At 48.6% G+C, this 57,671-nt stretch carries 53 protein-coding genes; 29 read left to right on the forward strand and 24 right to left on the reverse strand.

All coding sequences use genetic code 11. The features are described 5' to 3' along the window. The first annotated feature begins 241 nt into the window (after positions 1-241). The 3 genes from JKP77_RS09965 (at position 242) to JKP77_RS09975 (ending at position 4,549) form a co-directional block, all read left to right on the forward strand. On the forward strand, positions 242-2,764 hold the full coding sequence (locus tag JKP77_RS09965; RefSeq protein ID WP_218311042.1) for an acylase: 2,523 nt from the start codon (positions 242-244) through the stop codon (positions 2,762-2,764). Positions 2,765-2,854: 90 nt separating this feature from the next. Continuing rightward, entirely contained in the window at positions 2,855-3,883 is a 1,029-nt protein-coding gene (gene sohB, locus JKP77_RS09970) for a protease SohB (RefSeq protein ID WP_218311043.1), read from the forward strand. 12 nt (positions 3,884-3,895) lie between these two features. Then, complete coding sequence (locus JKP77_RS09975) at positions 3,896-4,549, forward strand: TetR/AcrR family transcriptional regulator (protein ID WP_218311044.1); 654 nt, start codon at positions 3,896-3,898, stop codon at positions 4,547-4,549. A gap of 175 nt (positions 4,550-4,724) precedes the next feature. On the opposite strand, the gene JKP77_RS09980 is transcribed toward JKP77_RS09975, so the two are convergent. Beyond that, complete coding sequence (locus tag JKP77_RS09980; RefSeq protein ID WP_218311045.1) at positions 4,725-5,054, reverse strand: hypothetical protein; 330 nt, start codon at positions 5,052-5,054, stop codon at positions 4,725-4,727. Between the two features lie 94 nt (positions 5,055-5,148). Between JKP77_RS09980 and JKP77_RS09985 the strand changes: the two genes are divergently transcribed. Both JKP77_RS09985 and JKP77_RS09990 read left to right on the forward strand, forming a co-directional pair. Further along, a complete protein-coding gene (locus JKP77_RS09985; RefSeq protein ID WP_338024857.1) occupies positions 5,149-5,910 on the forward strand; it encodes a Nif3-like dinuclear metal center hexameric protein in 762 nt (253 codons plus the stop codon). 2 nt (positions 5,911-5,912) lie between these two features. Then, positions 5,913-6,656, forward strand: coding sequence for a methyltransferase domain-containing protein (locus JKP77_RS09990; protein WP_218311046.1), 744 nt, complete (start codon positions 5,913-5,915; stop codon positions 6,654-6,656). 15 nt (positions 6,657-6,671) lie between these two features. Here JKP77_RS09990 and JKP77_RS09995 read toward each other — a convergent pair whose 3' ends face one another. Beyond that, entirely contained in the window at positions 6,672-7,673 is a 1,002-nt protein-coding gene (locus JKP77_RS09995; protein WP_218311047.1) for a 2-hydroxyacid dehydrogenase, read from the reverse strand. Between the two features lie 19 nt (positions 7,674-7,692). After that, the gene (locus tag JKP77_RS10000; protein WP_218311048.1) at positions 7,693-8,178 is read right to left on the reverse strand and encodes a glutathione peroxidase; all 486 of its coding nucleotides are present in this window, start codon (positions 8,176-8,178) and stop codon (positions 7,693-7,695) included. A 112-nt stretch (positions 8,179-8,290) separates the two neighbouring features. On the opposite strand from JKP77_RS10000, the gene JKP77_RS10005 reads away from it, so the two are divergent. Continuing rightward, positions 8,291-9,175 carry an NAD(P)-dependent oxidoreductase gene (locus JKP77_RS10005; RefSeq protein ID WP_338024861.1) on the forward strand — a complete coding sequence of 295 codons (885 nt, stop codon included), beginning with the start codon at positions 8,291-8,293 and terminating at the stop codon, positions 9,173-9,175. A 242-nt stretch (positions 9,176-9,417) separates the two neighbouring features. On the opposite strand, the gene JKP77_RS10010 is transcribed toward JKP77_RS10005, so the two are convergent. Beyond that, positions 9,418-11,133 (reverse strand): response regulator, encoded by a 1,716-nt coding sequence (locus JKP77_RS10010; RefSeq protein WP_218311050.1) that lies wholly within the window; start codon positions 11,131-11,133, stop codon positions 9,418-9,420. 247 nt (positions 11,134-11,380) lie between these two features. Here JKP77_RS10010 and JKP77_RS10015 point away from each other — a divergent pair, with 247 nt between their 5' ends. The 6 genes from JKP77_RS10015 (at position 11,381) to JKP77_RS10040 (ending at position 17,558) form a co-directional block, all read left to right on the forward strand. Further along, positions 11,381-12,871, forward strand: a complete 1,491-nt coding sequence (locus tag JKP77_RS10015) for a CoA-acylating methylmalonate-semialdehyde dehydrogenase (RefSeq protein ID WP_218311051.1) — start codon at positions 11,381-11,383, stop codon at positions 12,869-12,871. Between the two features lie 12 nt (positions 12,872-12,883). Continuing rightward, on the forward strand, positions 12,884-14,038 hold the full coding sequence (locus tag JKP77_RS10020; protein ID WP_218311052.1) for an acyl-CoA dehydrogenase family protein: 1,155 nt from the start codon (positions 12,884-12,886) through the stop codon (positions 14,036-14,038). Between the two features lie 14 nt (positions 14,039-14,052). Then, on the forward strand, positions 14,053-15,183 hold the full coding sequence (locus tag JKP77_RS10025) for an enoyl-CoA hydratase/isomerase family protein (RefSeq protein ID WP_218311053.1): 1,131 nt from the start codon (positions 14,053-14,055) through the stop codon (positions 15,181-15,183). 2 nt (positions 15,184-15,185) lie between these two features. After that, entirely contained in the window at positions 15,186-16,073 is an 888-nt protein-coding gene (gene mmsB / locus JKP77_RS10030) for a 3-hydroxyisobutyrate dehydrogenase (RefSeq protein ID WP_218311054.1), read from the forward strand. 101 nt (positions 16,074-16,174) lie between these two features. Next, entirely contained in the window at positions 16,175-17,017 is an 843-nt protein-coding gene (locus JKP77_RS10035; protein ID WP_218311055.1) for a putative RNA methyltransferase, read from the forward strand. Then, entirely contained in the window at positions 17,007-17,558 is a 552-nt protein-coding gene (locus tag JKP77_RS10040; RefSeq protein ID WP_218311056.1) for a D-glycero-alpha-D-manno-heptose-1,7-bisphosphate 7-phosphatase, read from the forward strand. The genes JKP77_RS10035 and JKP77_RS10040 overlap by 11 nt, the downstream gene beginning before the upstream one ends. 35 nt (positions 17,559-17,593) lie before the next feature. Here the strand turns inward: JKP77_RS10040 and JKP77_RS10045 are convergent, their stop codons facing one another. Both JKP77_RS10045 and JKP77_RS10050 read right to left on the reverse strand, forming a co-directional pair. Further along, the gene (locus tag JKP77_RS10045) at positions 17,594-19,117 is read right to left on the reverse strand and encodes a DUF3413 domain-containing protein (protein WP_218311057.1); all 1,524 of its coding nucleotides are present in this window, start codon (positions 19,115-19,117) and stop codon (positions 17,594-17,596) included. A 10-nt stretch (positions 19,118-19,127) separates the two neighbouring features. Further along, complete coding sequence (locus JKP77_RS10050) at positions 19,128-19,343, reverse strand: YejL family protein (protein WP_218311058.1); 216 nt, start codon at positions 19,341-19,343, stop codon at positions 19,128-19,130. 148 nt (positions 19,344-19,491) lie between these two features. On the opposite strand from JKP77_RS10050, the gene yejK reads away from it, so the two are divergent. From yejK to JKP77_RS10065, 3 genes are all read left to right on the forward strand, one after another. Beyond that, on the forward strand, positions 19,492-20,568 hold the full coding sequence (gene yejK, locus JKP77_RS10055) for a nucleoid-associated protein YejK (protein WP_218311059.1): 1,077 nt from the start codon (positions 19,492-19,494) through the stop codon (positions 20,566-20,568). A 62-nt stretch (positions 20,569-20,630) separates the two neighbouring features. Continuing rightward, on the forward strand, positions 20,631-21,506 hold the full coding sequence (locus tag JKP77_RS10060) for a 6-carboxytetrahydropterin synthase (protein ID WP_218311060.1): 876 nt from the start codon (positions 20,631-20,633) through the stop codon (positions 21,504-21,506). Further along, positions 21,507-22,343 carry a M23 family metallopeptidase gene (locus tag JKP77_RS10065; RefSeq protein ID WP_218311061.1) on the forward strand — a complete coding sequence of 279 codons (837 nt, stop codon included), beginning with the start codon at positions 21,507-21,509 and terminating at the stop codon, positions 22,341-22,343. A gap of 5 nt (positions 22,344-22,348) precedes the next feature. On the opposite strand, the gene JKP77_RS10070 is transcribed toward JKP77_RS10065, so the two are convergent. Next, positions 22,349-24,145: a M61 family metallopeptidase gene (locus JKP77_RS10070; protein ID WP_218311062.1), complete on the reverse strand. Its 1,797-nt coding sequence runs from the start codon at positions 24,143-24,145 to the stop codon at positions 22,349-22,351. Between the two features lie 162 nt (positions 24,146-24,307). Here JKP77_RS10070 and JKP77_RS10075 point away from each other — a divergent pair, with 162 nt between their 5' ends. The 4 genes from JKP77_RS10075 (at position 24,308) to JKP77_RS10090 (ending at position 27,606) form a co-directional block, all read left to right on the forward strand. After that, positions 24,308-24,988 (forward strand): flagellar brake domain-containing protein, encoded by a 681-nt coding sequence (locus tag JKP77_RS10075; protein ID WP_218311063.1) that lies wholly within the window; start codon positions 24,308-24,310, stop codon positions 24,986-24,988. A gap of 50 nt (positions 24,989-25,038) precedes the next feature. Further along, positions 25,039-25,500 carry an Mpo1 family 2-hydroxy fatty acid dioxygenase gene (locus tag JKP77_RS10080; protein ID WP_218311064.1) on the forward strand — a complete coding sequence of 154 codons (462 nt, stop codon included), beginning with the start codon at positions 25,039-25,041 and terminating at the stop codon, positions 25,498-25,500. A 203-nt stretch (positions 25,501-25,703) separates the two neighbouring features. Then, the gene (locus JKP77_RS10085; RefSeq protein WP_218311065.1) at positions 25,704-26,777 is read left to right on the forward strand and encodes a sensor histidine kinase; all 1,074 of its coding nucleotides are present in this window, start codon (positions 25,704-25,706) and stop codon (positions 26,775-26,777) included. A gap of 1 nt (position 26,778) precedes the next feature. After that, the gene (locus tag JKP77_RS10090) at positions 26,779-27,606 is read left to right on the forward strand and encodes a LytR/AlgR family response regulator transcription factor (RefSeq protein ID WP_218311066.1); all 828 of its coding nucleotides are present in this window, start codon (positions 26,779-26,781) and stop codon (positions 27,604-27,606) included. Positions 27,607-27,846: 240 nt separating this feature from the next. On the opposite strand, the gene JKP77_RS10095 is transcribed toward JKP77_RS10090, so the two are convergent. Then, complete coding sequence (locus tag JKP77_RS10095) at positions 27,847-28,842, reverse strand: ATP-dependent 6-phosphofructokinase (protein WP_218311067.1); 996 nt, start codon at positions 28,840-28,842, stop codon at positions 27,847-27,849. Positions 28,843-29,078: 236 nt separating this feature from the next. Between JKP77_RS10095 and JKP77_RS10100 the strand changes: the two genes are divergently transcribed. Continuing rightward, positions 29,079-29,924: a DUF6279 family lipoprotein gene (locus JKP77_RS10100; protein ID WP_218311068.1), complete on the forward strand. Its 846-nt coding sequence runs from the start codon at positions 29,079-29,081 to the stop codon at positions 29,922-29,924. 2 nt (positions 29,925-29,926) lie between these two features. After that, complete coding sequence (locus JKP77_RS10105) at positions 29,927-30,856, forward strand: DMT family transporter (RefSeq protein ID WP_218311069.1); 930 nt, start codon at positions 29,927-29,929, stop codon at positions 30,854-30,856. A gap of 316 nt (positions 30,857-31,172) precedes the next feature. Here the strand turns inward: JKP77_RS10105 and JKP77_RS10110 are convergent, their stop codons facing one another. Next, positions 31,173-31,460: a hypothetical protein gene (locus tag JKP77_RS10110; protein WP_218311070.1), complete on the reverse strand. Its 288-nt coding sequence runs from the start codon at positions 31,458-31,460 to the stop codon at positions 31,173-31,175. A gap of 5 nt (positions 31,461-31,465) precedes the next feature. Next, positions 31,466-33,073, reverse strand: coding sequence for a response regulator (locus tag JKP77_RS10115; RefSeq protein ID WP_338024858.1), 1,608 nt, complete (start codon positions 33,071-33,073; stop codon positions 31,466-31,468). 178 nt (positions 33,074-33,251) lie between these two features. On the opposite strand from JKP77_RS10115, the gene JKP77_RS10120 reads away from it, so the two are divergent. The 3 genes from JKP77_RS10120 (at position 33,252) to JKP77_RS10130 (ending at position 35,129) form a co-directional block, all read left to right on the forward strand. Next, on the forward strand, positions 33,252-33,743 hold the full coding sequence (locus JKP77_RS10120) for a VC2046/SO_2500 family protein (RefSeq protein ID WP_218311072.1): 492 nt from the start codon (positions 33,252-33,254) through the stop codon (positions 33,741-33,743). Positions 33,744-33,829: 86 nt separating this feature from the next. Beyond that, positions 33,830-34,825, forward strand: coding sequence for an oxygen-dependent tRNA uridine(34) hydroxylase TrhO (trhO, locus tag JKP77_RS10125; protein WP_218311073.1), 996 nt, complete (start codon positions 33,830-33,832; stop codon positions 34,823-34,825). Positions 34,826-34,886: 61 nt separating this feature from the next. Then, on the forward strand, positions 34,887-35,129 hold the full coding sequence (locus tag JKP77_RS10130) for an EF-hand domain-containing protein (RefSeq protein ID WP_218311074.1): 243 nt from the start codon (positions 34,887-34,889) through the stop codon (positions 35,127-35,129). 36 nt (positions 35,130-35,165) lie between these two features. Here the strand turns inward: JKP77_RS10130 and JKP77_RS10135 are convergent, their stop codons facing one another. From JKP77_RS10135 to JKP77_RS10145, 3 genes are all read right to left on the reverse strand, one after another. Next, entirely contained in the window at positions 35,166-36,491 is a 1,326-nt protein-coding gene (locus tag JKP77_RS10135) for a DEAD/DEAH box helicase (RefSeq protein ID WP_218311075.1), read from the reverse strand. Between the two features lie 172 nt (positions 36,492-36,663). Beyond that, entirely contained in the window at positions 36,664-37,320 is a 657-nt protein-coding gene (locus JKP77_RS10140; protein WP_218311076.1) for a CoA transferase subunit B, read from the reverse strand. 1 nt (position 37,321) lies between these two features. Further along, positions 37,322-38,029, reverse strand: coding sequence for a CoA transferase subunit A (locus JKP77_RS10145; protein WP_218311077.1), 708 nt, complete (start codon positions 38,027-38,029; stop codon positions 37,322-37,324). Between the two features lie 103 nt (positions 38,030-38,132). On the opposite strand from JKP77_RS10145, the gene JKP77_RS10150 reads away from it, so the two are divergent. Beyond that, positions 38,133-39,026 carry a LysR family transcriptional regulator gene (locus JKP77_RS10150; RefSeq protein ID WP_218311078.1) on the forward strand — a complete coding sequence of 298 codons (894 nt, stop codon included), beginning with the start codon at positions 38,133-38,135 and terminating at the stop codon, positions 39,024-39,026. Positions 39,027-39,048: 22 nt separating this feature from the next. Here JKP77_RS10150 and JKP77_RS10155 read toward each other — a convergent pair whose 3' ends face one another. Both JKP77_RS10155 and JKP77_RS10160 read right to left on the reverse strand, forming a co-directional pair. Next, positions 39,049-39,804, reverse strand: coding sequence for a hypothetical protein (locus JKP77_RS10155; RefSeq protein WP_218311079.1), 756 nt, complete (start codon positions 39,802-39,804; stop codon positions 39,049-39,051). Positions 39,805-39,874: 70 nt separating this feature from the next. Further along, positions 39,875-40,576 (reverse strand): sensor histidine kinase, encoded by a 702-nt coding sequence (locus tag JKP77_RS10160; protein ID WP_218311080.1) that lies wholly within the window; start codon positions 40,574-40,576, stop codon positions 39,875-39,877. A gap of 395 nt (positions 40,577-40,971) precedes the next feature. Between JKP77_RS10160 and cysB the strand changes: the two genes are divergently transcribed. Then, complete coding sequence (gene cysB / locus JKP77_RS10165; RefSeq protein WP_218311081.1) at positions 40,972-41,946, forward strand: HTH-type transcriptional regulator CysB; 975 nt, start codon at positions 40,972-40,974, stop codon at positions 41,944-41,946. An 81-nt stretch (positions 41,947-42,027) separates the two neighbouring features. Here the strand turns inward: cysB and JKP77_RS10170 are convergent, their stop codons facing one another. The 3 genes from JKP77_RS10170 to pabB all read right to left on the reverse strand — a co-directional run bounded on the left by JKP77_RS10170 (position 42,028) and on the right by pabB (position 45,723). Further along, positions 42,028-43,398: an L-serine ammonia-lyase gene (locus JKP77_RS10170; RefSeq protein WP_218311082.1), complete on the reverse strand. Its 1,371-nt coding sequence runs from the start codon at positions 43,396-43,398 to the stop codon at positions 42,028-42,030. Positions 43,399-43,769: 371 nt separating this feature from the next. Beyond that, on the reverse strand, positions 43,770-44,342 hold the full coding sequence (locus JKP77_RS10175; RefSeq protein ID WP_218311083.1) for a CoA pyrophosphatase: 573 nt from the start codon (positions 44,340-44,342) through the stop codon (positions 43,770-43,772). Next, complete coding sequence (gene pabB / locus JKP77_RS10180) at positions 44,335-45,723, reverse strand: aminodeoxychorismate synthase component I (RefSeq protein WP_218311084.1); 1,389 nt, start codon at positions 45,721-45,723, stop codon at positions 44,335-44,337. The genes JKP77_RS10175 and pabB overlap by 8 nt, the downstream gene beginning before the upstream one ends. A gap of 437 nt (positions 45,724-46,160) precedes the next feature. Between pabB and JKP77_RS10185 the strand changes: the two genes are divergently transcribed. Together JKP77_RS10185 and rmuC are read left to right on the forward strand one after the other, a co-directional pair. Continuing rightward, the gene (locus JKP77_RS10185; RefSeq protein WP_218311085.1) at positions 46,161-47,690 is read left to right on the forward strand and encodes a fumarate hydratase; all 1,530 of its coding nucleotides are present in this window, start codon (positions 46,161-46,163) and stop codon (positions 47,688-47,690) included. Positions 47,691-47,851: 161 nt separating this feature from the next. Then, positions 47,852-49,321, forward strand: a complete 1,470-nt coding sequence (gene rmuC, locus JKP77_RS10190) for a DNA recombination protein RmuC (protein WP_218311086.1) — start codon at positions 47,852-47,854, stop codon at positions 49,319-49,321. Here the strand turns inward: rmuC and JKP77_RS22675 are convergent. Further along, on the reverse strand, positions 49,291-50,487 hold the full coding sequence (locus tag JKP77_RS22675) for a GGDEF domain-containing protein (RefSeq protein WP_218311087.1): 1,197 nt from the start codon (positions 50,485-50,487) through the stop codon (positions 49,291-49,293). The two genes, rmuC and JKP77_RS22675, sit on opposite strands and share 31 nt — an antisense overlap. Positions 50,488-50,732: 245 nt before the next feature. Between JKP77_RS22675 and JKP77_RS10200 the strand changes: the two genes are divergently transcribed. Further along, positions 50,733-51,455, forward strand: a complete 723-nt coding sequence (locus JKP77_RS10200) for an SOS response-associated peptidase family protein (RefSeq protein WP_218311088.1) — start codon at positions 50,733-50,735, stop codon at positions 51,453-51,455. A gap of 82 nt (positions 51,456-51,537) precedes the next feature. Here the strand turns inward: JKP77_RS10200 and JKP77_RS10205 are convergent, their stop codons facing one another. From JKP77_RS10205 to JKP77_RS10225, 5 genes are all read right to left on the reverse strand, one after another. Then, positions 51,538-52,761 (reverse strand): ABC transporter permease, encoded by a 1,224-nt coding sequence (locus tag JKP77_RS10205; RefSeq protein WP_218311089.1) that lies wholly within the window; start codon positions 52,759-52,761, stop codon positions 51,538-51,540. Between the two features lie 11 nt (positions 52,762-52,772). Further along, the gene (locus tag JKP77_RS10210; RefSeq protein ID WP_218311090.1) at positions 52,773-54,086 is read right to left on the reverse strand and encodes an ABC transporter permease; all 1,314 of its coding nucleotides are present in this window, start codon (positions 54,084-54,086) and stop codon (positions 52,773-52,775) included. 11 nt (positions 54,087-54,097) lie between these two features. Continuing rightward, positions 54,098-54,799, reverse strand: a complete 702-nt coding sequence (locus JKP77_RS10215) for an ABC transporter ATP-binding protein (protein ID WP_218311091.1) — start codon at positions 54,797-54,799, stop codon at positions 54,098-54,100. A 12-nt stretch (positions 54,800-54,811) separates the two neighbouring features. Next, positions 54,812-56,107 carry an efflux RND transporter periplasmic adaptor subunit gene (locus JKP77_RS10220; protein WP_218311092.1) on the reverse strand — a complete coding sequence of 432 codons (1,296 nt, stop codon included), beginning with the start codon at positions 56,105-56,107 and terminating at the stop codon, positions 54,812-54,814. Between the two features lie 76 nt (positions 56,108-56,183). After that, a complete protein-coding gene (locus JKP77_RS10225) occupies positions 56,184-57,359 on the reverse strand; it encodes a hydroxymethylglutaryl-CoA reductase (RefSeq protein ID WP_218311093.1) in 1,176 nt (391 codons plus the stop codon). Positions 57,360-57,671 lie beyond the last annotated feature (312 nt).

Raw genomic sequence — 57,671 nt, forward strand, 5'->3', positions numbered from 1 at the left:
CCCCCGGGTTGTGAGGAAGAGACCGACTAAATATCCCACAAAGAAAAATGCCAGTCAGCTTAACTGACTGGCATTAGGACCCATGTCCGGCTTTTTTATGTCCGCAATTTACCGATATAGCAGGATAAATTATCGTTAATTAATTGTTAAAAGGTCTGACCTGTGTTACACCTTGTTGTAGACGTCACACGTCTTAACGTGTTGACTACCATCATAAAATAGCAACAAGGAAGGATGTCGCGTGGACAATAATTTTCGACTTCGTACCCTCACCAAAACCGCTCTTGCAGTCGGTGTCGCTTTTGCACTTTCAGCCTGCGGCGATAATGACAATGATTTTAGTGGTGTGTCACCAACGACACCTCCGCCTCCACCTCCGGTGACAGAGCCACCAGCGCCAATTCCGGCATTCGATGCTGACGGTGAACTGACCGCAGATATTACCTGGACCACTTATGGTGTGCCTCATGTTACAGGCGACAACCTGGAAAGTATGGCCTATGGGGTAGGTTATGCGTTTGCGAAGGATAACTTGTGTATTCTTGCCGACCAGATCGTGAAATATAACTCTGAGCGTTCAAAATATTTTGGGCCGGACATGAACCCGGGCAGTGGGGATTCTGAAAACCTGATTAACGACTTTGGCTTCCTTACGGTTGGCATTCGTGAACTGGCAGAAGAAAATTTACCGAGGATGTCAGCCAATAGCCGCGCTATGTTCCAGGGGTATACCGCTGGCTACAATAAATATCTGGCAGATACGCCGGTTTCTGAACAGGATCCGCAGTGTGCAGGACAACCCTGGGTAACAGAAATCGACAGTGTCGATTTGCTGACATATTCATTGGGTGTTGCACTGCTGCCAGGCGCAGCAAATTTCCTTGGCCCCATGTTCCTTGCCGCGCCCCCGGGAGAGTCTTATTTGCCGGTACCGGCCGCAAGCACACCGGCGGCAACCTCATTAAAGATCGAACCGAAAGTAGAACTGCCTGAAAAGAACCCGCAGGAAATGGGGTCAAATGGCTGGGGACTTGGCAGCGATAAAACAACAAATGGCATGGGAATGGTATTGGCCAATCCACATTTCCCGCATACCGGTAATCTGCGTTTCTGGCAGTTCCAGGCGACCGTACCTGAGTATATGAATGTCACCGGGGCCTCTCTGATGGGCTTGCCCGGTGCGGTTAATATCGGTTTCAACGATGATGTAGCGTGGACCCATACTTTTTCTACAGCAGAACATTTTGTTGTATATCAGTTAACGGTTGACGACGATGACGCTTCAGCAATGACGCATATGGTAGACGGGTCAAAACGGACTATTTACGAAAAACCTCTACAAATTGAAGTTGCAGTAGGGCCGGGGCAGACAATTATGCTTAATAAAACGGCGTACTACACCAACTATGGTCCGATGATTGAAGTACCGGGTAACTTTGACTGGACTGACACCAACGCCTTCGCAATCAAAGATGCCAACCTGCCAAATCTGGATATTGTTGATCACTGGCTGGCGATGAATATGGCTACCAGCATGGACGAGTTCAAGCAGGCCTTTAAAGATTACGACGGGGTTATTTTTAATAACACCATGGCGGCCTCAAAAGAAGGAGAAGTCTTTTATATCGATGACTCCACGGTCCCTTACTTAACAGACACTGCGATTAATGAGCTGACGACGAATCCGTTATTGATTCAAACCAAACAGGTCGCGGGCTTCACGGTACTACCAGGCTTTTTATCAGCATTTGATTTTGAGCGTCCGGTACCTTATGAAGAAGCGCCTAAATATGAAGGCACGGATAGCGTTCAGAACTCAAATGACAGTTTCTGGCTGACCAATCTGGATAGTCCTATTACCGGCGTTTCGCCGCTGTATGGCAGAACAGAGAATCAACAGTCTTTACGTTCGCGCATGGGGCAGGTCTTTATCGAAGACAGCGCAGGCAGTGACGGTACCTTTACGCCTGAGGAAGTTGAAGGGCTATTAATGAGTAACCGCAGCTATCTGGCTGAAAATATTTTGCCTTCATTGATTCAGACCTGTGAACGACAAGGCGATACGCCTGTCAGTGTTGATGGCGCAAGTGTAGACATCAGCGCAGCCTGTGATGCGCTGGCTGACTGGGATGGCACCATGAACAAAGAGAGCACTGGTGCCCATGTGTTCAGAGAATTTGCGTTCCAGTTTAACCGGGATCCGCAATGGGAAGTGCCTTTTGATGTGGCCTCTCCGGTCACCACGCCTTCGGGTCTGCTTCAGAACGTCACGACGTTGCAGCAATTTGCCCGCGCGGTGCAGGTGATCGATACGGCAGGTGTCGCGCCGGACGCAGCGCTGGGAGACGTTCAGTTTGTTGAACGAAGCCTGCCTGATGGTTCTCCAAGCGGAGAGCGGTTACCCTGGGGGGGTGCGAACAATATTGAGGGCGGTTTCAACGTGTTTAATATTGTACCCGGCAATAACGGTACCTTGTTGCCACGCCATACCTATCAGCCGCTTCCGGGTACCATTATGAGTGCTGAAGCGCAGGGCTATCATATCAATTACGGTAGTAGCTGGATGGTAGTGGTTAACTTTACTGAAGACGGCCCGGTAGGACGTGGTTTGTTAAGCTACTCGCAATCCAGAGTGTATGGCAGTGAGCATAACCTTGATCAAACACGGCTTTATTCAGAACAACCGCAGCTACGTGACATGTACTTTACTGCGGAAGAGATTGAAGCAAATGCGATTGAGACCATGACACTATCGTCACAGTAGGTGAAGCCTGATAAACTTGCCTAAACTAAATTGTCAGTGATAATAAAGGACCTTAAGTAAGGTCCTTTATTTTTGTGTTAGGAGAGTCACTTGGAGTTTTTGTACGAATACGGATTGTTTCTGGCGAAAGCCGTCACGCTTGTGGTTGCGTTTATTCTGGTGGTGTCCACGATTGTCGGCGTTGCTAATAAACAAAAGCAGGGGCGAGGGCATCTTGAAATCCAGTCTCTGACCGATCAGTTAAAAGACATTACCAACTACGCCCGTCAGGTGTTGCTGGATAAAGGAACACTGAAAAAGTTAGCCAAGCAGCAAAAGAAAGAAGAAAAAGCGAAACTCAAAGCTAAAGAAAGCGAGCGGGAAGACGGTCCGAGGCTTTTTGTTATCGACTTTAAGGGTTCTATGGACGCGCACGAGGTCGACCGGTTACGTGAAGAGATCACTGCTATTCTCTGTGTCGCTGAAGAGAAAGACGAAGTACTAATTCGTCTTGAAAGTGGCGGCGGCGTTGTGCACGGATACGGCCTGGCTGCATCACAGCTGCAACGTATCAAGGACAAAGGTCTCACGCTTACTGTAGCGGTAGATAAAGTCGCTGCCAGCGGCGGTTACATGATGGCCTGTGTTGCCGATAAATTGTTGGCGTCTCGCTTTGCCTATATTGGTTCTATCGGCGTACTGGCGCAGTTGCCTAACTTCCACAAGCTGCTAAAGAAGAACGATATTGACTTTGAGCAGCATACTGCCGGCGAATATAAACGGACGTTGACCGTGTTTGGTGAGAACAACGACGAGGGCCGCAAGAAGTTTCAGGAAGAAATTGAAGAGATCCATACGCTGTTTAAGGACTTTGTGCACAGTCAGCGTAAAGACATGGATATCGAAAAGGTTGCGACCGGTGAATACTGGGCGGGTATTAAAGCGAAGGAACTGGGGTTGGTTGATGAGATCATGACATCTGATGATTACATCTTGTCTCACTATCCTGAACGTGAAATATATGCCGTGAAATACAGCATCAAAAAGAACGTGGCTGAAAAACTGGGTCTGTCATTTGCAGAAGCGGCAGAACGCAGTGTGATGCGGCTCTGGAATCAGTCAAGAACCTGGTTTCATTAATCGCGCTATTACATGTCTCAGAAAACTAAAAAGGCGATATTACAAGCCGCGGAAGTCCTGTTTGCAGAACAGGGCTACGCGCAGACTTCTATGCGGTCGATTACTGCCCGTGCAGGGGTAAATCTCGCCTCGGTTAATTATCATTTCGGAAGTAAAAAGAACCTGATCCAGGCCGTGCTCAAACAATATTTTGACGTACTAATGCCTCAGATCGACAGTACACTGGATCATATGGAACCAGCATATGGTGAAACCGGCGTGCAGACCGTGCTCAGTGCGTTAATTGACCCTATGTTGACGTTAAGAAAAGTACAGGAAAACGGTACAGAGCTTTTCGTTCAGCTACTTGGGCGCGGCTATAATGAGTCGCAGGGGCACTTACGTCGTTTCATCATGCAGGACTATGGTGTCACCGTCAGAAAGTTAACCAAAACCATAAAGCAATGTCTGCCAGAGGTGAGTGACGAGCAACTTTTCTGGCGCTTGCACTTTGCAATTGGCAGTTTTGTTTTTTCAATGGCGTCAAGCAAAGCGTTAAGAGAAATTGCTGAATCTGATTTTAAACAAAAGGTCGATATCTCGGACGTAATAGTTCAGCTGGTTCCTTTTGTTGCCAGTGGCGTATCCAGCAGTGAACACGAAACCCCGACAACGACTCATCAATAAGCAACGTTACTTTAACCGTTAGTATGCTTAATTATCTCTCAATTCAATATTGTTTCAGCTTCAGATCTTAGTGATACTTTTGTGTCCGATGTTTCAGGCCAAAAAGTAAGGCTAGGTAGAAAAACAGGCACAAAAAAAGCGACCCTGTGTCGCTTTTCCAAAGTGCCATCATAATTTAGCGTGGCAATATGGCACCGCTGTTTTCATCTTTAATTTGATCAGACCAGAACGCTTTAACAGAAAAGCCTTTGGTTGACGCTTTCTTTGCTGTGCTCTTTTTAGGAGCCATTTTCTTAGGTGCCGCTTTTTTCTCTTTTTTAGCAGAAGAGGCGCCAGCGTCACCGAAACTGTCACCCATTTCTTTTAACTGCGCCAGGCGCATGTTCTTACCGCCATCAACGCTATACCAGCCACCCTTCGCTTCGATATCAGGCGACTTGCCATTGGCTTTTTCATAGGCAGCAGTGAAGTCGGCAATAACCTTATCTTTATCTAGTTTGCTCATTATTCAATTGGACTCTTTGACTTAGGTTAGTGTTACAATATCGACACTTTTATAACGTTTTTTGTACAAAAAGTCTAATTTAGGCGGAGGATGCGTGGCGATTACGAATGTTGCACTTCAGGATTTGCTGAATAATTTACTGAATACCGGCCAGATTTCGGATTATTGTCCCAATGGTTTGCAGGTTGAGGGTAAGCGGGATATTCAAAAAGTCGTGACGGGTGTGACGGCTTCGCAAGCACTGATAGAACAAGCCATAGCACATCAGGCTGATGCGATTCTCGTTCATCACGGTTACTTCTGGAAAGGCGAGGATGCCACCATCACAGGGATGAAGTATCGTCGTATTAAGGCGCTGTTGGAACACGATATCAACGTATTCGCTTATCATCTTCCTTTGGATGTGCATCCTGTTTTAGGCAATAACGCGCAACTTGCTGCGTTACTCGGCATTACCAATGTCAAGCCGCTTATTGGCGTGAAACCTGAAGGAGTGGTGATGACCGGAGAGTTCGACAGTGACGTTACTGTTGAAAGTTTGAAGCAACGCCTGTCCGATACACTCGACCGTAAGCCACTGGTCGCAGGCCCGGAGAATAAAATGATAGGTTCCGTTGCCTGGTGTACCGGTGGTGGGCAAGGCTTTATTGAACAGGCCGCAGCGAGAGGTGTTGATGCGTTTATTACCGGAGAAGTCTCGGAGCAAACGGTACATACTGCAAGAGAGTGTGATGTTGCTTTTTTTGCCGCGGGACATCACGCGACCGAGCGCTACGGCGTGAAGGCGCTGGGGGAATATCTGGAAAAAGAGTGTCAGTTGCAGGTTACGTTTATCGATGTACCTAATCCGGCCTGAATATGAAAAACGATCATTCATTTGACGGTCTGGCCGGGAAGTTCAGCAAAAACATTTACGGGACCACAAAAGGCAGACTTCGTCATGCACTGCTGTTAAACGCCATGAATGACTGGCTGCCTGCAACTGACAGCCCAATTATCGAGCTGGGCAGTGGCACGGGCGAGATGGCGCTAAGCTTAAGTGAGCGTGGCTATGCGATGACACTTACTGACCCCTCCACTGATGTACTGAGCCAGGCTGCCAGTCTGCTTTCGGCGTATCCTGCTACGCAATTTATACAAAAACCATTGCAACAGCTGTCATCCATTGGCGATTACTCCTTCATCGTGTGCCATGCTGTATTGGAGTGGCTGGTCGCACCGATGGAGGCATTGTCTTACATTTATGAAAAAATGCAGAGTGGCAGTACGCTGTCTCTGAGCTTTTTCAATCGGGATGCGGCCTTGTTTAATAATGCGGTGTATGGCAATTTTGATTACATTGCGCGCGATATGAAGGTCAAAAAGCAGGTTCGGTTAAATCCGAAACAGCCGTTATCACCGCCGATGGTGATTGAACACTGCAAGCAGACAGGTTTTACGATATGCGCAATGACGGGGATCCGCTGTTTTCACGACTATATTCGCGATCGTGAAATGCAGAACTCGCACTTTGAAGACATTCTGGCGCTTGAAAAACAATACGGTAGTCAGGAGCCGTTTTGTCGGTTAGGTCGGTACTTCCACCTGATCCTGAAAAAATAACCGAATGCACTATCGTTAACCGGACAGAAAGCGGGAAGGATCTGGCTTGCCCTTGTTAAAATCGCGCAGGTTTTCAAGTGTGGTAGTCGCGATTTGTGATAGCGCTTCCTGTGTAAAGAAACCCTGATGGCCGGTAATAATCACATTGTGAAACGTTGCCAGTCTCTCAAAAACGTCATCATCAATGATTTGCTCAGAGTGATCTTTAAAGAACAGCTCTGACTCCATTTCATATACATCCAGGCCGAGATAGCCGATTTTTCGGCTCTTCAATCCCTGAATCACCGCTGAGGTGTCAATCAGCCCGCCACGAGATGTATTTATCAGCATAACGCCGTCGCGCATCTGCGCAATAGTATCGTGATTAATCAAATGGTAGGTGTCTTCGCTGAGTGGACAATGCAGGCTGATAATGTGACTGGTTTCCAACAGGGTGTCCAGAGGAACGTAGCCAATGCCTGCCTGTATCAGCTCGTCGTCAGGGTAGGGGTCGTAACACATAACCTTACAACCAAAACCGGACAAGATTCTGGCAGTAGCAGCACCAATTCTTCCTGTGCCGATTATACCAGCGGTCTTGTTGTGAAGGGTAAAGCCCATTAGTCCGGAAAGCTCAAAATTACCTTCTTTCACCCGGTTATAGGCTTTGTGTATTTTACGGTTTAAGGTAAGCATTAGCGCGATGGCGTGCTCTGCGACAGCCTCGGGCCCATACGCGGGCACTCTTGAAACAGCAATGCCATGGTCTTTAGCTGCCTGGAGATCAATATTGTTGAAACCGGCGCAGCGCAATGCAATGTGCCTGACACCGCATTGGTGCAGGGCGTCGATGATGGGCCGGGATATATCATCATTCACAAATACGCAGACGGCATCGTAATCCGAACACAAGTGCGCCGTTTGCGCGTCAAGCGCCATCGGCAGGAAGCGAAAGCTGACATCATAGTGTTCAGACATGGGTGCGAAAATGCTTTCGTCATAACTTTTTGCGCTGAATACACCAACACGTATTGTCATCTCGCTTCCTCAGGGTGAATTATTTCAGGCAGGACTCAATATCACTGGCAATGGCTTCAGGCTTTGTTGTCGGTCCATAGCGTTTTACTACGTGACCTTGTGTATCTACCAGAAACTTAGTGAAGTTCCATTTAATCTTTTTCGTGCCAAGAATGCCGGGCGCCTCACTTTTCAGTGTTACATATAAAGGGTGGGCGCTGTCACCATTAACGTCCGTTTTTTTAAATAACGGAAAGGTGACGCCAAACGAGCCACTGCAAAAGCCTGCGATCTGCTCATCATCCCCCGGCTCCTGATGGCCAAACTGATCGCATGGGAAAGCCAGCACAGCAAAACCCCGGTCTTTGTATTGTTTATATAACGTTTCCAGTCCCTCGTACTGGTAGGTAAAGCCACATTTGCTGGCTGTGTTAACGATAAGTAATACTTTACCCTTATAGGCGTCAAGTGACTCTGTTTCACCGTTATTGCGAACGGCTGTGTGTGAGTAAATCGTTGTGCTCATAATCCCTCTTGTTATTTTGTAAATGTCGGGCGCAGAGTCTCCAACAACCCTGCCGGACAGTAGGTAGCAAACGGATAATTTGCTACACTTCGCGCACACTTACAGTATAAACATAAATCAGCGAAGAGAATCAGTTATGAGCGATAAAAGGGTTAGCTTTTTAGGCTTAGGTGTTATGGGTTACCCCATGGCAGGACATCTCGCAACCCACGGATACGCGGTCACTGTGTATAACCGTACAGCGGCTAAGGCGCAGAAATGGCAGCAGACTTTCAAAAATCAGGTTGCCGATACGCCAGCCCAAGCCGCCAGAGACGCTGATATCGTGATGATGTGTGTTGGCGACGACAATGATGTTCGCCAGGTTGCTGAACAGGCTCTGACAGTAATGAAACCCGGAAGTGTACTGATTGATCACACTACCGCGTCGGCGTCAATCGCCCGTGAGCTTGCACAAATCTGTCAGGAAAAACAGGTCGATTTTCTTGATGCTCCTGTGTCTGGTGGACAGGCAGGCGCAGAGAATGGGCAACTTACCGTGATGGTTGGTGGGGATGCTGCTGTTTTTGAGAAAGTGAAACCTGTGATTGATGTCTACGCCCGCCATAGCCAGTGTCTGGGGGAAAGTGGAAGCGGTCAACTCGCTAAAATGATGAATCAGATCTGCATTGCCGGGATTGTACAGGGGCTGGCTGAAGCGCTTCATTTCGGTGAACGCGCCGGTCTTGATTGTCAGCAGGTGATTGACGTGATCAGTAAAGGTGCTGCGCAGTCGTGGCAGATGGAAAACCGCGCGGGTACCATGATAGCGGGGAAATATGATTTTGGTTTTGCGGTTGACTGGATGCGTAAAGATTTGTCTATTGCCCTGGATGAAGCCAGGCGAAACGGCTCTACACTGGCGTTAACGGCGCTGGTTGATCAATACTATGCCGACGTCCAAAAGTCGGGTGGCGGTCGCTGGGATACGTCAAGTTTGCTGACGCGTTTGCGCTAGGGCATGCTGACTTTCAGTGCTCATTCTTAAAGCGACTTTTTCGTGATTCAGGCAAAATAGCGTCCACTTGTACAAATCGACTACACAAGTGGACGGATAGGGTAACAATGGCTGAAAAGCGCTGTTATGCAGGTGTGTCTTTGGCGCTTTTAACGCTGCGTCCCTCGTAACTCATTTCGTAATAGTGAGTCACATAGCTTGCGCTTTGCTCAAAATGCAGTAACGCGAAATATATACACGACTTAGGAAGATGGCGATGATGAGCCTGAAACTGTCACCGGTTCTACGGTTTCAGCACTGGCGTCTTCAGCACTGATTTCTTCAGCAGGGGTAAGTATCGGATCGGGAGGGAGGAGCGTGTCGGTAGCGTCATCAGCCTGTTTCCTGAGTTGCGTCAGGCGCGAGCGGTTTGTCGGGTTCATCTGGGTACTTTCCAGTTCCGCTAACAGTTTTCGAATAGTGTAGCGTTTGTACTGCACGGTCTGACTTTCAACCATACACTGCAACAGGTTTAGCGTGAATGCGCCAATAGCAGGCAATAACCGGTGTGCATCATAAAAAAACGGCATGGCTTCCGCAAACCGACGTTTCAGAAACCATTGGGTACCTTTGTCATTGAGCTCGAATGCTTTGTCGCCAGCAAGCCCGAGCTTTTGTTCTGATGCAAGAATTTCCCCCGCATTTACCGTTTGCTCGCTCAGGTCTTCAATCGTGGCATTGCGCTGGGTTGCCATTTCCATTAACAGTCGGGCTTTCTCTTTCCTGCCAAGAGCGCCGTTCACTTTCGCTGCAACCAGCAGAGTCGGTGTTTCAGCGCGAGTGACGGCATTCATGCTGTCGTTATCAAGCATCAGCGCGGCTTTTTTATTATCCCCGTCGAGTACTGCTGCAAAGGCTAACAGGTAATCCCGCTTTTGCGTCAGTTGTATATCATGCTGGCTTCTTCCTGCAATACCCACCAGTTTGCGGGCCTGCGAGAGACTTTCCTGGCGGTTGGTTTCCGGGCTTTCTTCAGCCAGTTGCAGATAAAATTCTGCCAGCGTAAACGTGAAGTCGTTGAAAGCCTCTTTTGCACTGCGGTTCATAGCCCGTTTTTTTTGTAACAGCTCAATACCTTCGAGTACCCGGTTTTGCTTATGGTACGTGAGTGTTTTAAGACGGGTTGCCGGTACGCTTAAATCACTGGGTTTTATATTGTCGAGGTAATGCTCCGCCTGGGAATAGGCCTCCTGTTCGTAACACAGGCAGGCTAACCATTCGAACGCCTGGTCCTTTGCAAGGTTCACGTTCAATAAGGCTGACAATTGCTCACTGCAGGCGCCGTAATTGCCGGCGGCGTACTGACATTTTATCCGGCCCCATTGCGCCCACAAGACCTGATCGGACTGAGTCAGCACGGCCTCGTAAAGCTGCTGGGCCCGTAAAAACTGCCTGTCTTCGTAAAGTAGACGCGCCTGCAATTTAGTGACATCGGACTGAAGCCGCCTGGGAACATTCTCCTGTGCAAGCCGGGCGAGCTGGCTTAACGCATGTTTTGTATCGCCTTTATCCAGGCTGGCCAGAACATTCGATACGAATCCACGATAAGTCATGTAATGTTCCAGCTGGCGGGTAAGCGTGCCAATGCTGTAAGGTTTAATGATAAGCAAATCAGGGTGGACATCGATGATCTGACCAATGGTCTGAGGTAATCGGTCTGACGTGATGAAGATAATACCGGTGCTCGGCTTTATGAAACGACTCTGTCGCAACTCCTGTACCCATGCAACGCCATTCTTACCGGTACCAAGATGAAAATCCAACAAGATCACTTCAAAGTGCTGCGTGCGCAAAGCGGCCTTTAACTCTGCACCGCTACCAAAACTACTGACTTCAAATAGCCCTGTAGGAAGGATATGGCTTCGCAGGCTGGCGCGTGCCGTAGCGTTATCTTCAACAATGGCGAGTCGATATTGCAAGGTATCAGGCCCGTGTGTAGAGAAAAATGGTTGTATTTATTAAGCTTATCAGTGACGCCGAAAATGTACATGTTATCTGTCTGCTTCGGGGTATTCGTCGGAATACCTTTAGTTTCTTTATCTTGCCTGTTACAAGTGTCACAAAAAATTTACATGTAACTTGTATTACCAGATAGGTTTACGTTTACGTCAAGGGTAGTTATTGGTTACTGTTGCAGAACTTACAGGAAAAACATCAGAGGCAGCCATGCACAAGGTACCCTTACTTATCAACGGTGAATTCGTTGAGTCTTCTACTTCTTCTTACATCGACGTGACTAATCCGGCAAATAACGAGGTGATTGCCAAGGCGCCCTGTGCCACAGAGCAGGAAATGGAACAGGCTATTGCGTCTGCAGAAGCGGCGTTCGAAACCTGGAAAAACGTGCCGGTAACTGAGCGCGCACGCGTCATGATGCGTTATCAGGCGTTGTTGAAAGAACATCAGGAAGACATCGCCAAAATTCTGGCATCTGAAACCGGTAAAACCTTTGATGACGCGAAAGGAGACGTCTGGCGGGGAATCGAGGTGGTTGAACAAGCCATGAATGTTCCTTCAATGATGATGGGCGAGACAGTGGAAAATGTGGCCCGTGGTATCGATACCTACAGCTACATTCAACCATTAGGGGTATGTGCTGGGATCACGCCATTCAACTTTCCTGCAATGATTCCGTTATGGATGTTCCCAATGGCAATTGCTTGCGGCAACACCTTCGTCTTAAAGCCTTCTGAGCAGGATCCGCAGACGCCTATGAAGCTCGCTGAGCTGTTTATGGAAGCTGGCGCACCGGCAGGGGTATTGAATATTGTTCACGGCGGAAAAGATCAGGTTGAGCCTCTGTTAACCGATCCACGGATCAAAGCGGTCTCTTTTGTTGGCTCAGTACCCGTTGGTCAGCACATTTATCGTACGGCGACTGCCAATATGAAGCGTGCTCAGTGTTTTGCCGGTGCAAAAAACCACAGCGTCATTATGCCCGATGCCAACAAAGAGCACGTGCTGAACAATCTGGTGGGGTCTTCGGTCGGTGCTGCCGGTCAGCGCTGCATGGCGATTTCGGTCGCTGTATTTGTTGGTGAAGCGCAAAAGTGGATCCCGGAACTGGCTGAGCGTATCAGTAAAGTGAAACCCGGACTTTGGGACGACAAAGACGCAGGCTATGGCCCGGTTATCAGCCCGCAGGCAAAACAGCGTGTGCTGGGCCTTATCCAAAAAGGCAAAGATGAAGGCGCAGAATGCTTGCTGGATGGCAGTGACTTTACTGTACCCGGTTATGAGAACGGGAACTGGATTGGACCAACGGTATTTTCCGGTGTCACCCCCGATATGACCATCTATAAAGAAGAGATTTTCGGTCCGGTATTAAGCTGCATGGGTTTGGATTCTCTGGAAGATGCGCTGGAAGTGGTGAACAACAATCCGTACGGAAATGGCACGTCTATCTTTACTAACAGCGGCTCTGCTGCCAGAAAGTATCAGCGAAATGTGGAAGTGGGGCAGGTCGGTATCAATGTTCCGATTCCTGTGCCGTTGCCGTTTTTCTCGTTTACTGGCTGGAAAAACTCGTTCTATGGTGACTTACATGCATACGGGAAGCAGGCGATCCGCTTCTACTCGGAAACCAAAACCATTACCTCCCGCTGGCTGGAGGATGACATTCCGGGCGGCCCTAACCTGACTATCTCAATTGACTAGGGAGGCAGGAATATGAATTTTGACATGACAGAAGATCAGCAGGCTTTTGCTGAAACGGCACGTCAGTTTGCAGACCAGGAGCTGGCACCCTATGCGGCGCAGTGGGATCGCGATCACACGTTCCCTGTAGAAGCGCTAAGAAAAGCGGGTGAACTTGGATTTTGCGGTTTATACACACCGGAAGATGAAGGTGGTCTGGGTCTTAGTCGCCTTGACGCTTCTATTATCTTCGAGCAGCTCGCGATGGGGTGTACTACCACAACAGCGATGCTGACGATTCACAATATGGCTACCTGGATGATAGCCACCTGGGGCCAGCAGGACGTTAAATCACGTTGGTGCCCGGAGCTGGTGACCGGTGAGAAACTGGCTTCTTATTGCTTAACAGAGCCTGGTGCAGGCTCAGATGCAGCATCACTTAAAACGTCTGCCAAGGAGCAGGATGGTGGATATGTCTTAAATGGCTCGAAGGTGTTTATCTCAGGTGCCGGAAGCACCCATGTACTTGTGGTAATGGCGCGTACCGGTGGACCCGGCCCGAAAGGCGTGTCTGCGTTTGCAGTCCCGGCCGATGCAGAGGGGATCATCTACGGCAAACCAGAAGAGAAAATGGGCTGGAATGCTCAGCCAACCCGTATGATTACATTTGAAAATGTGAAGCTGGAAAAGTCCTGGCGTCTGGGTGAAGAGGGTGAAGGCTTTAAAATGGCCATGAAGGGACTGGACGGTGGTCGTATTAACATCGCGACCTGTTCTATCGGCACCGCGCAACAGGCGCTGAATACTGCACGCAACTACATGCTGGAGCGCGAGCAGTTTGGTTCGCCTATTGCCAGTTTTCAGGCATTGCAGTTCAAATTGGCGGATATGGCGACCGAGCTGGTTGCAGCCAGGCAGCTGGTGCGATTGGCTGCGAGCAAGCTGGATAATGACCACGCAGACAAAACCACTTATTGCGCTATGGCGAAACGGTTCGCCACAGATGTGGGCTTTAACGTTTGTAACGAGGCGCTGCAACTTCACGGCGGCTACGGGTACATTAAAGAATATCCACTCGAGCGTCACGTGCGTGATGTTCGTGTACATCAGATACTCGAAGGCACGAATGAGATCATGCGCGTGATCATTGGTCGTCGTCTGATAATGGATGAGAGAGAAGTTCTCTGATAGGGAGTAAAACAATGAGTGAAGATGCTGGAGCGTTACCGGTACTTGTAAGTGAAGCTGATGCGGGTAACGGCAAAAAAGTCGGAATTCTGACGTTAAATAAACCCAAAGCACTTAATGCTCTTGATTTGGCGATGGCTGAGCTAATGCTGGATGCGTTACAAACATTTTCAGCGCGCTCCGATATCGCGTGCGTGTTGATTGATGCCGAAGGGGAAAAAGCGTTTTGTGCCGGTGGCGACGTGGTGTCGATGCATCAGGCGATGGCAAACAATACCAATGCGATCCCTGCTTTTCTGGAAACCTTCTTTACCGTTGAGTACACCCTCGACTACACCATTCGCACGTTCAACAAGCCCGTTGTCATCTGGGGAACGGGCATTGTCATGGGCGGCGGCATGGGGCTGATGAGTGGCGCAAGTCACCGCATCGTTACTGAAACGTCGCGTCTGGCAATGCCGGAGATCACGATTGGTCTGTATCCCGATGTAGGCGGCAGTTACTTTCTGCCGCGACTGCCGGGAAAGTCCGGGTTATTTCTCGGACTGACTGGCGCTAGCATGAATGCAGGCGATGCCAGATACCTGGGGCTGGCAGATCATTTCGTTAGCAGTGATAAACGTCAGCAACTGTTAGAGGCGTTATGTGAACATGCGTGGCAGGATGACAGTGTTGACGAACAGGTAGCAGAAGTCATCAACTCGCTCTCAGACAGTGATGCGATGCCTGCATCCGTGGTGAAAACACATCAGTCGCTAATTGATGAGGTGTGCAGTCACGACTCACTGCCTGCGATTGTCGAGGCGATTAATGCGTTAGACAGCGCTGATGATAAATGGCTGGCACGGGCGCAAAAAACACTGAGCGCGGGCTCACCGATTACCGCACACCTGGTGTATCAGCAGTGCCAGCGAGGCGCGCAGATGAGTCTGGCTGATTGCTTCAGGATGGAACTAATCATGTCCTGTCGCTGCGGCGAAGCGGGCGAGTTTCAGGAAGGCGTTCGGGCGTTATTAATTGATAAAGACAATGCGCCAGACTGGAAATATGCGTCTGTTGCTGAAGTACCAGATGGTGTCATCGACACGTTCTTTACTTCCCCCTGGGACGATGCGTCTCATCCGTTAATTACACTGGGAGAATAATAATGACAAATATTGCGTTTATCGGGCTGGGTAACATGGGTGGGCCTATGGCGGCTAACCTGTTGAAAAGCGGTATGCAGGTTACCGTTTTTGACTTGGTCGAAGCCAGCGTGAACGCGCTGGTAGAGCAGGGCGCGAAGGCCGCGACGTCAGCGGTTGATGCCGTCGCTGACGCTGAAGTGGTTGTGACTATGTTGCCGGCCGCCGCGCACGTGAAGTCGTTGTATCTTGGCGATAACGGTATCATTGAGGCGAGTCGCGACGATGTACTGTTTATTGATTCCAGTACCATCGATGCTGACTCAGCAAGAGTGGTTGGCAAAGCCGTAGAACAAGCCGGTCGGTTGTTTGTCGACGCGCCGGTTTCCGGTGGTGTAGCGGGTGCCAAAGCCGGTACGCTGACATTTATCATGGGCGGCTCCGTCGATGGTGTTGCCAAGGCTACGCCGGTACTGCAATGTATGGGCAAAAATCTGTTTCATGCTGGCGATACGGGAGCTGGCCAGATTGCCAAAATCTGCAACAATATGTTGCTGGCGGTGTTGATGAGTGGTACCTCTGAAGCGTTGCAGCTGGCTATCGATAATGGTTTGGATCCCAAAGTGATGTCTGACATCATGCTGCAGAGCTCAGGTTGTAACTGGACACTGCAAAAATACAATCCATGTCCCGGCGTGATGGAAGATGTCCCGTCTTCCAATGACTATCAGGGTGGCTTTATGGTGAAGCTGATGAATAAAGATTTGAATCTGGCGATGAATGCGGCAGCGAATTCGGAATCATCTACACCCATGGCAGCCGCAGCACAGGGACTGTATAAACTGCATCAGCGTAACGGTAACGGAGATAAAGATTTTTCCAGCATCTTTACCTTGTTTGCAAAAGACTAGCACCCGTACAAGCGCAGTTGAGCCGGACTTCCCAGTCCGGCTTCGCTTATTGAGGCTTGTCTGCTAGCATTGCGGCATTCTGAACCAACAGGCATGACATCATGTGGCGATGTCCACTCTGCAAACATCCCTTAACCATCCACGATAAAACCTGGCAATGCGACAATGGCCATGCATTTGATAAAGCGAAAGCGGGCTATGTAAATTTGCTGCCGGTCCAGTTTAAAAAATCGCTTCAGCCCGGTGATGACAAAATCATGTTGCGGGCGCGTCGTGGGTTCCACCAACGTCAGAGCTATCAACCGCTCATGACCGCATTGACCGATTTAGTCAGCCAGGCTCATCCAGAAACGCAAATCAGATTATACGACGCCGGCTGTGGCGAAGGTGCCTACTTGCGTAATATCGCTGAGAGTCTGGCACTACAGGGAAAAAGCACCACTGCGGCTGGCAGCGATATCGCCAAACTGGCTGTAGAGATGGCAGCAAAGCAGGCAAAGACACATCAGTATGTGGTTGCCAGCAGCCATCAGTTGCCACTGGAAGATGAATCAGTGGATACCATCATGCAGATATTCGCACCTGGCGACGCCGGCGAATATGCCAGGGTATTGTCTTCACGAGGCACATTGCTAACCGTTTCGCCTGGTCCGGAACATCTGTATGAGCTTAAACAGCATATTTACGATTCGCCCGAACGCCATGTTCTGCCTGATGCGGCGTTATCGCATTTTTCTCTTCAGGAGAGCCGCCAAATCACGTTTACGCTTAATTTTGAAAACCCGGAGCACGTGTCTGAACTGATTGCCATGACGCCCTTTTCCTGGAAGCTGGATGAAGGACGCAAAGCTACGCTAGGGAAGACACTCGAGTATGTGACTGCAGATTTCATATGCCAGGTCTGGCGCAAACAGGCACCAGAAGAGGACCACTGTGAAAAATAAAGCGTTATTTCTCGATCGGGATGGGATCATTAATGAAGACAAAGCGTATGTCTATCGTAAAGAGGATATCGACTTTGTTGAGGGTATTTTTGACGTTATCCGGACGTTTGTCTCTAAAGGCTTTATGCCGGTTATCGTCACCAATCAGTCCGGGATTGGCCGGGGGTTGTACAGTGAAGCCGATTTTGCTGCACTGAGCCGATGGATGCAGTCGCAATTTGACAGCGCAGGGCTACCAGCGATCCCGGTTTATTATTGTCCGCACCACCCCACAGAAGGTATTGGTCAGTATCGTCAGCAGTGTGATTGCCGCAAGCCTGAGCCTGGCATGTTGCTTACTGCCATTGCTGAACATCACATTGATGCCTCACGGTCTTTCATGATTGGTGACAGCTGGCGGGATATTCAGGCAGCGGATGCGGCTGGTGTCGGACACAAGATTTTTGTCAGCCCCGGCGACAATGAGAATTCACAGCCCATTGACAATGTGACTCATGTGAACACGGTAAGCCACATCCTTTCAACTGACGTAATTGCTTAACGTAAATGATAAAAGGGCCGTTACGGCCCTTATCGTTAGTTCTGCTGTGAGAAGCGCGTCAGGTGCTTTATCGCCTGACTTAACAAATCAACATTCAAGGTATCGTTACTGCGCTTATTGTCGGTGGTATTGGTGATCTCATAACTGCCATTACTCAACACCTCCGTGCGCTGAAGATTATGTACCACCACAATGCGCTCGCCAGACGTGCTGACCAGCCAGTTACGCTTTGCATCCAGCAGGTTCTGCCCGGTAGAGTAGAAATTGGCAGGAGCCTGACACCCAAGCGCATTTAAGATTGTGGGAGCCAGATCTTCAGTGCTTGCGATCGTCGTGTTCACATCCAGTGTGGTGTACAAGGTACCCTTTGCATTCGCGCTGTCAGCGCTATAGCCGGTGGCAATGATTACATCACCGCGTTCGAACAACGACGGTTCAAGATAGCTCTGCATTTTGGCTGCAGGTAAAAATGCGATATGTAAGCCATCATGCTCATTGCTCAACGGCTGACGGTAATTATCAAGAAACTGTGTCGGCAGGGTGTCGTCGATGTGTATTGATACCGGCATGCCTAAACCCACCGGTAACGCCAGCAGCACTGGCTTTTTACCCTCGAGGCTTTCCTGGTAGATCTCTGGGACACCAAACAGTGACGTCATAATTAACGCGTCCAGTGAAGATGCTGTAGTGAAATAATTTTCCACTTTTTGCATGGCGAAGGTATCCAGTCCTGCCAGCGGTTGTGAGTCTGTCTGCACAATTACAGTCAGGTTGCGGCTGCTATCGATGGAGCAATACACCGGCTCGGTGGGATAGGTGATATTGTGAATGTCAGGATCGAACTGTAACTGTTTGCGCTCTTCATAGGCCTGCAGGTCCAGCAAACCATAACGGGACATGGTGGTTTTCGCTGTTGCAGGGTAAGACAGCGGAAACATATTGTCCTGTTTGATAATTGGCTGGTACAGCTGAGCATCTGCCCACACATGCACCGCATGACTGCTGACAAAGCACACGACAAAGAAACTGGTGACCGGTATGCCGATTTTGTAGTGAACCAGACGTTCAATACGTTGCCAGATGGCATTGGCGAGAATGAGCTGGAACCCCAGCCACACGACGAATAACATTAACAGAAAGCCCCATTCCTGCCAGCCAAAATGGCTGGCCTGGGTTTGTGCTTCTGTGCGCAGCAAGTCTGCAGAGTTACCGCTGATATGAAAGCCAGTTCGGTTATAAAGCAGTGCGTCGAAGGCGAGCAACGCCAGCCCGATAGCAGCTATCGCAGAGGCTGACGCTTTGATAACGTTAGCATTACTGACCAGATAGCACAGTGGAAGGACAAAAATTACAAAACCAAAAAAGGTCATAAAACCAATATGACCGAACCAGTTTGCAAACAGGTAGACCGAGCCGATAAACGTACCGGGCAGGGGTGATGAAAAGACAAAAACCGAGGCAATAATGATAGCGATAGCGATATTCGCCAGAGCAAACCAGTGTCCCCAGTTCACCAGCTTCGTCACGCGTTGACGGCGCGGAGATTCGGCTAAAATCATAGGTTATCGCTTACCCTTTAACGCTTTTCTTCAGAACGTCGGCAAATTGATTTACCATCGCTTCCCGGTTTTCCGGTGCTACCTGTGTATTAAATATATGGGTGACGACATTGCCCAGCACCATCAGAGACAAGTCTCTGTTTGCCTGATTTTCTTCCAGTGTCATGATCACTTTATTCATTAGCGCTTCGAAATCTGCATCGGTGTAACGGCTTTTCTGGGGCATTAGCACGCCTCTTTTAGAGTTTTCTTTAATAAAAAGAATGGATTTAAAAATAAAATGATTATAATCGTTGTTTGAGTGATAACAATCATTCATTCTAAAATCCCGCAATTCCCCAGCTAATTCTTAACGACAGGACACCACATTACCTATGAGTGCACTGATTCATCATTTTGTTGTTCATCGTCTGGTTCTTAACCAGGATGATAAAATTGAAGCGATCCCCCGCAATAGCTGTTTAACGGTGACGCCTGAAATTGAACAGCTGGCGCATCAGATAAATCACAGCTTTAACGGCAAGCCCGGAAAAGGGGTAGGCCATTTTGTCGACAGTGCGCCGGCAGACAGTGATAACGCCGAACCTGCCGATGTCAGTGAGTTTGCTCAGGGACTATCAGCATACTGGAAACAGCGCAACGAAGGCGATGGCGACCTGGAATCGACGTTCCATGCCTTTTCCCTGTCCGCAGCTTCCCGACTGGTAAAAGCCCTGGCTGATACCGGCACCGTAGAAACCGGGTTTCTCATCTTTTGTCAGTATGAGTATCTGGCCACACAATATCTGATGGTGGCGCTGTTAAATACCCGTGCGCACGTAGAAGTGAATCAGGAACTGGAATTGTCTTCTCGCGAGCATCTGGATTTAGCTCGTATGCAGTTAGCCGTACGTATTGATTTAACGCAATGGTCGGTGCAGCCAGAGCAGCAACGCTATATCAGCTTTATTAAAGGGCGTATGGGTCGCAAGGTCTCTGACTTTTTCATGCAGTTTATCGGGTGTGAAGAGCTGGTTGATGTGAAACAGCAAAACAAACACCTGATTTCATCTGTAGATGCCTATCTGGCGAGTGAGTCTCTTGATCCGCAAGAGCAGCATCAACACAGGGAAGAAGTAAAAAGTTATTTCAAGGAGAAGATTGATAGCGGTGAAAGTCTGTCGGTAAAAGAGCTATCCGGTCGTTTACCAGCAGATGAAAGCTCTCAGTCAGATTTCGCAAAATTTACGGAGTCGCTGGAAACGCCACTGGAAAAAGAGATCCAGCCGGATCCGGCGGCGCTGAAGCAACTGGCCAAATTTACCGGTCAGGGTGGCGGAATATCGGTGAGCTTCGAGCGTAAGTTAATGGGGGAGCGGGTGTTTTATGACCCGGCAACCGATACGCTGACGATCCGCGGAATACCGCCAAATTTAAAAGATCAGTTAAAACGACAGTCAGGTATGGACTAATTACCTGTAACTCCGTTTTTTCCGCCGTATAATAGCGGCAACAAATTCACGATTAGGGTGTTATGCAATTATTTGTTAATGACCTTACTGTTATGGATTTCTCTTACCTCTGTCCTAAGCGCGGCATGGTGGGAGAAAGCTGGATTGTCGATGTGGTACTCGACGGTGACCTGAATGAAGAAAGTATGGTTCAGGACTTCGGTAAGGTGAAAAAGAACTTAAAACGATTGATTGACGACTATGTCGATCACAAGCTGCTCGTGCCTGCTGAGCATGCCAACGCTATGATCCGACACGATGATGATGGCGATCAGGTTGAGGTGCAGTTTTGTTGTGAAGACGCACGTCAAATCATGCTGTACTGTCCATCTGATGCGTATGCTTTTATTTATTCTGATGAAGTGAATATGGCAAGCGTGGGTGAATATCTACGGGAAGTTATTGCCACACATCTGCCTGACAATGTTGATGATATTGCACTGCATTTACGCACGGAAGTCATCACCACGCCGTACTACCACTATACGCACGGCCTGAAAAAGCACGATGGAAACTGCCAACGGATTGCGCACGGCCACCGTTCACGAATTGATATATTTGTTGATGGAGAGGCTTCTCAGGCGAGTCAGGCATACTGGGCAGAGCGCTGGGCAGATATCTACATTGCGACGCAGGAAGATGCCATTGCTTATTCCGATCGTAAGATCACGGGCACGGTGGACAATCCGGAAGATTATCTGTGTTTTGCTTATGAAGCGAACCAGGGATATTTTGAAATTATGCTACCTGCAGCTAACTGTGAAGTGATTGATACAGACTCGACAGTCGAATGCCTGGCGCAATTTCTGCTAACGGAGCAGCAACAGCGCTACCCAGGTAAAGCTAATAAAGTAGTGGCTTATGAAGGTGTGGGTAAAGGCGCAATGGTGACCGGATAAATGAAATTGTCTGTACTGAGCGCCCCGATAGCCACAATGGCGCTGCTTTTTGGTTTATTGTTGTTACCTTCGGTGGATGCTGCAGATCCATCGCTGGTGATCAATGGCAAACTCACTCAGGGGAGCCTGATCCGGGGGCAAGTGCCAAAAGGCAGTGAGGTTCGCCTAAATGGCCAGAAACTCACAGTTAACCGGCAGGGGAAGTTTGTGATGGGCTTTGAGCGCGAGGCCGAAACGAGTCACACCCTGACCATCGTGACCCCGGATGGGGAAACACATACCCGCACGCTGAATATCAGTAAGCGCGATTATGATATTCAGCGCATCGATGGCCTGGATCAGAATATGGTATCGCCACCTAAAGCGGTACTTGAGCGTATTCGTAATGACAGTGCCAGAGTAGCCAGAGCGCGCAGTGGCACGCGGAATTACGATGCTGTGTTTACGCGTTTCTCATGGCCTGCAGAAGGGCCAATTACCGGTGTTTACGGTAGTCAGCGTATTTTGAATGGTGAGCCTAAACGCCCACATTACGGGGTAGATGTAGGTGGGCCTGTTGGCACTCCGATTGTTGCACCGACAAGCGGCATTGTGACGCTGGCAGAGGATTTGTATTATTCTGGCAATACGGTGATCCTTGATCACGGTATGGGCGTCTTTTCTACCTTTCTGCATCTGGATACGATGACGGTAACCGTGGGTGATAAGCTGGAAAAAGGGGAGCAATTGGGAACCCTTGGCGCGACAGGCAGAGCTACCGGCCCGCATCTGGACTGGCGACTCAATTTAGGTCCGATGCGTCTTGATCCCCAATTACTGGTTACTGACGGTGAATAAAACCGTCAGTAATCGACTTGCAGCCAGTTCAACAGTTTTTGTTTGTCATTAATTTCCAGGTAGCAGACTTCTTCTGCGGCAGGCCTGACTGGCATAGTCATCGTCAGGGTGCGACCTTCACGTATGACCAATAACTCAAGCGTATCCTCATTGCTGTTATCCAGCAGACGCTGAAGCAATGGCGGGGTTACGACATAACCATTTACCGCAATCAGCTTGTCGTTAACCTGCAAACCAGCCTCACAAGCGGGCGTTTTTTCACGCACTACCTGTATAAGCACACCGGTCTCAAGTGCTTTGGTTACCGCGCCAAAAGCGCGGTGCAGGCGCTTGGGTGAACGCGCAATGCCACCTTTATCGTCAGGCGCCGTTTTTACGCGGGTCTTGAGCGATACGCCGATATCGTTAAGCCAGGTCTGTAATGGCACATCTTCTACACCATACACGGTTTTATTCAAAAATAGCTGAATATCAATGTTGAAGTGCTTTTCAGTAATGCTGGCGATGACATCATTGGGCGTACCTTTGATATCACGCCCATAGTCGTTCCATAATATCTGCATCACGTCGTCAAGATTGTACTGACCTTGTGACTCCTTTCGAAGCAGCAAATCCAGGCCCATGGCGATGATGCCGCCTTTTGTGTAATAACTGACGATATGATTAGGTGCACTCGCGTCCTGTTTATAAAAACGGGTCCATGCATCAAAGCTGCTTTGCGCCGCAGATTGCTTGTAGCGGCCAGCATTAACCTGTAATCGGCTTAGGTTTTGCGCCACAATGTCCAGATACTTCTCTGGTTCAATCAGGCCGGTTCTGGCAAGTGTAAGGTCATCATAGAAACTGGTAAATCCCTCATAGATCCACAACTGCTCTGTGTAAGTTTCTGTTTGCAGATCCGGTTTTACCATGACATCGGGTTTAATGCGCTTGACGTGCCAGGTGTGGAACAGTTCATGACTGCATAAGCTAAGAAACGTAATATAGCCGTCGGTTTTTTCTTCAGGTTCCTGTTGTAAAGGCAGATCAAAGCGCGGGTAGAGCAGGGCGGTAGAGCTGCGGTGTTCAAGACCGCCAAAGCCCGAATCGCTTAACAGCGTCATAAACACATAGCGTGACACGGGCTGTGGATCGCCAAACAGCGTCATGTGATGCTGGCACACAGGCACAAGGTCGCTTGCGATGCGGTCAATATCAATTGGCGTGTTGCCTGAGAAAAGCAATACAAACTGAACACCGTTGACATCAAATGACTTCAGCTGACAGCGTCCGATGAAAATTGGATGATCGATAAGCTCATCATAATTTTCGCAGAAAAAACGCATGCCATCTTCATTTTGCTGGCGGGCGGGCATACTGGTCTCAATCTGCCAGTCAGCGTAACCGGGAAGCTGGTTAATTTGCAGTGAACAGGGAAGTGATTCTGCATTTTTTACCTGTAAAAAGACACTGGTGCCATTACAAAACGCATACTCATCATTAATGTATGCTGAGCGTACCGACAAGTCATATGCATAAATGTCGTAGGTGATTGTGACAGGCGCGCCCCCCGTCTGCAGCAGCCAGGTTTGTTTGTCTGTTTTCGCCACATCCAAAAGCTTACCTTGATGGTCTTCTGCGCGCAGGCGGACAATATTCCGGGCAAAATCGCGGATCATGTAACTGCCCGGGATCCAGGCTGGTAATGTCAGAGTCAGCGAGTCTGTAGTGTGAGCAGGAAGCGCAAGCGACACGCGGAAAAGATGCTCCTGAACGGAATGAACATCCAGCGTATACTGCAGAACTGAATTATCTTGAAACATGGTGGATCCGATATTAGTAATGATGCTGATATGATGCCGCACACGGAAGTCTTTGTCAGCCCGGGATAAATTGGTTACATTGAGATGAGTTAAAAATAACCTGTCATGCTTCGTCGTATAGTATGCCGCAAAGACAGTGCTAAACAATAATTGCCAATAAACATGCCAAACAAAAATAAAGTAACGCTGAGCAGGGATGACATTCAGTCACTGAAAGATTTGGTGCCGGGCACGACAATTGATCTGCAAATTACCACACCGACATCGCCCAAACGCGTCAAAACTTACTATGTAGGAATGGATATTCCAAATTGCATGATATTTCAGATGCCGACTACGGCTAAATGGACGTTTGTGAGGGATTTACTGCTGCCCGATAATTCTATTGTGGTGCGTTATATACTGGAAGGTGACACGGGTCAGGTAATAGCTTTCAGAGTGAAGGTGCTGAAGTTACTGTCCCATCCAACCGGGCTACTGTTAACCACCTTCCCGTCAACGATTCAAACTCTGGGTTTACGTGCGGTAAAACGTGCTCAGCCGGGTATTGCGGTCGCTGTCGATGCCGAAGGCATTGAGTCTCTGAGTGATGTCACCGGAATCATCGTAGATGTATCAACGAATGGCTGTCGCATTGCGATGCCAGTAAAGCCGGATTGGCCGGTATTAGCCAGTAATCAGCAGGTGAGCATTGGCTACAAGCTTGATGGCGAAAAGGTATTGATTAAAGGCCAGATAAAAAACAACAGTCTTGAACAGGAATATGTCTACTATGGTATACAGTTTGACAAAGACCAGAAGTCAGTGGAAAAACTGCTGCAGCGGCATATTCTTATAGGATAGCGCGAAACGCTACCAACAATAATAACAACACCACCTCAGAGGGGGAGACTATGCGGGATATTGAACGATTACTCATGCGGTATGACGAGAGTCATCAAAACAAAACTAACGTGCTGATACACGCTATCGCAGTGCCGAGCATCTATTTTGTTACGCTGGGACTGCTCTGGGCGATCCCGGTTCCTGACTGGATTGCGCAGTTTGATGTCACCTGGGCGCATATTATCGCGGTACCGGTGCTTTACTATTATTTTCTGTTGTCAGGCCCTATTGGCGCAGCGATGACATTGCTTACTATAGCCTGTTTCGGCGGTGTCTATTTGCTCGAGGCTGCCGGCATTTCTGTCTGGCAGTTTTGTCTGGCGCTTTTTGTAATCATGTGGATTTTGCAATTTGTGGGACACAAAATTGAAGGGAAAAAACCGTCATTTCTGGAAGATCTTCGCTTTTTGCTGGTAGGCCCGGCATGGTGGTGGGTGCACTGGCTTAAACGTATGAAAATCGGCTATTAATGTGTTATTTAGCATGTGAGTCTTTAGGGTTTAAAAGCAATGGCGTCTTTTAACAACGCTGAAAGACAGAGGCTTTTGTTTAGACAAATGCGATGGAAAGGCAGCCTGTGTGCGACCAGCCGACAGAGAGTTACGACTAAGTCCGGTCAGCCTGTTGCTCACATGCGTATAATGTTTTTATCATTCAAATAACCGGTAGTCGTGTGAGTCGTTGGCAACGCCTGTTTGAAAGCAACGAACGCCTTTTCTGGACGCTGCACAGCGCAGGCTGGACGGGCTTCGCGATAATTTATTATGTAGGGTCGTTTCTGCATGATGTCAGACCCATCTGGGTGTTTATCATTCTGCTTAACGCGTATGCCGGCTGGTTGCTGACCATTCCTCTTCGGTATCTTTATCGTTGGGCAAGAAAACAATCTCCTCTCAAAATGATTCTGACCGTGATATCGGCCTGCTACGGTGTGGCCCTATTGTGGGCGGTGGTAAAAAATATCAATTACTGGGAAATCTATAAACACGGCTATCGCCCGGATGATTGGTATATGTATTTCACCAACACCATCAACTCGCTGATCATGGTTGGGTGTTGGAGCGGCGTCTATTTCGGCATTAAGAACTTTCAAATGCTGCAAAAAGAAAAACAGAATGCGTTGAAAGCAAGCACTATGGCGCATCAGGCGCACATTAAAATGCTCAGATACCAGCTGAATCCCCATTTTCTGTTCAATACGTTAAATGCGATTTCAACTCTTATTCTGCTTAAAGAAAACGACACCGCCGAAGCCATGGTGTCCCGCTTAAGCGATTTTCTCCGTTACTCGCTGGATAATGATCCGATCAAAAAGGTGCCGCTGGGACAGGAAATTAAGGCCCTGAGACTCTATCTGGAGATTGAACGTGTTCGGTTTGACGACCGTCTCGAAGTGACCTGGGACATTGATGACAGTTGTGAGAGTGCGCTGGTTCCCAGTATGATACTGCAACCGATAATTGAAAACGCGATTAAACACGCCATATCAAAGATGGAGCAGGGCGGCAAAATCGACATTTCTGCCCGTACTTTTGGCAATGATTTACTCATGGACGTGGCAGATAACGGCCCTGGGGCTGATATTAAAAACGGGCAGCTAAGCCGTGAAAATGGTGTTGGGCTGGTCAATATAAAAGAACGCCTGCAATCTTTATATCAGCGTAATTTTGCATTCTCTATTGAGCACAATAAACCCTCTGGTGTCAGGGTCAGAATTCGGATCCCCTACGAGGTAAAGGACGCGTGAAATGACGAACAAAGTAATTAAAACCATTGTAGTTGATGACGAACCGCTCGCTCGCAAAGGGTTGCGCGTTCGCTTGGAGCGCCATCAGGATATTGAGGTGGTGGCTGAGTGTCAGAATGGCCTTGACGCAGTGAGTGCGATTTCACAGCACCGTCCTGATCTGGTGTTTCTCGATATACAAATGCCGGGCTTGAACGGATTTCAGGTTATTCATAAGCTGCGAGAGTTAAAGCAGCCAATTCCAATGATTGTTTTTGTCACAGCATACGACAGTTATGCCATAAAGGCGTTTGATGTTCACGCGCTCGACTACCTTTTGAAACCGGCTGATGATGAACGCTTATCAGCGGCGTTGAACAAAGTACGCGAATACTTCACTACCCAACACTATGACGAGCAATCAAGAAAGCTGGTGAATCTGGTTGCCGAACTTACCGGTGACGATTGCGAGGAAATACTTCGTAAACTGGCCAGTGGTGAACCAGTAGAAACCAATCCTTACCCGGAAGTTCTTGCGATTAAAGATGGTTCTGAAGTGACGCGGGTTAATGTGCAGGATATCCAGTGGATTGACGCGGCTGGGGACTATATGTGTGTACATGCACTGGATGGAATGCACATTATGCGCAAAACCATGAAAGAATTAGAGCAAGAGCTCAACCCCCAGTGGTTTGTGCGGGTCCATCGTTCTGCCATTGCCAACATTCGTTTTGTAAAGAAACTGGTGAGTCACATCAGCGGCGAGTATCACCTGATTTTGCAAAATGATACTGAACTTAAAGTCAGTCGTAGTCATCGGGATAAAGTCAAAGCCGCAATGAAGATGTAAACTCAATCATCGCTGGAGTAAGCTTACGTCAGTGACGGTGGGTATGAAAAGCCACAAAAAAGCACGCATATTGCGTGCTTTTTTGTATTTATCTGCAGAGAATTTGATTGCAATTATTATCATCAGCCTGTTTTATCTCGCTTGTCACTGAAGGCGTCAATTAAAGCATCGATTTTCTGTTATTTTGATATTTCTAAATAAAAACAATGCGTTGCTTATTATTTTCTCACGCCTTATTGGTTATGCGTAACGGTTATTCATGAGTCGCTGCATCGTTTTTACATCAGATTCCGACAACGGTTTCGCTTCCCAGGTTTTTTCCAGCGGGACTTCACAAGGTTTGTCGTGATACTCACCAACCATCACGTTGGATACCGGTGTGCCCACCAGCGACACGGCGTGTGCACCCAGTTTCATGGCAAGGATCCTGTCCTGACTGACGGGAGAGCCGCCACGTTGAACATGCCCCAGTATGACCGGTCGAACTTCAGAGTGAGTTCTCTCTGTCAGCTGAGATGCCAGTGAGTTGATCCCCCCGGGCCAGACATTTTCAGCGAGCACGATGATGTAACTGATATTGCCCCGTTGCTCTCGCCGCTCTGTTAACTGTTCAACAATCTGGCGTAGCGTGGCATCTTCAGAGTCAAACAACTCGGGTAAAATAACAAAGTCAGCCGCTGAGGCGATGGCCGCACTCAGGCCGAGAAAACCAGCATGGCGACCCATGACCTCCACCAGAAATATTCTTTCAAAGGCATCTGCGGTATCTCTGACCTTATCGATAGAGTCTACTGCGGTTTCAATGGCAGTGTAGTAGCCAATAGTGGCATCTGTGCCGCTAATGTCATTATCTATTGTTCCGGGCAAGCCAATAATCTGTCCATCCCAATGCTCACTTAAATGCATTGCGCCGCGAAACGAACCGTCACCGCCAATGACAAGTAAAGTGTCAACGTCCAGTGCATCCAGATTCTCCGCAGCGCGCTGTGCAGCATGTTGGGTTTTGAATTCCAGGCATCTGGCACTGTGTAAAATCGTGCCGCCTTGCTGAATGAGGTTGTGTACGCGCGGCGCATGCAGATGTGTATATTCCTGATTCAGAAGCCCGTTATACCCGTGCAGGTAGCCAATAATAGTATGTCCTTCTCGTTCGCAAGCCAAAACGATTGCACGGATACAGGCATTCATTCCAGGCGCATCACCACCTGAAGTTAGCACGGCTACAGTCTTACTCACGTTAATAATCCTTCACGGTAAGTTACTGCGTATAGGAAGTATACTGTGACTTCTATCGCAGAGAATAACGGTAATGATGGTGTTAAGCATGGCAGATGCACCGTTTGATGCCAAGTGTCTCATACGCCACAGTGATAGTTTGTTGATTAGACACAACTATTTACATTCTCACATGCAACCTTTGCCGGTAACGGCAGACTAAAACCTCGTTATCTGAATTCTCTTAAGGAAGAGTAATGAAAAAAAGTGTCATTTTCGCGTTATTGGTTCTGTTAGGTGGTTGCTCATCTAAGCTGGCGTATAACAACCTCGACTGGCTTATTTACTGGTATATGGACGACTATATCGAGCTTACCGATAAACAGGAAAATGTGTTCGATCATCACCTTGAATCGTGGATTGACTGGCACCGGGATACTGAACTTACCCGCTATATTGCACAGCTGAAATCGCTCAAATCCGATATTGCTAACGACCAGTTAACTCAGCAAGTCATCAATAAACACTTAGAACAAGCCACCTCGCACTGGATAAGAGTACGTGAAAAGCTCAGTCCGGAAATCGCATCTATGGCGACAACGCTTACCGATGAACAGGTGGTCAGATTCTTTGCTGCGCTTGAGAAGGACAACAAGGAAGAGGAAGAGGAGTATTTAGAAGACAGCGATAAGTCAGCGCAGGAGAAAGCGGAAGAGCGTCTGGAAGATATCACCGAAGATATGGAAGACCGAATTGGCTCGCTAACCGACCAGCAGGAAAAAATCATTGCACGTTATGCGCCCCGGTTTGCGTCTACTTATCAGGACTGGATTGCCTATCAGCGTGCGATCCAGGATGCGGCCAGAAAAGTGTTTATTACCCGTGATACGAACCCCGACTTCACGCAGGACCTGATGCGTATTATGAATAATCCGGATGTTTACAGAAGTGAATCATATATGCAGAAACGAGAGCAAAACCGCCAGCTTTACGCCAGCATGGCTGCCGAGCTTTCACAGACACTGACATCCGACCAAAAACGCAAGCTATTGAATAAGATACAGGATATTATTGACGATCTGAATGATCTTGTGGATGACTAAATGTGAGTGATCCGGTTCGACCGGGCCTGGGATTCGCCCTGGCACTAGTTACTGCGTTTTTATGGGGAATATTGCCAATCTTCCTGGCGATATGCCTGCAGGTGATGGACAGCCCGACCATTACGGTTTATCGCTTTCTCACTGCTGCCGCCGTTGTCGGACTGTTATTGTGGAAAAGGCAACAGTTACCGCGTTTTTTCCGGCTACCGATGCTGATCAAATTGATGGCAGTCTCCGCCACACTGATGCTGGTTACCAATTACGTCACCAATGTCATGGGGTTGCTTTATCTGAGTCCGGCGAGTGCGCAGGTTCTGATGCAAATTGCACCGTTTGCACTGATGATTGGTGGGATCCTGCTTTATAAGGAACATTTCACCCGTTTACAGTTTATTGGGGCAATCAGTCTGTTAAGCGGACTGCTGCTGTTTTTCAATCATCGCCTTCCACAGATTATTGCCTCTGAAAGCGAAGATGTCGCGGGGATCTTTTTCATTGTTGTTGCGGCGCTGACATGGGCAGCATATGCGTTATGTCAGAAGTCGCTGATGCGGCACATGACGGCAATGCAGCTAACACTGGTTTTGTATATCGTTGGCAGCATCATGTTGTTGCCCTTTTCTGAGCTATACCATGTGTTGGAAATGAATCGCTTACAGTTTTTCGCACTGTTATTTTGTTGTTTGAACACCCTGTTTGGATATGGTGCATTCACTGAAGCGATGCGGGTCTGGCATGCCTCACGGGTCAGTGCTGTTCTCGCGCTTGCGCCACTTTTCACTTTTATCAGCATGCTGATTGCCGAGCGACTTCTGCCGTCGATGTTTACCCAGCCAGCACTCAATACCACCGCTTACGTCGGGGCCTGTATGGTTATTACCGGCTCGGTTCTGGCCTCTCTTGGCAGAGAGCGACTACGAGCTATAGGGTAGGGAGCTTTTTCATTTATTTGGTGTGATAAACACGCTGTTTACTTAGAAGTTGTGAGCCACCTGTGCGATGCTAAGCTTCCCTGTGTAGCGCATAAAACGCGGTAGTCTCGCGTATAGTAAGAGTTATTCTGGCTATTGACTCGCAGCATTTTGCCTGTGGTGTTTTGAGCGTTGCTTTGCAGGGCACAGCATATGTGGCAGGCAGAAGGCGGATACGCAATACGTAACGAGTCGCCGACATAAAGAATGAGGAAAAGAGTCACCTTATGGCAGGATGGCATGGCGTAAGTCCTGCTACAAAGCTCGCCGGTATCAATCAGTCCGGGTCTGTCTGACGATTTCCGATGGGTTGTTGGTTACGTTTACAGATAGTGTCATAGTCGTCACGATAGTAGCGCAGATCTTCACATTCGACTTCATAGCGCTTTCTTGCTGCCATCGCCTGTTGTGGGTACTGATTATTTTTCATAACGCTTGCCAGCTCAAGGCATTGGTGCTCCTGCTTTTTAACTTCCATTATGTCTTCGCAAGGGCGTGTAGTGCTGCATGCACTGACCACCAGAGTAAGACAAAACAAAGTCGTGCCAGCGCGAACTGAGGTCATGATTATTATCCTATGTAGGTAAGCAGGTCGCCTTTCAGTGCGTCCAGCTTTTGCTGGTGCTGATGATTTAGCGGCATATCCTCAAGTAACTTATAGACCCGTCGACATTCTTTGACCAGCGTAGGCTCTGCTTTTTCGTTTTTATCCAGTATTTTTATCAGGCACTGCAGCAGGTTCAGTGCAACCCCTGTGTTTACCGGCGCAAATGTCTGCGCAGCTGCGAATGCTTCTTTTGCTTTTTCGTACTGGCCTTGCTGATAAAGGTTGATTCCTTTGCGGTTGAACTGCTGATAATTTGACTGTTTGTCGGAAGCGCTTCGTTCTTCCCGTCTGAGTAATTCCTGGCTATTGGCATCCAGTACAATCGATCTGCGGTTCAGACTGGTCAACAGAGATTGTGCATCGTCAAACTCACCCAGATCAAACATGACCTTCACGCTGTCCGGAGCAAAGCCGACGGGATATTCATCATATTTGTTCTCGATGGCGATTTGCGATGCTGCTAGATGTTTGCGTGCATCCAGCATTTTGCCGTCAATTGCATTCACCCTGGCCGTCATCACCTGTTCATAAATGTCGATATCAAAGTCTTCAGCCATCCGCATCAATGCTTCGTCAAACTTACCTCGTTGCAAGGCCAGAAGCGCCTCCTGTTGATAGCGATTTTTTGTACGCTTTTCTTCAGAATGCTCAGCAACATCCAGGATGCTCCTGATATAACCACACCAATGTGCGATGTCCTGATGCACCGTGCGTTTAGACAAATCCCAGATGGACTTCGACGACTCTGCTGCCAGCACATAGTCATTACTGTTCCAGGCGATCTGACAGGCAGCAAAATGCCGGGGCAGAGAGAAAGGGGAGATTTTAAGTGCTGACTTAATGGAAGCTACAGCTTCTTCATGGTTATTCTGCAAGTCATGTGCTTCAGCGAGAATGTCGTGAGCCTCAGGAGAGAAGCGATTCGATTGCAGGATAGCCTCGGCCGTATCAATGGCTTTGTCAGGATCCTTAAGTCGCAGATACGTTTTTCCTAAAGCAACCTGTGCCCATAGTAATGGCTTTCCGTTGATATAGGGCGTCAATACATCAAGCGCTTTTTCCGGCTCTTTAATCTCCCAGTACAGTTCCACCAACAACTGCTCGCAAGAGCGCTGATACGGTGATGTCATGGACGCGAGATGTTCAGCATTATCTATCGCTTTATTCCAGTCTTCTTCGAAAATAGCGGAATAAACAGGCTGTAAGAACTGGCGTTTTTGCCAGCTTCGTGTAATTCGGGTTTTCAGTTGTGCCTGAGAAAATGGTTTGATCAGATAATCGTCGGGCCGACGTTCTATTGACCCCAAAACAACCGGCCTGGCGCTGTCTGCACTGATCAGCAGAAAAACCGTCGAAGGTTTGATGAGTTTGCGAACGCGCAACTCCTCTATTAATTCGAAACCGTTTTTTTTGTCTGCGCCAAGATGAAGATCTGCGACGATGATGTCGTACTTCTGCTTACGACAGAGTGCGATGGCTTGCTCAGCTGAGGGCTTGGTAACAATATTTGTTGCGCCCATGGTGTTGAGAAGACCGCGTAAAAGTAACAAAAACGGCCGTTGATCTTCCACGATCAACACCTGTTTATCAGCATAGTTCATTCAAATACCAGCTTGATTTCGCTTTGGTTTTTGTCGTTGCCTGCAATCATCAATGAATTTTACACTCAGGGCAAGTGTCAGAAGCTAAAGTCTTATTGTTGAATACCGATATAGGTATAACATCAGCCAAGTAGGACATAGCGCAAAGGTGACAGCTCAAGCCCAGGTATCGCAAGTTCATCCTGTTAATCAGGCAGAATGGCGCGGTCAGCTCTCGTCTGCCGCGGGCCGTGGTGCTGATTTTGCGCTGCTTCTGGCTTTACAGCTGGGCAGTGGGGTACCTGCCACTTCCATCCATTCACTATCAGATGAAAATAAAGCTGACGATGCCGTCTTGATGCGGCTGAACCATTACCGCCGCCCGGCACTTGACTGCAGCCGCGTCCAGCCTGATACGCTTAGTAAAACGGCAACCATTCTCAATCAGCAGGGGATCGCAGATGCCAGGTTGTGGCAGTGCATGCACCCGGACCCTCATGCGCTCATCAATGACAGTAAAAAGCTCTCCGCTGACATTATTGCTAATTGCGCATTAGCAACACAGCAGGCTCGCGCATCTTCGAAGCCGGCGCCGCTTGAGGAAGATCCCACACAACTGGATGATATTATTGAGGGCTCCAGAACACTCCTGGCGTCGTAGAATCTGGTAATTCGAAAAGCGCTCTGGTATAGTCGCGCCCGCATTTTTGCACTGGTCTTACGTTCCAATCAGCAAAGAGAATTATTATGTCAAAATACATTGTTTGCGCGATGTATAAATTCGTCGCGCTTGAAGATTTCGAAGCCATGCGTCAGCCGTTGCATGACACTATGGTTGCTAACGGTATCAAAGGTACCCTGCTGCTCGCCAGCGAAGGAATAAACGGGACAATCTCTGGTCCGCGTGAAGGTATAGATGCGCTGCTGGCGTACCTGAACAGCGATCCCCGTATTAATCCGATTTCCTGCAAAGAGTCACTCCACGAAGAACAGCCGTTCTACCGCACCAAAGTGAAACTGAAAAAAGAGATTGTCACGATGGGGGTGGAAGGTATCGATCCACGTCAGACTGTCGGCACTTACGTAAAGCCAAAAGACTGGAACGCCCTGATTAGCGACCCCGATGTACTGGTAATAGATACCCGTAACGGTTATGAAATTGAAATCGGTACGTTCAAAAACGCGGTAGATCCCAAAACAGAAACATTTCGTGAATTTCCTGACTATGTAAAGCGCGAAATGGACCCGGGTAAACACAAGAAAGTGGCTATGTTCTGTACCGGCGGGATCCGTTGTGAGAAATCCACAGCTTACCTGAAAGAGCAGGGATTTAATGAGGTATATCACCTTGAAGGGGGCATTCTCCAGTATCTGGAAGATGTACCTAAAGAGGAGTCGCTGTGGGAAGGCGACTGCTTTGTTTTCGATAACCGTGTAGCGGTGGATCACGATTTACAAAAGAGCAAATACGATCAGTGTTACGCGTGCCGTCTTCCGATTACAGAGGAAGATAAGCAAAGCGAAAAGTATGAATCTGGTGTTAGCTGTCCACATTGTTACGGAACCCACAGTGACGAGCAGATTGCTCGCTTCAGAGAGCGTGAAAAGCAGGTAAATCTGGCTAAAGCGAGACAGCAGGAACATGTGGGTACAGAGGCTCGTCTGGTGATGGAACAGAAGCGCGAAGAAAAGGCGAAAGCGCAACGGATGCGAGCCATGAAAGCAAAGGAAAAACAGGCATAGACACTGCCTGACAAGGGCGTTACACTGCTTTTCCTACGAAGTAAGTAAATAGGGAACCTACGTGAACGCGCAGCTTTCAGAAGAAAAAATTGAAGAAATCAGAAGCGATTTTAATTTCTTCGACCGGGATGGAAATGGTCAAATTGATCTGCCCGAGTTCATTGAATTATTAACCGTATTGTCACCGAAAACGAAAGCCAGTCACGTTGAAGAAGGCTTTAAGCTTATCGACAGCAATAATGATGGCTACATCGATTTCGAAGAATTTCTGTCGTGGTGGCAGGAAGGCTGGTGGGAATACTGATTTCCAATATCAGGGGGGTAGCCGCTACCCCCTCGATTACTCATCCTCTGAAGGCGTCGACCGGGGCTTTCGTTTTAACGGTGTAAAACCAACGTCTTTTCCTTCCATCGTATCGACCCGTTGTGTCTTTTTCCTGTTGTCTTGCGTACTCTGCGAGGCGTCTTTCTGATTCGCTTTACGCTTGTCCTTCACGGCAGGTTTTCTTGCCTGTTTGCCTTTAAATGTTGCAGGGTGAATCTCATGTGAAACAGGCTCCAGCGGATACTGAACATGAGCCTGTATTGTTGTGAAACTTTGCCAGTCGCGTGGCCCCACAAAGGAAATCGCAGTGCCTTTTTCTCCTGCACGGCCGGTTCGTCCGATACGATGAATGTACTCGTCGGCTTGCTTTGGCAGATCAAAGTTAATCACCAGACCCACTTTTCGCAGATCTAAACCACGCGACGCCACGTCTGTCGTGACCAGAACACTGTACTGTCCGCGACTAAATTCACTCATGATCTGGGCGCGCTGGTTTTGCGGTAAATCACCGCGCAGGGCGATGGCGTGAAGGTTGTCTTTATTCAAAGCGGCTGTCAGCCGGTCAGTATCTTCACGGGTCGCGCTGAATACAACCGCCTGATTATAGTCAAGTTCGCTCAGGCAATGTGCCAGCAGAGTGTCTTTATGGCTGACATTATCAACAAAATAGCAGTGCTGCGTAATATCACCATGGGCAGCGGTGGCCTCGCCAACTGCCACCCGAACGGGGGCACGTAAAAAATCGCCCGACAGGTGATTAAGTTCGATATTATCCAGTGTTGCTGAAAACAACATGGTCTGACGCTTTCGATGATCGGCGAAGCGATTTATCATCGCAAGCTCGCTGGCGAATCCCAAATCGAGCATACGATCGGCTTCATCATAAATCAGAAGCTCAAGGCCATTAAGGAAAAAGGTTTTGTCTTTCAGGTGGTCAGCAATACGACCCGCCGTACCCACGATGATGTGTGGGTTGCGACGCAGGACTTTCACCTGATCGTTATAATTCTCACCGCCAACCACTAATGCACACTGCACCGGCAGCCCGTTACTCAGCTGTTTGGCTTCAATGAAGACTTGTTTTGCCAGCTCACGGGTGGGCGCAAGGATCAGTACCCGGGGATCCTGGCGGCTGAGTGCTTTGGCTGTCAGCAAACGGTTAATCGCAGGCACGAGAAACGCGAATGTTTTGCCCGAGCCGGTTTTAGAAGACGCAATAATGTCCTTGCCTTGAAGCGCCGGGAGTAATGTCCGCTCCTGAATTTCAGTAAGCGTGACAATACCTTTGTCGCTTAACCGGGAAACGATTTTGTGATGTACGGGAAGTTCGCTGACTTGCAATGGGTAACCTCATGAACTGATTCGGCGGTATTATCCATTAAAGCATGTCAGAGTAAAAGGGTAAGGGGCTTTTCTCTGCGGCTTAACCAGAATTGTTACTGAAATACATGTCTTCATGGGCAAAAGACAAAAAAGGCACCAGTTAGGTGCCCTAATTGATGTCGCTTAAGGATCAGAACTGCATTTCCGGAATATCACCTTCAGCAACCATCTTACCGGCAGTCTTTTCTCGTATCTCTTCAACAGACACACCCGGAGCCCGTTCCCGGAGATAGAAGGCACCGTCTTTCACCTCCATGACAGCCAGATCAGTGATGATACGGGTAATGCAATTCACACCGGTTAACGGTAATTTGCACTCTGACAGGAGTTTTGAGTTGCCGTGTTTGTCCGCATGGGTCATGGTAACGATGATGTTTTTCGCACCGGCAACCAGGTCCATGGCGCCGCCCATACCTTTCACCAGCTTCCCTGGGATCATCCATGACGCAATGTTGCCGTTAACGTCCACTTCAAAGGCGCCCAGTACCGTGAAATCGACATGACCACCGCGGATCATGGCAAAGCTTTCTGCAGAGCTGAAAATTGACGCGCCTACGCTGGCGGTTACGGTTTCTTTCCCGGCGTTGATCATGTCGGCATCGACTTCTGCCTCGGTCGGATAGCGCCCCATTCCCAGCAGGCCGTTTTCAGACTGCAGCATGACATCCACACCCTCTGGCACATAATTGGCTGCCAGCGTCGGGATACCAATCCCCAGATTTACGTAACTGCCGTCCTGGAATTCTTTGGCAACGCGCATTGCTATTTGATCTCTTGAAAGTGCCATATTAACGCTCCTCCTTTGCCAGTACTTTGCGCTCGATACGTTTTTCAAATGTACCTTTAATGACGCGATCGACATAAATGCCCGGGGTATGAATGTGCGCCGGATCCAGTTCTCCGGGCTCTACAATCTCTTCTACCTCTACCACGGTAATTTTACCGGCCGTGGCTGCCATGGGGTTAAAATTCTGAGCGGTGTGGCGATAGATACAATTACCATACCGGTCGGCTTTCCAGGCTTTCACAATAGCGAAGTCTCCGGTAATGGATTCTTCGAGAATGTAAGGGCGGCCATCAAATTCTTTGACTTCCTTACCTTCACCCACCGGCGTGCCGTAGCCAGTTGCGGTATAAAATGCCGGGATGCCTGCACCACCTGCACGCATTTTCTCTGCCAGGGTGCCTTGCGGGGTTAACTCGACTTCCAGTTCGCCGTTCAGCAGCTGCTTTTCAAACAGTGCATTTTCACCCACGTAGGAAGAGACCATTTTTTTGATCTGTTTATCTTCCAGTAAGATACCCAGGCCGAAGCCATCCACACCACAGTTATTGGATACGACAGTCAGCCCTTTGGCCCCCATCGTTTTTATTTGTGCAATCAGACCTTCGGGGATCCCGCAAAGGCCGAAACCACCGGCAATAATGGTCATGTCATCTTTCAGACCTTCCATTGCCGCATCGTAACTGGTCACGACTTTATCGAAACCTGACATATGTCTCTCCTGTATTCAGTGTAGGGAACAGAAAAAAGTATCTGTGAGTAAGTAAATTTTGTAAAATTGATTTTATAACATTATTAATAAGTTTTTTTTACGAATGTCTGTTTCTTATCGAAATATGTTGGCGTTTATTCGCGTGGCTGAATCTGCCACCTTTGCGGAAGCCGCAGAAAAACTGCATCTGACACAACCTGCGCTGTCTTCAGCGATAAAAAAAATGGAAGCGCAGATGGGAGGAAAACTGTTTTCGCGGAGCACCCGTCGCATTCATTTGACGCCGGAAGGGGAAACCTTATTGCCTACAGCGAAGCGCTTAATTGACGAATGGGATGAGACGTTTCAGGATATGCAGAACCTTTTTGCTGTCCGCCAGGGTAAACTGACACTGGCAGCGATGCCCTCTTTTGCGGAGTCCCGGTTACCCGATATCCTCAGTCAATATCATTCTCAATACCCGAACATTCGCCTGCGTATAGTTGACGTAGTGATGGAAGAAGTGATTGAGAGTGTGTTGTCGGGTCGGGCCGAACTGGGTTTTACCTTCGAACCAGAATTAATGGACGGGCTGGTCTTTTCCCCCATGTTTGATGACTGTTTCGTAGCGGTGGTTCATCAGGACCATCCACTGGCAGGTGAAAAAAGCATCGAACTACAGCACTGTTTTTCCTACCCGTTTATTGCGATGAATCGCGGTTCGGCAGTTCGCAAATGGACTGAGCAGGCAGCGGCTCAACATGGCAATCTCAATATTATTGCAGAAACCGGGCAGCTTGGCTCGTTGGGGCAGCTTATTGCGCAGGGATTGGGGATGTCTGTGGTGCCGGCGCTGTGCAAAGCGCAGATGCAGGTTCGGGGACTGTATTGTATCGACATCAACAATAATCCGCTGGTAAAGCGGGTAGGGCTCATTCGCCAGGCTAGGGGCGGGATGTCGGTTGCGGCTCAGGCGCTATGGAAGCAATGCGCAGATGACGAGATTGCTTCGATCTGAGACTAGAGGTAATGCTTAGGCATTACCACTTTTTCTTCGGCGCAAACAATTCATCAAGCTCATCACGCTCTTCTTCTTTTTTACGAGCCCGGTCTTGTGCGTTGGCGTTTTTCAGGTTGCTCTGAATATCCTGCAGCCACTCTTTTAAAGTAGCAATACGGGACACGATGTAATCGTCCTGTTGCGTCTGGTTTTCCAGTGCCGCCACTGCTTTTTCAAAGTACTGTCGGGCCGACCCGAGCATGTTCGATTGCATTGCCGCACGTCCGCGACGTGTTAGCGTTTCCACGTTTACTTTAAGCTGAAGTCTCTCAAGTTGTTTATCTTCTTCAATGAAGGTTTTGGTATCGACTTTCCCTTTTGAGTGTTCAGAACGCAGCAATACACGAAGCTTCTTCACCGCCTGGATGTACTGAATGATCAATTTATCGTTTTCAGGCAAAGCAAACTCAGCCGTTGAGCCTCCAGTATCGTCTTCCTGGGTTCTCTGCTCAGCGTCTTTAATTCGCTGTGCTACTTCCGTGGACGGGTTAAGTTCGTTCAGTACCTTCAGCGCGTTCAGCACACGGGTATGCAAAACCTGCATCATTCTGGGTGAAATAGGCATGGTGTTGCATGCCATGATGACGTTTTCGGTCTCGTCAATGACAGCACGCTGCTTTGCCACCTCGGCGCGGCGTTCAGCCTCAAGTTTAGCGCGATGTTGCTGAAAGGCGTTGATAAAAATCGCGGCGATGATCAGCACCACTATCAGAATTATTATTGTCGTGAATACCATGCGTGTTTCCGTATACCTGTCATCCCACGCGAGCGTGAAACACTCAAACTTATTATTATGTCGGCAAAGTTTACGGTAATTTTACCTCAAATACACTCCCGCCTAGCGTACCACCGTTAAAAAGGGAAATCTCTCCACAATTTTCACCCTGAGCGTGCGCCGAGGCAATCAGTCTGGCAAAGAATAATCCCAGTCCGGTACGGCCCTGACTTACGTGAAAATCTGAAAGGCGTGTACTGCTGTTAAGCAGCATAGCCTCAGGGTACCCGGGACCGTCATCTTCAAGCCGGATAACCAACCAGTTATCTTCAGTAAATGCACTCAGGCGAATTTTGGAATTACCGTATCGCAGAGAATTTACCAGCATGTCATTAATCAGCAGGTAAATCAGTTCGCTATCGAGATACCAGCTTAGATCATCAGTCAGTGCGACCTCAATATCGATATTCTTTTGCTTTATATAAATATGATTAGAACCCACCACATCACTGAACAAGTCATCAATAAAACATTCGTCTACTGTGATGGGAAGCCTTTCGAGTTCAGCGCGATATAGCGACAGTATCTGTACCAGACTAGTATTGAGTCTTGATGCTTCATAATGCACGTTGGCAACCTGCTCACGGGATGCCGCGTCTTGCTCTGGCAGCGCGTCAGCCAGATTTTCAATGGACTGCAGCAACAGAAAAAGTGAGTTTTTCATGTCATGAACGGCAGCGGCCAGCACGGAAGAAAAATCTATAGATGATGGCGAGGTGGTAATTTCTGGCATAGTTACTCTTTGTTTGCGCTGACGTTCTTTGCTGCTTGCGGTTGTTCAGCGGTCAGCTGCAGGAAAGCAGATATATCAGCACTGCATAGGTTACGGTTACCTTATTTATAGTTGTCACATTACACTTTTTATAGGTGTGTTGGCTACTTTCTTCATATCTGCCATAAGCGGCGAGAAGGCTATGCGCGTTGTTTTGCTTATCAATGCAGGAGCCTACATAGCCTTATTAAAAATCGCCCGGAAGAGGTGAAAAGGGCTGGTTGATCGTCGTGTCTTTACGGTAGTCACTTGCCTGAGTTATTCGGGGGCGATGAAAAAGGCGGTAGCAATAAAGCGCATATTTAGTTATAACGTAAAAGCATATAAATCGTTTTCAGACGTAAGGCCCGGTCGCTATGAAATTACAGCAACTTCGCTATATTGTTGAGGTGCTTAACAATAATCTTAATGTTTCAGCTACAGCAGAAAGTCTCTATACGTCTCAGCCTGGCATTAGTAAGCAGGTGCGAATGCTGGAAGATGAGCTTGGTGTGCAGATTTTTGGTCGAAGTGGCAAACATCTCACGCATGTCACAGATGCCGGCCATGACGTCATTAATATTTCCCGCGAAATTCTTGCCAAGGTGGAAAGTATAAAAGCGGTTGCGCGCGAACATACCTTACCAGACCAGGGCAAACTCAACATTGCTACCACGCATACGCAAGCGCGATACGCATTGCCTGATGTGATTCAGGGGTTCATGCACAAGTATCCAAAAGTGTCACTTCACATGCATCAGGGCACGCCCTCACAGATTAGCGATCTGGCGGCTAAGGGCGAGGCGGATTTTGCCATTGCCACAGAAGCCCTTCATTTATACAACGATCTGGTTATGCTGCCGTGTTACCACTGGAACCGTAGTGTCATAGTGAATAAAGATCATCCGTTATCGAAAAAGACGTCCATTGAAATCAGTGACATTGCTAAATATCCGCTGGTGACGTATGTCTTTGGCTTTACTGGTCGGTCTGAGCTTGACCATGCGTTTGAGAGAGCTGGGCTGACGCCGAAAATTGTATTTACGGCCACCGACGCAGACGTAATTAAAACCTATGTGCGACTGGGTGTGGGTATTGGTGTAATAGCGTCGATGGCGGTGAACGAGGAGCTGGATTCAGATCTGGTAAAAATTGATGCCAGCCATCTTTTCGACTACAGCACAACCAAGATTGGATTCCGCAAGGGATCTTTCTTACGCAGCTACATGTTTGACTTCATTGAGCGTTTCGCACCGCACCTGACAAAAGACAAGGTTGAGAAAGCCATGATGCTAAAAAATAATGATGAAGTGGAGAAAATGTTTAAAGGCGTAACCTTGCCGGTGAAATAGCCTTATCTTGCCTTCGGTAGATGTAAAAACGCCCACATGATGTGGGCGTTTGTGTATGGTCAGTGCATCAGTGGTGTGGGATCAACACTCAATGATGTTGACTGCCAGACCACCCCGGGCAGTCTCTTTATATTTGGTTTTCATGTCATTGCCGGTATCGCGCATCGTCTTGATGACTTTGTCCAGTGATACCTTGTGTTCTCCGCTGCCACGTAAAGCCAGACGCGATGCGTTGATGGCTTTAATCGCGCCCATTGCATTGCGTTCAATACACGGAACCTGCACCAGGCCGCCAACTGGATCGCAAGTCAGACCCAGATTATGCTCCATACCGATTTCTGCTGCGTTTTCTACAGCCAAAACCGTACCGCCCATAATTTCCGTCAGTGCGCCGGCAGCCATAGAACAAGCCACACCCACTTCACCCTGACAGCCCACTTCAGCGCCGCTTATGGATGCGTTCTCTTTATACAGGATACCAATCGCACCAGCAGTCAGCAGAAACCGGCATGCTGTGTCAGCGTCTACGGGACGAATAAACTTGTCAAAATACTGCAACACGGCAGGGATAATACCTGCAGCACCGTTAGTGGGTGCGGTAACAACACGGCCGCCTGCGGCGTTCTCTTCATTCACAGCCAGTGCAAACAAGTTTACCCAGTCCATGGTTTGCATCGGATCGGTGGTATGCTCAGTTTGCAGACGGCGATAGAGGGCTGGCGCTCTGCGGACAACTTTCAGGCCGCCGGGAAGAATTCCCTCGCTTTCGATACCGCGCTGAATACAGGCTTTCATGGTCTGCCAGATTTCATGAAGCTTATCTTTCACTTCATGTTTAGGACGGTGTACAGACTCATTTTTCAACATAAGTGAGCTGATACAAAGTCCGTTATTGCGGCATTGCTCCAGAAGCTCGGCTGCTGTTTTAAACGGGTAGGGGACTTTAGCCTGTTTACCTATTGCCAGGTTCTTGGCGTGTTCAAACTCTTCATCTTTGATGATAAAGCCGCCGCCAATGCTGTAATAGGTTTGTGAGCGGATTTTTTCTTCGCCACAAAACGCATGCATGGTGAGTGCGTTCGCATGGCGTGGCAAGGTTTTCCTACGATGGAAAACGATAGCGTTTTTACGAGGAAATTTAATCTCTATATTGCCATTGAGTATAAGCTTCTGACCGCTGTCTATATCTTCCAGCAGGCTGTCGATTTTGTCCACATCAATGGTTTCAGGAACTTCGCCAAGTAAGCCCAGGATCACGGCTTTGCCGGTGCCATGGCCTTTACCGGTTTGTCCAAGTGAGCCGAATAGTTCGGTGGTCACGGCGGTAATATCATCGGCGCGATCACTGCTGGTGACTTCTTTGGCAAATTCAGCAGCGGCTCGCATTGGGCCGACAGTATGTGAACTGGAGGGGCCAATGCCGATGCTGAACATATCAAAAACACTTATCATAGGGTACGTCGTCCTTTCATTCTTATGACACAGATCATGCACGCAGACCCGCAGGACTACAATACAGAAAACCTAATAATCAGATTAGCTAAGCTAATTACATGTAAAGAATAGTTGCTACTTGATGGCAGATACTCAAAGTCATGTGCTCTGTATGGTTGGAAGTGTACGTAAAATGCGAACCAGAGGCGTAATACCTTTTTTGTCTTCGGGGCGGTGTTATTGTTCAGGATAGCAGGCTGTGTTGTTGACACCGTCTGGAATGAAAAGGGCAATGTCATTGACAGGCCCTCCTCAATCTCCTAATTCTGGCATTTACTTTACTGTCGTCATTATCAGATGCTTTTCAGAAGGCCGGAGAGGTTGTGGCGTTAAGGATGTATATGGTGAGACAGATTTCTGATAATGGCGGCCGTGGCTCCCCAGATCATTCTGTCCTGCCAGGGAATGAAGTAAATGGGAAAGGTTTGATTGTTTCGGTGTGTGTGGTGAATTAGATGATTTTTTCTGTCAAGCACGTGTTTAAGAGGCACCTCAAATACACTTTCCACTTCATTTGGGTCCCTGACTACCGTGAAACCAGGCTTGATGAATGCGACTACTGGGGTGATGGTATATCCGCTGATGGTTCGATAATCGGGGAGTGAACCGACAATCGTTGCATGATCGCCAGGCAGACCGACTTCTTCTTCGGCTTCTCGCAATGCCGCATCTATCACACCGGCGTCCTGGCTTTCCACTCCGCCGCCAGGGAAGCTGATTTGACCTGGATGGTGTTTTAAGTGATGGGCTCTTTCCGTTAACAGCACACTCAGACTGTCGCCGTAATCAATCAGCGGGATCAACACTGCCGCGGGGCGCCCTTTTACGCGCAAGGGGTAGTCCTGCTCCTGCCAGACGGTGCGGGCATGATGAAATTGTCTGAGAAATTCCTCTTTAGTCACGTAATTTATCCAGCTCCGGTAATATGCGGGCAACTTTATCCAGGGTTTCCTGATACTCTTCTTGTGCATCAGAATCCAGAACGATACCACCACCAGCCCAACAGTAAATGTGGCCGTTCTCTGCCAGCAGCGTCCGAATGCAGATGCTGGAATCCATATCCTGCCTGAACCCCATATATAGCATACTGCCGCAGTAGATGTTCCGACAATGTGGCTCCAGTTCATCAATGATTTCCATTGCCCGGACCTTTGGCGCACCCGTTATCGACCCACCCGGGAAAGCGCCCGCCAGCAAATCCAGCGGCGATGCATCATCATTCAGGTTTCCTACGACGGTACTTACCATGTGGTGCACGGCGGCGTAGGACTCAAGGGCGAATAAATGCGGCACATCAACAGAGCCTGGCTGACAATGCTTACTCAGATCGTTTCTGAGTAAGTCTACGATCATCAGGTTCTCTGCCCGATCTTTTTCCGAAGCCAGCAACGCGTCGGCACTTGCATTATCTACCTCAGTGTCAGGACTGCGAGGGCGTGTACCCTTAATCGGCTTTGTCTCAACGTGACCGTCTTTAACCGATAAAAAGCGCTCAGGTGAAATACTGATAATGGCGCTTTTCTCAAGCTTCATATACGCAGAAAATGGCGCCTGGTTCTGATTGCGTAAATGCAAAAAAGCATTCCATTCACTGCCACAGTAATCAGCACTAAAACGCTGCGCCATGTTGACCTGATAACAGTCGCCGGCACACAAATACTTATGAATTTTGTCCAGTGCGTGTGTGTATTGTTCTTGGGACAGGTTAGATTGCCAGTCTGATGTCAGGTTGAAAGGTGTGTGCGACTGCTGTTCGAAACCTGAAAATTCAGGGATGCCGGAGAGTCTGCAGTGATAGATAATACCAGAATGCGTGTCTTCGATTAACGACTGCGGATAGATGCCAATTGCCATATCCGGGCAGGCGTAATCGTTAATGGCATTGTCAGGAAGTGGCTCATAACTTCGTCCGAGGTCATAGCCAGCGAGACCTGCAACGCCCGTAATAAAAGGTAGGTGTGAATACGGTTTGCTCTGCTCAGTAAGTTGCGCGTTGGCAAATACCGCTTCAAATTGTTGTTTAACACACTCAAAAGGCAAGTCATGATGTAATTTACTTGTCCCGCGCTGGTGATCGATGACAGAAACCACCCCTTTTTCAGACACGCAGCTAAACAGAGGGGACCACATCATTAAATTGTAGCGACCATTGCTTGCGCTGCTGCCCGCGGTGTCAAATAGCAACGACCATGGTGCATCGGCAATATTATCGAACAGATCAACTAATGTTGTCGGGCGATCAAAAGATACCGGTGAAATAATAATTGTGGGCGAGACGGACATTGTGTTTCTTTCTGACATGACGTTACTACAAATACTCTTTTCAGGACGACCGGCCCGGGTCGTGACTTTGTGTGCGCCACCAAAGTCTTATCGGATTTCCTTGGTGCGTATCGTTCAGTTGCGCTAGTATACGCTTTTTTATCCAGGGTGTGTCGACCTTTGCCGTGCGTTTTGAAGCGAATACCCCGGGGTTCGGGAAGCAACGTAAACGTGTTGCTATGTAATCATTAAAACAGCACGATGATGTTGTATTGATACCTGAATCGCGGTGTGTAAGCTTCATCCGAGAGATAGCTATGCAGCGTTTTAGCCGCATAAGTGGGATAGCGAAATCAGTGCCTGGTGCGCTGCTTTACATCTCTGAAAATGACACAAGTGCGCGGTAAAGAGCGATAAACCCAGCCAAGACCACGATAAGCCTATTAAAAGAGGATGCTATGACCGTTATCCGTCAACAGGACTTCATTGACAGCATAGAAGATGCCCTGCAGTTTATTTCATACTACCACCCCTTAGACTATGTAAAAGCCGTAGAAAAAGCTTACGAGAAAGAACAAAGTCAGGCTGCAAAAGACGCCATGGCACAAATTCTTATCAATTCCCGGATGTCAGCTGAAGGCAAACGCCCTTTGTGTCAGGATACCGGCATAGTCACTTGCTTTGTCAAAGTGGGTATGGGCGTGAGCTGGGACAAAACCGATATGACGGTTCAGGAAATGGTAGATGAAGGTACACGTCGTGCCTATACCAACAGCGATAACCCGCTGCGGGCATCTATTGTTGCTGATCCTGCCGGTTCGCGCACCAACACTAAAGACAATACGCCTGCGGTTGTGCATCTGGATATGGTTGCTGGTGATAAAATCGAAGTGATGATTGCGGCCAAAGGCGGCGGTTCTGAAAACAAATCTAAGATGGTGATGCTCAACCCCAGCGACGATATCGCAGAGTGGGTGGTGAAAACCTTGCCTACGATGGGCGCCGGTTGGTGTCCGCCGGGCATGCTGGGAATTGGAATTGGCGGCACGGCTGAAAAAGCCGCCGTGCTGGCGAAAGAATCCCTGATGGATCCGGTTGATATTCAGGAGCTGATGGACCGTGGCGCTGAAACTACCGATGAAAAGCTGCGCCTGGACATATTCGATCGCGTAAACAAACTTGGGATTGGCGCTCAGGGCTTAGGCGGCCTGACCACGGTTGTCGATGTGAAGATTAAATCCATGCCGACGCATGCGGCATCTAAGCCGGTGGCTATGATCCCTAACTGTGCGGCGACACGACATGCTCACTTTTTCCTCGACGGTTCAGGCCCGGCAGAATTAAAAGCTCCTAAGCTGGAAGAATGGCCGGAAGTGACCTGGGAAGTGGGTGAGAGCACGCGCCGTGTCAACCTGGACGACGTCACGAAAGAAGACATTCAGGAATGGAAAGTCGGCGAAACCGTATTGCTCTCAGGTAAAATGCTTACCGGGCGCGATGCAGCGCACAAGCGCATTCAAACCATGATGGAAAACGGTGAAGGTTTGCCGGACGGCGTTGATTTAACGAATCGCTTTATTTATTACGTTGGGCCGGTAGATGCCGTCGGTGATGAAGTTGTGGGTCCTGCTGGCCCGACTACCGCCACTCGCATGGACAAATTTACCGATATGATGCTGGAAAAAACCGGCCTCATTGGCATGATTGGTAAAGCGGAGCGTGGCCCTGCAACGGTAAAATCTATTGCAAAGCACCAGTCTGTCTACCTGATGGCAGTCGGTGGTGCCGCGTATCTGGTATCTAAGGCGATTAAGAAATCGCGGGTAGTGGCGTTTGAAGATCTGGGTATGGAAGCCATCTACGAGTTTGAAGTGGAAGATATGCCGGTGACGGTTGCAGTCGACAGCACCGGGGCGAACGCGCATGAAACCGGACCTGCAGTCTGGAAAGCAAAAATCGCCGAACTGGATAGCGAACTGTCTAAGTAATTCAAAGTTCGAACGACCTCAACGGGTACCAGTGTGTACCCGTTTTTTGTTTTTCCGTGAATAGCAATTGCCGGAATAACGGACATTACTATTCCCGTTTGACGGGTTGTAACGGTATTCTTTAACAGCCTCTACAAATTAATAAAGGACAATCACTAAACATGCTGCAGTTTGATGAGATTCAGATAGCCCTGGCTGCTGCCGGTCTGGTAGTGGGTGCGGTTGCCAGCTACGTTGCAGTTTCATCGTCAATGAAGAAAAAGCATCAGGCGCTTGAAGCTGAACTGGCGGAGACCACTGAAGAACTCGGGCGTATGGTTGCGCGAACTGAAACGCAGGAAAATCAGCTGGCGTTAAAGGGCGAGGAAATCTCTCAGCAACATCGCGAGCTGATGTCGATGCAAAACCAGTTGGGTGAACTGACGCAGAAGGCGAATCAGCTACGGGAATTACAGCAGGATTATCGCGATCAACTGGATGAGTACAAGACCTTACAGTCTTCTTTTTCCGACTTGCGTGCTCGCTATGACGCCCAGTCTGCGAGTATGGCCGAGGTACAAAAGTCGCATGACGAAAAGCTGGCATTAATGGAAGCGGCCGAGCAGCGGCTGCAAACCCAGTTCGAAAATCTTGCCAATAAGATCTTCGAGACCAAAAGTGAAAACTTCTCGAAACAGAGCAAGACCGGGCTCGAATCCATATTGACGCCGCTGAAAGAACAGATAGAGACGTTTAAAAGACAAATCAGCGATCAGTATGTGAAAGAAGGTCAGGAACGTGCTTCGCTAAAAACCGAGATCCTGGGACTTAAAGAACTCAATCAACGGATCACAGAGGAAGCGAATGCGCTTACTATGGCGCTGAAAGGGGATAATAAGAAGCAGGGCAACTGGGGCGAAGTGGTTCTTGAGCGGATCTTGAAAGAGTCGGGTTTGCGTGAAGGGCATGAGTTTGACACGCAGGTGTCGCTGCGCTCCGATGAAGGCAAGCTACAGCAGCCGGACATTGTTGTTCACCTTCCCAATGACAAAGACGTTATCATCGACAGTAAAGTAAGTCTGGCAGCCTATGAGCGCTTTTTTAACACTGATGATGAAGACCAGCGAAGACAGCATCTGAAAGAACATGTCGCGTCTCTGCGAGGGCACATTAAAGGGTTAGGCGCAAAGGACTATCAGGAGCTGAAAGGTCTCAAAACACTCGATTATGTCCTGATGTTCATTCCGGTTGAGCCTGCATTTCTGCTGGCGATAGAGGAGGATCCTGATTTGGTAACGCTGGCGCTGAATCACAACATTATGCTGGTTAGCCCGACCAATTTGCTGGTCGCTCTGCGCACCATTAATAATATCTGGCAGTACGAATATCAGAACCAGAATGCACAGAAAATCGCACAACATGCTGCCAAGCTATACGACAAATTCACCGGCTTTGTTGGCGACATGGAAAAAATAGGTAAGTCGCTGGACACCACCCAAAAGCACTATGAGGGGGCGTTCAATAAGCTCAGCCAGGGACGTGGAAATCTTGTTCGTCAGATTGAGCAGTTCAGAACACTGGGTGTGCAACCAAGCAAGTCTCTGCCTGATTCGGTAGCGGGTCAGTTAGAAGATGAAGATGCCAGTGAATAGTCAGAATGCTGGCTATAAGCGATAGCACAGTTACGCCCTTCCGATTTCGCCTGATACAGGGCGCGGTCGGCTAGGGTTACCAGCTTATCGCAAGAGGTTGCCTGAGTGGCGGCGGCGGCTCCCGCGCTGATCGTGAGTTGTTCTTTGCCTTCGCTCCATGAACTGCGGGAGCATGCCGCAAGAAGCTTTTCGGCAACCTGTCTGCCGGTTTCAAGTGTGGTATCGGGCAGGGCGATGAGAAATTCTTCTCCGCCAAAACGGCTACACAAGTCGCTTTCACGGGTGTGGCTTCTGAGTTGTCTGGCAATGTGCATAATGGCAAGGTCGCCGGTATGGTGACCGTACTTGTCATTCACTTGCTTAAAGAAATCTATGTCAATCATCAGTAAACAGAATGCTTTTCCACCTTTAACGTAGTCTTCCCATAAATCATCAATCGCCAGTTGCATTGCCCGTCGGTTTAGCAATTCGGTAAGCTGATCACGGTGTGCCAGAAACTTCATTTTAAGGATAAGACGGGTCAGTGTGGTGGCCATTGCGGTAATGTTTAAAAGCAGCGTAAGACACAGATAGGCCCAGAGAAATGGCTCACTGCTGTATTGTTCCGTAAAAAGATAGTCAGCGACGACATGCGGCGCAAAGGCAAAGGAAACTACTTTTACGTACAGCAAACCAGAAAGGACGATATCCGGAATGCAAAAGAGCCTGGCAATGACAGACGAAAACTCCTGATATAATGCCTCGTACTTTATTTTTGCAGTGCTGAACAATGATACTGCCGCCAGTGCATAAATAACTGCACTGAAGTAGAGCGCGTCTGCCTTTACGAAAAAGCTAATCAGTAACGTAAATAACGCAAAGATCATCATTGTGGCAGTGAGTCTGGGGTGATAACTGGTTCGGAATAACTGAGCAATTGCGAATTTGTAGGCGATCAGCGCTGCCAGAAAAGCCATATCAGTTAACAGCCACAAGCTGACGGGAGTAGAATCCGTTCTCCAGGAACTGAGAAGCAGCGCAACTACCAGTAAAATGTTGGTCACGGAAAACCGCTGGCTGGCACGGCGATATAGCTGCAACGGATGAGCCATCAGCGCCCAGGTACAGGCTGCAAGACCTGCAATGAATGCGATTATGGTTACCAGTTCTACTTCAGATGAGCTCACAAAATGTCCCTGACATTACCTACACTTTGGTGCGAACACCGTTTCCCTGATTTCACCTTGCCATGTAACGATGTAAAATTCATTAACTATTGCTTAATATCTTGTAATAAGTGACAGATGTTTTTGCTATCCGGCTTTTGAACAATGTGACGAGGGGCTGTTGATCTTTGTTGGACACTTTTGTAGTGAATTGTTAGTGATTCAGGCATGGCAGTACCAGATATCGAGACTGAGGAGAAAAGCCAATGTGCGGCAGACTCAACGTAACCGACTCTCCGGGTGTAAGAGCGCTTTGTGAACAGCTTGATATCTGTTTATGGCCAGAAGAGGGAATGATAAATAAACGCTTTATCCGAGCCACAGATCGCGTAAGTGTGGTGCTAAAGCGTGATGGTATGGCACAGATGCATAACGCCCTCTGGTGGTTGTTGCTCGATAAGCAAGAGAGTGAACAGGGTAGTGTATTCAAGCCATCCAGATATACGTCGTTTAATACGCGGTATGACAAAGTGAACCAAAGAGGAAGCGCGGGGTATCAGGCTTTTCGACAACAGCGCTGCATCATTCCTGCTGCTGGCTTTGGTGAAACACTGGGGAGCGGTAGCAATGCTAAATACCACGATCTGATTGCCGCTGATGATGCTAACCCATTGGCGATGGGCGGACTTTACCGATGGTGGAAAGGTACGCGTCCGGATGGTTCGGTGTTTTATGAGATTTCCTGTTCAGTGGTGACGGTTCCGCCGCACTCAAAACTGGAGGCAATTCACCGAAAAGCCAGTCCGCTAATGCTCTCTTTTAATGATGGCAGTATCGATAAATGGCTGGATGATTCATTGACAAATACTGATGATTTACTGCCGTTGCTTGAACCCAGGCTTCGACACAACTTTCTGGTGCTACCTGTTGATAAACCCTCTACGCACAAGCAGACCGGTGCCATTTTCACCATTGCAGCTGATGAGTAGGTTAACAAAAAAATGAGAAGCGCAGAAAATAAAAAGCCCCCTTCGATGGATGCCATCGGGGGGCGATTTACAAAAATATAATTCAGACTGTGCGAGTGGCGATTGCCGGCGGTACGCGGGATGCCCGCAACGCCGGTCCCAGAACCGCTAGCTGCCCGACAACCCAAAGTACGACAACGCCGATGGGTATATAAAACCAATCCAGGGCCGTTATTGAAAACCACTCTATGAGTGCCATATTCAGTGCAATGGTCAGCACTACACCCAGCAACAGTCCGCCTGCGCTAATCAACAGGTTTTCCAGCATAAAGTAACGAATGATCGCGCCCTGGGTGGCGCCAAGCGCTCTGCGGGTGCCAATTTGTTTTTTACGTCGGTTCACATTGAAGCTGGTCAGACCCACTATGCCGACAGCCGTTACCAGCGTCAGTAAAAACATGACCGTCGTTAGGATCGTAATCATCGCACTATGCTGGCGATAGCTGCGTTCCCTTGTGTCGGTAAGCGTAGTGACATCTCTGATGATCCGGTTAGGATATTTATCTGCCAGCGTAGATTCCAGCTCTGCCATCAGTCGGTCGCGCTGACCAGGCTCGGTGCGAATGAAATAGCGGGTGGACTCACTGACCAGATACTCCGGCGTGATCATAGCGTGTTCTAAATTACTCCAGCCAATCCAGGGGGCCTGCAGTTTATCAATTATGCCGGTGATAATGACGGGCTCATCTTCTGCTATGTAAACTGTTTTACCGACCGATTCTTGCCACGGGCTTTCAGGAAAAAGGCTTTCAGCCAGTGCCTTGGTAACTAATGCTTTATCGGGCCAGTCAGTCTGGTTCCGCTCACGCCAGCGAACGTCACTGGCGACAAAATCACTGCCTGCAATAATGTTGAAATCAAGCGCGTTACTTCCGTGTTCATCGGTCATGTAATTTGCGGTGTTGACGTCATCGGCATCATCTCCGGTTTCCGTTGTGAGACTCATTGACCAGCCACCTCCGGATATCGGGATCGCGTTAATCTGAATCGCATCTACGACGCCAGGCGTTCTTCTTATCAAATCCAGATCTTCAGTGATAACACGTTTTGGTTCAAAATCAGCCCCAAAACCCGTAGTGGTGAGGTAAAAGCTGTTTTGTTCGTCCAGGCCACTATCGCGCTGCATCATAGTGTGGCGTTCAACGATAATGTAAGCCGCGTTTACAATGATAGTCATCGTAACCGCAATCTGCAGTGCAATAAGAATTGCACCTACTTTGTTTCTTGTCATGGCCCGCAGAATCGGACCCAGTTCCCAGCGACTCATAATAGGTATCCTTATTGTGTTTTCAGGTTGCTGGCAGGTGGAACACTGCAAGCACGCCATGCCGGATAGCAGCCGGCGAGAATCGACGCGACTATCGACAGCGCTATTGCCAGCATAACCATGGTCAGGTCAAGCTCGACAAGATCGCTGACAAAGCTGCCATAGAGCTGTTTGATGCCCTGCAGTCCAAGAAGGGCAAGGCCAAGGCCGAGTAAACCACCGATAACGCCGATAAGCGCAGACTCCATGACGTACTGAGAGAAAATGGCGGAGCGCGGTGAACCGATGGCGCGACGAAGGGCAATATCCCCCGTTCTGGTTGCAAATTTTGATAGCAGCAGGCCGATAGTGTTTAACAAGCAAACCAATAGAAACAGAAAGGCCATCCACATCATCATTTGCGCGTCATCGGCCACCACTTCCTGGTTTTCCATCCAGGTCATCACATCTGATAACCGGTTATTAAGCGGGCGTGGAAAGCGGCCCAGCGCCTTTTGTTCTTCGGCGTACGCGTTAAGAAATGCCATGTATGCGTTTTTGTCTGCCTGGGTAGGGAGTTCTACCCACATCTGATAGTTAACGCATTCAGACTGCAAAAACGCCTCAAAGCCTTCTCCTTCAGGGGATTTCCAGCAATTGGTATTACCGCCGTTTGGAAGCTGCATAAGTTCTTTCATCGCAAAAGGAATATACACATCCTCAGTACCTTTGAACGCACCGGTTGTCACATCATAAAAGCGGGGAACCAGCACCCAGTCGTCCAGCACGCCAGTGACAGTAAACTGTTGTCCGCCAATGGTAATAGGGCGTCCCACTGAGTTTTCACCGCCAAACACGCGATCGTTGGTTTCCTTGCTGATAACGGCGACATAGTTACCCGCCTTATCATCGGCGTATTCCCACGCCCGGCCATATAAAAATGGCGCATCAAACATCGGGAAAAAGTCTGCAAAGTTCAGTCGCAGCGATGCCATAAACGGTTTGTTATCACGGTCAGGTGGTTCGATAACCGCGCCTGAGCTTGCCATTGCTGTCTGTCGGAAAGCTTGTTGGGCGTCCATGAGGTTGTTGGCATCACGCCAGGTCATCTGATCCGGCGGCTCGTTAGGCTCTTGTGCTGGAAAATGAGGGCTCCAGCTATCCAGTTGCACGTAGTAAAGCTGTTCACTTTTGTGCGGGATCGGATTGGATGACATCAGATAGTTAACTGTAATTGTTGTCATACTGGCGCCGATCCCCAGCGCAATCGCAATCATCATCAGGCCGCTAAGGTAGGGATTTTTGCGAATACTTTTGAGCGATAATTTCAGGTAATAGGAGAACATGGTCAGAGTTCCTATTGGTTAGATGCCAGTGGCATGGTGTGAACGTCTGCGGCATCACAGATTTTTCCGTCTTTCACAAAAACATTGCGTGAGGTCTGCATGGCCAGTTCAGGATCGTGAGTCACCATAATGATGGTGGTACCCTGTAAATTAATTTCTTTTAGCAGCGTCATGACAGATTTTGCCATCTGGCTGTCGAGATTGCCCGTTGGTTCATCTGCCAGCAGGAAACGCGGCTCTCCTGCCAGAGCGCGCGCAATAGCAACACGTTGTTGCTGACCGCCTGACAGTTGCGAGGGAAGGTGTTTCATCCGATTCCCCAGCCCGACTTTTTCAAGGCTTTCAGTAATACGTTTTTTGCGCTCAGCGCTTCCCAGCCCGCGATAGCGAAGGGGGACATCAACATTGTCGAATAAATTCAGATCCGGGATCAGATTGAAGCTTTGGAAGATAAATCCAATTTTTTCATTGCGAAGACGACTGCGCTGCTTATCGTTAAGTGTGGCAACATTGTAGTCATCCAGCATATAGGTACCGCCGGTGTATGACTCCAGTAATCCGGCAATGTTAAGAAATGTGGTTTTTCCTGAACCCGATGGACCGGTAACCGAGACAAAATCTCCTTCTTTCACTTCAAGATTAAAATCCCGCAATGCGTGGGTTTCTACAAGATCGGTGCGAAATGTCTTTTCCAGATTGGTCATAATGAGCATGAGCGTTCCTTTTTATTGTGTAATAAGCACGGTTTCTGCACCGGCAAATTGATCGATGCCTGACACGATAATCTGATCGTGCTGATTCAGGCCTGAGAGTATTTCAACGGAAGCGAGACTGCGTGCACCGGTATCAATGGCGACCCGGCGCGCAACATTGTCTTCAATTTTGTAGGCGATTCGACCACCGCCACTTTCCAGAAACTGACCGCGTTGAACGAGCAGGACATCTTCTTTGTTTTCCATCAGGATCCTGGTGGTCAGCCGTTGATTCTGGCGCAGACCTTCCGGGATACTGGAAGCGGCTTCGGTATTGGTAGACGAGACAAACCTGACACGGCCAGTAACCTGGTTATTTTCAATTTCTGGGGAAATGGTTATAAGTTCAGCAGGGTAGGGATGGCCGTTTACACTGACCTCAGCGAGCATGCCTATGGCCATATCGTCGGCGTAACTTTCAGGGATCCCAATTTCGAGTTCAAATTCAGTAAGATCAACCACGCTTAATATTGCCTGATTTCGGGCCACCTGATTTTTCTGGTCAACACCGAGGTTACCGACGATCCCGCTTACCGGTGAACGCAGGGTTAACTCTTCAACCTGACGCGCAAGCTCCTCTACTTTCAGGGACTGGCGGTTACGCTGAAGTGTTTTACTCTGGATTTCAAACTCCAGGCTCTCAGCGTTGAGGCTCGCGTCTTCAACCGCATGCTGATGAACCAGGCGGGCGTTGTGCAGGTCATCCTGCGCTTTTTCAAAATCGATCATGCTGATAGAGCGGGTTTCGTACGCTTTGTCTGCGCGGCGTTTTTCCCGGTCAGCTGCGGTAAGCGCAACGGCTGCCATATCAATGGCTTTTTGATCTTCCAGCATTTGCTTTTTGGCCTGGATTTTCTGACGCTCTATTTCCGTAGATAGCTCATCTAAAACGGCTTGCTCCTGCTCAAACTCATTTTGTAGTTCCGGGCTGTCTATGGTGGCCAGGCTTTGACCTGCAGTGACTTCATCACCAGCGTCTACCAAAAAGGTGATTGTGCCTTGGGCAGGGCTATACAACCGGGGACTGACTGCTGCAACAACACGCCCTTGAACAGAAAGGTCGCGAGTGAGATTGCCACGCTCAACAGTCGCAATGCGAAGTCTGTCGAAAGGGACGCTGGCTTCGGAGCTTCCCCACTGAGTAATGAGTGGGAAAAGATAAAAAGCGCAAATAAAAACGCTCACCACCACCGCAGCAATTAGCCAGCGTTTGGGTGAGCGTTTGGGTGACAGCAGGGTATCCTGGCCGCTGGTGTCAGCAATAGTCATAGCAAGTTCCTTGTTATTGGTTTCTTGCTATGTCGAGCCTGATATTAAAAAAGTTTAAACCGGGGTAAAAAAATACTTATTTATTTCTTCCATATTTATCGTGGCTGGACACCCAGTGTCCGGTAATCACCGCGCACGCCAGCGAAATGTCACCAGCTAATACGGTAGCTGCAACAATTTCAGCCAGCTTGTTGGCTTTGCCTTTACCATAGCAGCCGAGCAAGTCTAAACACTCTTTCTGTGTAGGGAGTCCGGTACCACCACCGTAGGTCGCGACGATCAGTGAGGGAAGGGTAACTGACAGGTACAGATCACCATTAGGCAGAAGCTCGTGGGAAAGTAAGCCTGCATGTGATTCTACGACATTGGCCTCATCCTGACCGGTTGCTATGAACAAAGAGGCAATGCCATTCGCAGAGTGGGGACCATTGTACGCAGCGCCTGCTAGCATCGCCCCCATATTTGCCAATACCGATGACCGAGCCATCATCCAGGTATCGACCTTCATAAGCTTTTTCATGATGTCCTTTTTTAGGACTACCTCTGCGATCACGCGCTTGCCTCGCGAATGCAGCATATTAAGATGTGAATGCTTTTTGTCAGTGTCCATGTTGCCTGATAGCAAGAACTCGCAGTCATGGGGATAGTTTGCTTTGATCCATTCGCACGCGGCGAGAGTGGCTTTCCCAACCATATTCTGACCAGCGGCATCACCGGTGGTGTAGTTAAAACGCACATAACGTGTTTTAGATACAGACCACTGCTCTAAATGAATGAGCTTTCCTATGGATGTAGTGGTTTCTGCGGCCTGTTTGACCGCATCAAAATTCGCATCCAGCCATTCACCAAAGTCTCTTGCGGCTCTGGCATCATCAAAGATAAATGCCGGTGCACGCTGCATGAACTGTTCAACGACAGTCGTTTTCACACCGCCACACTCATTTATGACACGCATACCACGGCTGTAGCTTGCCACCAGCGTTCCTTCAGTAGTTGCCAACGGCACATAGAAGCGACCTTTAGCGTGCTCGCCGTCTATCTCAATGGGCCCGGCTACGCCTACAGGCATTTGCACGATACCGATAAAGTTTTCTATGTTGCCAGGCAATGCCTCAGGATCGATGGAAAAGTTGCCGGTGTGCGTCAACTCTGCTCCTGTGTGATCTTTTAGAAAAGTACGTCGGGTTTCAGCCTGCTCACGACTGTAGTCATTTTGCCCGTCGCGGGGGATGCGATAGCGCCCGTTACCCATAAATAATTGTCTCCCTGTTAGTCTTTCTTCACTATACACAAGGCAGATGACGGGTAAATGTAAGTAGTACTGGTAGGAGCAATAGAAAGTAATGAATATTGAAAGCAGCCAAGTGTAACCATAAGTAAAAACTAGCCACTTCGTCAGTTGCGATATCTGGTTAGGAGAATTACCATCTTTACTTATGATACGGCTATCAAAGTAAAATGATAATGACTATATTTGAACTACAAACGCTGTCTAAGCTAAATAAAAACCTACCTCCCAATGTTTATTTCTCGTACAAGTCTCACGAAATCCTTGAATTTAATA

This window comes from Alteromonas antoniana, assembly GCF_019249295.1.
In the GTDB taxonomy this organism is placed as follows: domain Bacteria; phylum Pseudomonadota; class Gammaproteobacteria; order Enterobacterales; family Alteromonadaceae; genus Alteromonas; species Alteromonas antoniana.

Coding starts and splice junctions, on each gene's coding strand:
- rmuC (WP_218311086.1), top strand. CDS start 47,852: ATGCTGCAGTTTGATGAGATTCAGATAGCCCTGGCTGCTGCCGGTCTG.
- JKP77_RS09990 (WP_218311046.1), top strand. CDS start 5,913: ATGAAAAACGATCATTCATTTGACGGTCTGGCCGGGAAGTTCAGCAAA.
- JKP77_RS10035 (WP_218311055.1), top strand. CDS start 16,175: ATGTGGCGATGTCCACTCTGCAAACATCCCTTAACCATCCACGATAAA.
- JKP77_RS09995 (WP_218311047.1), bottom strand. CDS start 7,673: ATGACAATACGTGTTGGTGTATTCAGCGCAAAAAGTTATGACGAAAGC.
- JKP77_RS10225 (WP_218311093.1), bottom strand. CDS start 57,359: ATGGGTAACGGGCGCTATCGCATCCCCCGCGACGGGCAAAATGACTAC.
- JKP77_RS10210 (WP_218311090.1), bottom strand. CDS start 54,086: ATGTTCTCCTATTACCTGAAATTATCGCTCAAAAGTATTCGCAAAAAT.
- JKP77_RS10080 (WP_218311064.1), top strand. CDS start 25,039: ATGCGGGATATTGAACGATTACTCATGCGGTATGACGAGAGTCATCAA.
- JKP77_RS10110 (WP_218311070.1), bottom strand. CDS start 31,460: ATGACCTCAGTTCGCGCTGGCACGACTTTGTTTTGTCTTACTCTGGTG.
- JKP77_RS10050 (WP_218311058.1), bottom strand. CDS start 19,343: ATGCCCCAGAAAAGCCGTTACACCGATGCAGATTTCGAAGCGCTAATG.
- JKP77_RS10205 (WP_218311089.1), bottom strand. CDS start 52,761: ATGAGTCGCTGGGAACTGGGTCCGATTCTGCGGGCCATGACAAGAAAC.
- JKP77_RS10020 (WP_218311052.1), top strand. CDS start 12,884: ATGAATTTTGACATGACAGAAGATCAGCAGGCTTTTGCTGAAACGGCA.
- JKP77_RS10090 (WP_218311066.1), top strand. CDS start 26,779: ATGACGAACAAAGTAATTAAAACCATTGTAGTTGATGACGAACCGCTC.
- JKP77_RS10025 (WP_218311053.1), top strand. CDS start 14,053: ATGAGTGAAGATGCTGGAGCGTTACCGGTACTTGTAAGTGAAGCTGAT.
- JKP77_RS10145 (WP_218311077.1), bottom strand. CDS start 38,029: ATGTCAGGTTTCGATAAAGTCGTGACCAGTTACGATGCGGCAATGGAA.
- JKP77_RS10140 (WP_218311076.1), bottom strand. CDS start 37,320: ATGGCACTTTCAAGAGATCAAATAGCAATGCGCGTTGCCAAAGAATTC.
- JKP77_RS10060 (WP_218311060.1), top strand. CDS start 20,631: ATGCAATTATTTGTTAATGACCTTACTGTTATGGATTTCTCTTACCTC.
- yejK (WP_218311059.1), top strand. CDS start 19,492: ATGAGTGCACTGATTCATCATTTTGTTGTTCATCGTCTGGTTCTTAAC.
- pabB (WP_218311084.1), bottom strand. CDS start 45,723: ATGTCCGTCTCGCCCACAATTATTATTTCACCGGTATCTTTTGATCGC.
- JKP77_RS10150 (WP_218311078.1), top strand. CDS start 38,133: ATGTCTGTTTCTTATCGAAATATGTTGGCGTTTATTCGCGTGGCTGAA.
- JKP77_RS10220 (WP_218311092.1), bottom strand. CDS start 56,107: ATGACTATTGCTGACACCAGCGGCCAGGATACCCTGCTGTCACCCAAA.
- cysB (WP_218311081.1), top strand. CDS start 40,972: ATGAAATTACAGCAACTTCGCTATATTGTTGAGGTGCTTAACAATAAT.
- JKP77_RS10215 (WP_218311091.1), bottom strand. CDS start 54,799: ATGCTCATTATGACCAATCTGGAAAAGACATTTCGCACCGATCTTGTA.
- JKP77_RS09980 (WP_218311045.1), bottom strand. CDS start 5,054: ATGAGCAAACTAGATAAAGATAAGGTTATTGCCGACTTCACTGCTGCC.
- JKP77_RS10075 (WP_218311063.1), top strand. CDS start 24,308: ATGCCAAACAAAAATAAAGTAACGCTGAGCAGGGATGACATTCAGTCA.
- JKP77_RS09975 (WP_218311044.1), top strand. CDS start 3,896: ATGTCTCAGAAAACTAAAAAGGCGATATTACAAGCCGCGGAAGTCCTG.
- JKP77_RS10045 (WP_218311057.1), bottom strand. CDS start 19,117: ATGATTTTAGCCGAATCTCCGCGCCGTCAACGCGTGACGAAGCTGGTG.
- JKP77_RS10155 (WP_218311079.1), bottom strand. CDS start 39,804: ATGGTATTCACGACAATAATAATTCTGATAGTGGTGCTGATCATCGCC.
- JKP77_RS10000 (WP_218311048.1), bottom strand. CDS start 8,178: ATGAGCACAACGATTTACTCACACACAGCCGTTCGCAATAACGGTGAA.
- mmsB (WP_218311054.1), top strand. CDS start 15,186: ATGACAAATATTGCGTTTATCGGGCTGGGTAACATGGGTGGGCCTATG.
- JKP77_RS10065 (WP_218311061.1), top strand. CDS start 21,507: ATGAAATTGTCTGTACTGAGCGCCCCGATAGCCACAATGGCGCTGCTT.
- JKP77_RS10160 (WP_218311080.1), bottom strand. CDS start 40,576: ATGCCAGAAATTACCACCTCGCCATCATCTATAGATTTTTCTTCCGTG.
- JKP77_RS10100 (WP_218311068.1), top strand. CDS start 29,079: ATGAAAAAAAGTGTCATTTTCGCGTTATTGGTTCTGTTAGGTGGTTGC.
- JKP77_RS10200 (WP_218311088.1), top strand. CDS start 50,733: ATGTGCGGCAGACTCAACGTAACCGACTCTCCGGGTGTAAGAGCGCTT.
- JKP77_RS10070 (WP_218311062.1), bottom strand. CDS start 24,145: ATGTTTCAAGATAATTCAGTTCTGCAGTATACGCTGGATGTTCATTCC.
- JKP77_RS10185 (WP_218311085.1), top strand. CDS start 46,161: ATGACCGTTATCCGTCAACAGGACTTCATTGACAGCATAGAAGATGCC.
- JKP77_RS10170 (WP_218311082.1), bottom strand. CDS start 43,398: ATGATAAGTGTTTTTGATATGTTCAGCATCGGCATTGGCCCCTCCAGT.
- JKP77_RS10015 (WP_218311051.1), top strand. CDS start 11,381: ATGCACAAGGTACCCTTACTTATCAACGGTGAATTCGTTGAGTCTTCT.
- trhO (WP_218311073.1), top strand. CDS start 33,830: ATGTCAAAATACATTGTTTGCGCGATGTATAAATTCGTCGCGCTTGAA.